Source organism: Subtercola boreus, assembly GCF_003399635.1.
GTDB lineage: Bacteria > Actinomycetota > Actinomycetes > Actinomycetales > Microbacteriaceae > Subtercola > Subtercola boreus_B.
Genome location: NZ_NBXB01000017.1, coordinates 1 through 56,001, shown reverse-complemented (window position 1 = coordinate 56,001; position 56,001 = coordinate 1). Strand labels below are relative to the sequence as shown.

The 56,001-nt window shown below is 62.9% G+C and carries 65 protein-coding genes and 2 tRNA genes (1 of these 67 only partly in view); 50 read left to right on the top strand and 17 right to left on the bottom strand.

The annotated features are described in order from the left end of the window. Window positions 1-1,089, top strand: partial view of a phosphoenolpyruvate carboxykinase (GTP) gene (locus B7R22_RS05610; RefSeq protein ID WP_253258905.1) — the 3' portion only. Its footprint begins 702 nt before the window's first position; only the last 1,089 of its 1,791 coding nucleotides appear in the window; its start codon lies off the left edge, out of view; the stop codon is at window positions 1,087-1,089. A gap of 56 nt (window positions 1,090-1,145) precedes the next feature. Continuing rightward, a complete protein-coding gene (locus tag B7R22_RS05605; RefSeq protein WP_147305316.1) occupies window positions 1,146-3,626 on the top strand; it encodes a wHTH domain-containing protein in 2,481 nt (826 codons plus the stop codon). Here the strand turns inward: B7R22_RS05605 and B7R22_RS05600 are convergent. Genes B7R22_RS05600 through B7R22_RS05590 form a run of 3 tightly spaced genes read right to left on the bottom strand, consistent with a single transcriptional unit; the run spans window position 3,620 to window position 6,688 of the window. After that, window positions 3,620-4,846, bottom strand: coding sequence for an ABC transporter permease (locus B7R22_RS05600; protein WP_253258901.1), 1,227 nt, complete (start codon window positions 4,844-4,846; stop codon window positions 3,620-3,622). The two genes, B7R22_RS05605 and B7R22_RS05600, sit on opposite strands and share 7 nt — an antisense overlap. Then, window positions 4,843-5,592 carry an ABC transporter ATP-binding protein gene (locus B7R22_RS05595; RefSeq protein WP_116410855.1) on the bottom strand — a complete coding sequence of 250 codons (750 nt, stop codon included), beginning with the start codon at window positions 5,590-5,592 and terminating at the stop codon, window positions 4,843-4,845. Before B7R22_RS05595 ends, B7R22_RS05600 begins: the two co-directional genes overlap by 4 nt. Before the next feature lie 4 nt (window positions 5,593-5,596). Beyond that, a complete protein-coding gene (locus B7R22_RS05590; protein ID WP_116410801.1) occupies window positions 5,597-6,688 on the bottom strand; it encodes a hypothetical protein in 1,092 nt (363 codons plus the stop codon). Window positions 6,689-6,903: 215 nt separating this feature from the next. Between B7R22_RS05590 and valS the strand changes: the two genes are divergently transcribed. The 4 genes from valS to B7R22_RS19125 all read left to right on the top strand — a co-directional run bounded on the left by valS (window position 6,904) and on the right by B7R22_RS19125 (window position 11,175). Next, on the top strand, window positions 6,904-9,546 hold the full coding sequence (gene valS, locus B7R22_RS05585) for a valine--tRNA ligase (protein ID WP_116410800.1): 2,643 nt from the start codon (window positions 6,904-6,906) through the stop codon (window positions 9,544-9,546). Further along, window positions 9,543-10,010, top strand: coding sequence for a GNAT family N-acetyltransferase (locus B7R22_RS05580; RefSeq protein ID WP_253258900.1), 468 nt, complete (start codon window positions 9,543-9,545; stop codon window positions 10,008-10,010). The genes valS and B7R22_RS05580 overlap by 4 nt, the downstream gene beginning before the upstream one ends. A 49-nt stretch (window positions 10,011-10,059) precedes the next feature. Continuing rightward, complete coding sequence (locus B7R22_RS05575; protein ID WP_253258899.1) at window positions 10,060-10,320, top strand: hypothetical protein; 261 nt, start codon at window positions 10,060-10,062, stop codon at window positions 10,318-10,320. 183 nt (window positions 10,321-10,503) lie between these two features. Then, window positions 10,504-11,175: a hypothetical protein gene (locus B7R22_RS19125; RefSeq protein ID WP_172582228.1), complete on the top strand. Its 672-nt coding sequence runs from the start codon at window positions 10,504-10,506 to the stop codon at window positions 11,173-11,175. Window positions 11,176-11,232: 57 nt separating this feature from the next. Here the strand turns inward: B7R22_RS19125 and B7R22_RS05565 are convergent, their stop codons facing one another. The 6 genes from B7R22_RS05565 to B7R22_RS05540 all read right to left on the bottom strand — a co-directional run bounded on the left by B7R22_RS05565 (window position 11,233) and on the right by B7R22_RS05540 (window position 16,810). Next, window positions 11,233-12,405, bottom strand: coding sequence for a benzoate/H(+) symporter BenE family transporter (locus B7R22_RS05565; protein ID WP_253258898.1), 1,173 nt, complete (start codon window positions 12,403-12,405; stop codon window positions 11,233-11,235). 41 nt (window positions 12,406-12,446) lie between these two features. Further along, entirely contained in the window at window positions 12,447-13,727 is a 1,281-nt protein-coding gene (clpX, locus tag B7R22_RS05560; protein WP_116410852.1) for an ATP-dependent Clp protease ATP-binding subunit ClpX, read from the bottom strand. A gap of 123 nt (window positions 13,728-13,850) precedes the next feature. After that, window positions 13,851-14,531 (bottom strand): ATP-dependent Clp protease proteolytic subunit, encoded by a 681-nt coding sequence (locus B7R22_RS05555; RefSeq protein WP_172582226.1) that lies wholly within the window; start codon window positions 14,529-14,531, stop codon window positions 13,851-13,853. A 32-nt stretch (window positions 14,532-14,563) separates the two neighbouring features. Beyond that, window positions 14,564-15,166 (bottom strand): ATP-dependent Clp protease proteolytic subunit, encoded by a 603-nt coding sequence (locus B7R22_RS05550; RefSeq protein ID WP_116282443.1) that lies wholly within the window; start codon window positions 15,164-15,166, stop codon window positions 14,564-14,566. A gap of 147 nt (window positions 15,167-15,313) precedes the next feature. Beyond that, on the bottom strand, window positions 15,314-16,681 hold the full coding sequence (tig, locus tag B7R22_RS05545; RefSeq protein WP_172582224.1) for a trigger factor: 1,368 nt from the start codon (window positions 16,679-16,681) through the stop codon (window positions 15,314-15,316). A gap of 55 nt (window positions 16,682-16,736) precedes the next feature. Beyond that, a tRNA-Pro gene (locus B7R22_RS05540) sits at window positions 16,737-16,810 on the bottom strand. Window positions 16,811-16,888: 78 nt separating this feature from the next. Between B7R22_RS05540 and B7R22_RS05535 the strand changes: the two genes are divergently transcribed. Further along, a tRNA-Gly gene (locus B7R22_RS05535) sits at window positions 16,889-16,962 on the top strand. A 450-nt stretch (window positions 16,963-17,412) separates the two neighbouring features. Here B7R22_RS05535 and B7R22_RS05530 read toward each other — a convergent pair. From B7R22_RS05530 to B7R22_RS18755, 3 genes are all read right to left on the bottom strand, one after another. Beyond that, window positions 17,413-18,192 (bottom strand): hypothetical protein, encoded by a 780-nt coding sequence (locus tag B7R22_RS05530; protein WP_116410795.1) that lies wholly within the window; start codon window positions 18,190-18,192, stop codon window positions 17,413-17,415. Between the two features lie 156 nt (window positions 18,193-18,348). Beyond that, entirely contained in the window at window positions 18,349-19,539 is a 1,191-nt protein-coding gene (locus tag B7R22_RS05525; protein WP_172582223.1) for a tyrosine-type recombinase/integrase, read from the bottom strand. Next, the gene (locus B7R22_RS18755; RefSeq protein WP_147305313.1) at window positions 19,532-20,551 is read right to left on the bottom strand and encodes a helix-turn-helix transcriptional regulator; all 1,020 of its coding nucleotides are present in this window, start codon (window positions 20,549-20,551) and stop codon (window positions 19,532-19,534) included. Before B7R22_RS18755 ends, B7R22_RS05525 begins: the two co-directional genes overlap by 8 nt. A gap of 188 nt (window positions 20,552-20,739) precedes the next feature. Between B7R22_RS18755 and B7R22_RS05520 the strand changes: the two genes are divergently transcribed. The 30 genes from B7R22_RS05520 (at window position 20,740) to B7R22_RS05380 (ending at window position 39,985) form a co-directional block, all read left to right on the top strand. Continuing rightward, window positions 20,740-21,525: a phage antirepressor N-terminal domain-containing protein gene (locus B7R22_RS05520; RefSeq protein ID WP_172582222.1), complete on the top strand. Its 786-nt coding sequence runs from the start codon at window positions 20,740-20,742 to the stop codon at window positions 21,523-21,525. Further along, entirely contained in the window at window positions 21,522-21,728 is a 207-nt protein-coding gene (locus tag B7R22_RS20185) for a helix-turn-helix domain-containing protein (RefSeq protein ID WP_116282438.1), read from the top strand. The genes B7R22_RS05520 and B7R22_RS20185 overlap by 4 nt, the downstream gene beginning before the upstream one ends. Further along, window positions 21,725-21,943, top strand: a complete 219-nt coding sequence (locus B7R22_RS05510; protein WP_116410792.1) for a hypothetical protein — start codon at window positions 21,725-21,727, stop codon at window positions 21,941-21,943. Before B7R22_RS20185 ends, B7R22_RS05510 begins: the two co-directional genes overlap by 4 nt. Continuing rightward, window positions 21,940-22,731, top strand: a complete 792-nt coding sequence (locus B7R22_RS05505) for a hypothetical protein (protein ID WP_116410791.1) — start codon at window positions 21,940-21,942, stop codon at window positions 22,729-22,731. The genes B7R22_RS05510 and B7R22_RS05505 overlap by 4 nt, the downstream gene beginning before the upstream one ends. Then, window positions 22,728-22,964, top strand: a complete 237-nt coding sequence (locus B7R22_RS05500) for a helix-turn-helix domain-containing protein (RefSeq protein ID WP_116410790.1) — start codon at window positions 22,728-22,730, stop codon at window positions 22,962-22,964. The genes B7R22_RS05505 and B7R22_RS05500 overlap by 4 nt, the downstream gene beginning before the upstream one ends. Window positions 22,965-23,023: 59 nt before the next feature. Further along, window positions 23,024-23,512: a hypothetical protein gene (locus B7R22_RS05495; RefSeq protein WP_147305312.1), complete on the top strand. Its 489-nt coding sequence runs from the start codon at window positions 23,024-23,026 to the stop codon at window positions 23,510-23,512. Next, window positions 23,509-23,730 carry a hypothetical protein gene (locus B7R22_RS05490; RefSeq protein WP_116410788.1) on the top strand — a complete coding sequence of 74 codons (222 nt, stop codon included), beginning with the start codon at window positions 23,509-23,511 and terminating at the stop codon, window positions 23,728-23,730. The genes B7R22_RS05495 and B7R22_RS05490 overlap by 4 nt, the downstream gene beginning before the upstream one ends. Further along, complete coding sequence (locus tag B7R22_RS05485) at window positions 23,727-24,026, top strand: hypothetical protein (RefSeq protein ID WP_116410787.1); 300 nt, start codon at window positions 23,727-23,729, stop codon at window positions 24,024-24,026. Before B7R22_RS05490 ends, B7R22_RS05485 begins: the two co-directional genes overlap by 4 nt. Before the next feature lie 5 nt (window positions 24,027-24,031). Continuing rightward, window positions 24,032-24,355, top strand: coding sequence for a hypothetical protein (locus B7R22_RS05480; RefSeq protein WP_147305311.1), 324 nt, complete (start codon window positions 24,032-24,034; stop codon window positions 24,353-24,355). Further along, entirely contained in the window at window positions 24,352-25,149 is a 798-nt protein-coding gene (locus B7R22_RS05475; protein WP_116410785.1) for a helix-turn-helix domain-containing protein, read from the top strand. Before B7R22_RS05480 ends, B7R22_RS05475 begins: the two co-directional genes overlap by 4 nt. Beyond that, window positions 25,146-25,460 (top strand): hypothetical protein, encoded by a 315-nt coding sequence (locus tag B7R22_RS05470; protein WP_116282429.1) that lies wholly within the window; start codon window positions 25,146-25,148, stop codon window positions 25,458-25,460. The genes B7R22_RS05475 and B7R22_RS05470 overlap by 4 nt, the downstream gene beginning before the upstream one ends. Beyond that, complete coding sequence (locus B7R22_RS19120; RefSeq protein ID WP_172582221.1) at window positions 25,457-25,600, top strand: hypothetical protein; 144 nt, start codon at window positions 25,457-25,459, stop codon at window positions 25,598-25,600. Before B7R22_RS05470 ends, B7R22_RS19120 begins: the two co-directional genes overlap by 4 nt. After that, window positions 25,584-27,092, top strand: coding sequence for an AAA family ATPase (locus B7R22_RS05465; protein WP_116410784.1), 1,509 nt, complete (start codon window positions 25,584-25,586; stop codon window positions 27,090-27,092). The genes B7R22_RS19120 and B7R22_RS05465 overlap by 17 nt, the downstream gene beginning before the upstream one ends. A 319-nt stretch (window positions 27,093-27,411) precedes the next feature. Then, window positions 27,412-28,158: a hypothetical protein gene (locus B7R22_RS05460; protein ID WP_116410783.1), complete on the top strand. Its 747-nt coding sequence runs from the start codon at window positions 27,412-27,414 to the stop codon at window positions 28,156-28,158. A 9-nt stretch (window positions 28,159-28,167) separates the two neighbouring features. After that, the gene (locus tag B7R22_RS05455; RefSeq protein ID WP_116410782.1) at window positions 28,168-28,374 is read left to right on the top strand and encodes a hypothetical protein; all 207 of its coding nucleotides are present in this window, start codon (window positions 28,168-28,170) and stop codon (window positions 28,372-28,374) included. Between the two features lie 489 nt (window positions 28,375-28,863). Continuing rightward, complete coding sequence (locus B7R22_RS05450; protein WP_116410781.1) at window positions 28,864-29,232, top strand: hypothetical protein; 369 nt, start codon at window positions 28,864-28,866, stop codon at window positions 29,230-29,232. 563 nt (window positions 29,233-29,795) lie between these two features. Beyond that, entirely contained in the window at window positions 29,796-30,002 is a 207-nt protein-coding gene (locus B7R22_RS05440) for a hypothetical protein (protein WP_116410779.1), read from the top strand. 19 nt (window positions 30,003-30,021) lie between these two features. Beyond that, window positions 30,022-30,555 (top strand): hypothetical protein, encoded by a 534-nt coding sequence (locus B7R22_RS05435; RefSeq protein ID WP_147305310.1) that lies wholly within the window; start codon window positions 30,022-30,024, stop codon window positions 30,553-30,555. Next, window positions 30,548-32,128, top strand: coding sequence for a hypothetical protein (locus B7R22_RS05430; RefSeq protein ID WP_116410778.1), 1,581 nt, complete (start codon window positions 30,548-30,550; stop codon window positions 32,126-32,128). Before B7R22_RS05435 ends, B7R22_RS05430 begins: the two co-directional genes overlap by 8 nt. A 9-nt stretch (window positions 32,129-32,137) precedes the next feature. Continuing rightward, window positions 32,138-33,613, top strand: a complete 1,476-nt coding sequence (locus B7R22_RS05425; protein WP_147305309.1) for a phage portal protein — start codon at window positions 32,138-32,140, stop codon at window positions 33,611-33,613. Beyond that, the gene (locus B7R22_RS05420) at window positions 33,591-34,838 is read left to right on the top strand and encodes a hypothetical protein (RefSeq protein ID WP_147305308.1); all 1,248 of its coding nucleotides are present in this window, start codon (window positions 33,591-33,593) and stop codon (window positions 34,836-34,838) included. Before B7R22_RS05425 ends, B7R22_RS05420 begins: the two co-directional genes overlap by 23 nt. A gap of 117 nt (window positions 34,839-34,955) precedes the next feature. Further along, a complete protein-coding gene (locus B7R22_RS05415; protein WP_116282415.1) occupies window positions 34,956-35,498 on the top strand; it encodes a hypothetical protein in 543 nt (180 codons plus the stop codon). Window positions 35,499-35,513: 15 nt separating this feature from the next. Further along, window positions 35,514-36,437, top strand: a complete 924-nt coding sequence (locus tag B7R22_RS05410) for a phage major capsid protein (protein ID WP_116282414.1) — start codon at window positions 35,514-35,516, stop codon at window positions 36,435-36,437. Window positions 36,438-36,573: 136 nt separating this feature from the next. After that, complete coding sequence (locus tag B7R22_RS05405; RefSeq protein ID WP_116410775.1) at window positions 36,574-37,137, top strand: hypothetical protein; 564 nt, start codon at window positions 36,574-36,576, stop codon at window positions 37,135-37,137. Next, window positions 37,134-37,535, top strand: coding sequence for a DUF6093 family protein (locus tag B7R22_RS05400; protein WP_147305307.1), 402 nt, complete (start codon window positions 37,134-37,136; stop codon window positions 37,533-37,535). Before B7R22_RS05405 ends, B7R22_RS05400 begins: the two co-directional genes overlap by 4 nt. Next, entirely contained in the window at window positions 37,535-37,945 is a 411-nt protein-coding gene (locus B7R22_RS05395; protein WP_116410773.1) for a hypothetical protein, read from the top strand. The genes B7R22_RS05400 and B7R22_RS05395 overlap by 1 nt, the downstream gene beginning before the upstream one ends. Further along, a complete protein-coding gene (locus B7R22_RS18750; protein ID WP_147305306.1) occupies window positions 37,942-38,358 on the top strand; it encodes a hypothetical protein in 417 nt (138 codons plus the stop codon). Before B7R22_RS05395 ends, B7R22_RS18750 begins: the two co-directional genes overlap by 4 nt. A gap of 243 nt (window positions 38,359-38,601) precedes the next feature. After that, a complete protein-coding gene (locus tag B7R22_RS05390) occupies window positions 38,602-39,105 on the top strand; it encodes a hypothetical protein (RefSeq protein WP_116410772.1) in 504 nt (167 codons plus the stop codon). Window positions 39,106-39,197: 92 nt separating this feature from the next. Beyond that, window positions 39,198-39,731, top strand: coding sequence for a hypothetical protein (locus B7R22_RS05385; protein WP_116410771.1), 534 nt, complete (start codon window positions 39,198-39,200; stop codon window positions 39,729-39,731). Next, entirely contained in the window at window positions 39,728-39,985 is a 258-nt protein-coding gene (locus B7R22_RS05380) for a hypothetical protein (RefSeq protein WP_116410770.1), read from the top strand. The genes B7R22_RS05385 and B7R22_RS05380 overlap by 4 nt, the downstream gene beginning before the upstream one ends. On the opposite strand, the gene B7R22_RS05375 is transcribed toward B7R22_RS05380, so the two are convergent. Next, window positions 39,982-40,236 (bottom strand): hypothetical protein, encoded by a 255-nt coding sequence (locus B7R22_RS05375; RefSeq protein ID WP_116410769.1) that lies wholly within the window; start codon window positions 40,234-40,236, stop codon window positions 39,982-39,984. The genes B7R22_RS05380 and B7R22_RS05375 overlap by 4 nt on opposite strands. Before the next feature lie 104 nt (window positions 40,237-40,340). Here B7R22_RS05375 and B7R22_RS05370 point away from each other — a divergent pair, with 104 nt between their 5' ends. From B7R22_RS05370 to B7R22_RS05315, 12 genes are all read left to right on the top strand, one after another. Further along, window positions 40,341-43,301: a phage tail tape measure protein gene (locus B7R22_RS05370; protein WP_367379177.1), complete on the top strand. Its 2,961-nt coding sequence runs from the start codon at window positions 40,341-40,343 to the stop codon at window positions 43,299-43,301. After that, window positions 43,298-44,053 (top strand): hypothetical protein, encoded by a 756-nt coding sequence (locus B7R22_RS05365; RefSeq protein WP_116410767.1) that lies wholly within the window; start codon window positions 43,298-43,300, stop codon window positions 44,051-44,053. The genes B7R22_RS05370 and B7R22_RS05365 overlap by 4 nt, the downstream gene beginning before the upstream one ends. Before the next feature lie 8 nt (window positions 44,054-44,061). Beyond that, window positions 44,062-45,165: a hypothetical protein gene (locus B7R22_RS05360; RefSeq protein ID WP_116410766.1), complete on the top strand. Its 1,104-nt coding sequence runs from the start codon at window positions 44,062-44,064 to the stop codon at window positions 45,163-45,165. Continuing rightward, complete coding sequence (locus B7R22_RS05355) at window positions 45,162-45,989, top strand: hypothetical protein (protein ID WP_116410765.1); 828 nt, start codon at window positions 45,162-45,164, stop codon at window positions 45,987-45,989. Before B7R22_RS05360 ends, B7R22_RS05355 begins: the two co-directional genes overlap by 4 nt. 11 nt (window positions 45,990-46,000) lie before the next feature. Next, window positions 46,001-46,837, top strand: a complete 837-nt coding sequence (locus B7R22_RS05350) for a hypothetical protein (protein ID WP_116410764.1) — start codon at window positions 46,001-46,003, stop codon at window positions 46,835-46,837. A 30-nt stretch (window positions 46,838-46,867) separates the two neighbouring features. After that, the gene (locus B7R22_RS05345) at window positions 46,868-47,281 is read left to right on the top strand and encodes a hypothetical protein (RefSeq protein ID WP_116410763.1); all 414 of its coding nucleotides are present in this window, start codon (window positions 46,868-46,870) and stop codon (window positions 47,279-47,281) included. Window positions 47,282-47,284: 3 nt separating this feature from the next. Beyond that, the gene (locus B7R22_RS05340) at window positions 47,285-47,584 is read left to right on the top strand and encodes a hypothetical protein (protein WP_116410762.1); all 300 of its coding nucleotides are present in this window, start codon (window positions 47,285-47,287) and stop codon (window positions 47,582-47,584) included. 8 nt (window positions 47,585-47,592) lie between these two features. Continuing rightward, on the top strand, window positions 47,593-47,937 hold the full coding sequence (locus B7R22_RS05335; RefSeq protein WP_116410761.1) for a hypothetical protein: 345 nt from the start codon (window positions 47,593-47,595) through the stop codon (window positions 47,935-47,937). Window positions 47,938-47,961: 24 nt separating this feature from the next. Beyond that, window positions 47,962-48,198: a hypothetical protein gene (locus tag B7R22_RS05330; RefSeq protein ID WP_116410760.1), complete on the top strand. Its 237-nt coding sequence runs from the start codon at window positions 47,962-47,964 to the stop codon at window positions 48,196-48,198. 68 nt (window positions 48,199-48,266) lie between these two features. Further along, window positions 48,267-48,755: a hypothetical protein gene (locus tag B7R22_RS05325; RefSeq protein WP_116410759.1), complete on the top strand. Its 489-nt coding sequence runs from the start codon at window positions 48,267-48,269 to the stop codon at window positions 48,753-48,755. A gap of 2 nt (window positions 48,756-48,757) precedes the next feature. Continuing rightward, a complete protein-coding gene (locus B7R22_RS05320) occupies window positions 48,758-50,185 on the top strand; it encodes a hypothetical protein (protein WP_116410758.1) in 1,428 nt (475 codons plus the stop codon). Between the two features lie 9 nt (window positions 50,186-50,194). Beyond that, entirely contained in the window at window positions 50,195-50,896 is a 702-nt protein-coding gene (locus B7R22_RS05315; RefSeq protein ID WP_116410757.1) for a hypothetical protein, read from the top strand. Window positions 50,897-51,058: 162 nt separating this feature from the next. Here the strand turns inward: B7R22_RS05315 and B7R22_RS05310 are convergent, their stop codons facing one another. From B7R22_RS05310 to B7R22_RS19115, 4 genes are all read right to left on the bottom strand, one after another. Then, window positions 51,059-51,679, bottom strand: coding sequence for a hypothetical protein (locus tag B7R22_RS05310; protein ID WP_147305305.1), 621 nt, complete (start codon window positions 51,677-51,679; stop codon window positions 51,059-51,061). 194 nt (window positions 51,680-51,873) lie between these two features. Then, on the bottom strand, window positions 51,874-52,401 hold the full coding sequence (locus tag B7R22_RS05305) for a hypothetical protein (RefSeq protein WP_116410755.1): 528 nt from the start codon (window positions 52,399-52,401) through the stop codon (window positions 51,874-51,876). A 76-nt stretch (window positions 52,402-52,477) separates the two neighbouring features. Continuing rightward, window positions 52,478-53,341, bottom strand: coding sequence for a DNA/RNA non-specific endonuclease (locus tag B7R22_RS05300; protein WP_253258896.1), 864 nt, complete (start codon window positions 53,339-53,341; stop codon window positions 52,478-52,480). 4 nt (window positions 53,342-53,345) lie between these two features. Continuing rightward, complete coding sequence (locus B7R22_RS19115) at window positions 53,346-53,960, bottom strand: NucA/NucB deoxyribonuclease domain-containing protein (protein WP_172582219.1); 615 nt, start codon at window positions 53,958-53,960, stop codon at window positions 53,346-53,348. A gap of 744 nt (window positions 53,961-54,704) precedes the next feature. Between B7R22_RS19115 and B7R22_RS18745 the strand changes: the two genes are divergently transcribed. Continuing rightward, entirely contained in the window at window positions 54,705-55,190 is a 486-nt protein-coding gene (locus tag B7R22_RS18745; protein WP_147305304.1) for a hypothetical protein, read from the top strand. The last annotated feature ends 811 nt before the right edge of the window (window positions 55,191-56,001 follow it).

Below are 56,001 nucleotides of genomic sequence, written 5' to 3'. Positions count from 1 at the left end.
GCCGAGCACATGCTGCTCGTCAAGATCACGTCGCCCGAGGGCCGCGCCTACCACGTCGCCGCTGCGTTCCCGTCGGCCTGCGGCAAGACGAACCTCGCCATGCTGAAGCCCACCACTCCGGGCTGGACGGTCGAAACCATCGGCGACGACATCGTCTGGATGCGCCCCGGCCCCGACGGCAAGCTCCGCGCGATCAACCCCGAGCGCGGCTTCTTCGGCGTCGCCCCCGGCACCGGCATCGAGACGAACCAGACGGCCGTCGACACCATGTGGGGCAACACGATTTTCACGAACGTCGCGCTCCGGGACGATGGGGATGTCTGGTGGGAGGGTCTCACGCCCACCCCGCCGTCGCATCTGCTCGACTGGCAGGGCAACGACTGGACGCCGGCCTCCTCGACCGCCGCCGCACACCCGAACGCCCGCTTCACGGTGACGGCCGACCAGTGCCCCTCGATCGCTGCGGAGTGGGAGTCGCCCGAAGGCGTCGTCGTCGACGCGATCCTTTTCGGCGGCCGTCGCCCATCGACCGTGCCGCTTGTGGCGCAGTCGAAGAACTGGGCGCACGGCGTGTTCGTCGGGGCCACAATGGCCTCGGAGACCACCGCTGCGGCGGCCGGCGCCGTCGGGCGCCTCCGCCACGACCCCTTCGCGATGCTGCCGTTCGTCGGCTACAACATGGCCGACTACTTCCAGCACTGGCTCGACATGGGCGACGTGCTCGGCGAGAACGCTCCCCCGATCTTCCAGGTCAATTGGTTCCGCAAGGACTCCGCCGGGTCGTACATCTGGCCCGGCTTCGCCGAGAACTCGCGGGTGGTCGAGTGGATCATCCGCCGCCTCGAAGGGGACGTCGCCGCACGCCAGACCCCGATCGGCGGCCTGCCCCTCGTGCACGAGCTGAACGTCGACGGCCTCGGCCTGTCGGACGCCGACCTCGCGACCCTCACCGGCGTCGACAAGTCCGCCTGGCTGGCCGAGGCCGACGAGACGGAAGACTACTTCGATACTCTCGGCGCCGACCGGATGCCCGAGACCCTCGTGACCGAGCTGGCGCGCCTCCGCGCGGGTCTGGCGAAGCTCCCCTAGCCTCCAGCGCCTGACCCCGAACCCCCACGCCGCGGGGACTGAGCTACCATCGAGAGATGATAGAACGAGCATTCGTCACTTCTCCTCAGGCTCCGCCCGTGGCGAGGGGGCTCCGCTTCCATCTCGCCGAAGACAGGGTGCGAGAACTGCTGATGGGCGAGAACCTCTACGGCGATCCCTCGCTCGCACTCCGGGAGCTCTACCAGAACGCGGTCGACGCGTGCCGCCTCGCAACTGCCCGGCGCGAGTTTGTGGATCCGGACCGGCACTCCTCGCTCGACAGCGACGACCGCGACGACAGCGATGACAACAGCGACGGCGACATTCACGACGCCAGCGCCATGGCGATCGAGATCGAGATCGAGCAGGGTGTCGATGCGGCCGGGCGGGCTTTCGTCGACTTCGTCGACACAGGTGCCGGCATGGGCCCGGCAGAGTTCGAGCAGGCCTTTTGCCAGGCGGGAGTACGAGCATCCGACCTCTCGGAGAGAATCGAGGAGGCCGCGGCTTTCGCGAAGGCAGATCCACCCGTCGAACTCTGGCAGAACTCGCGTTTCGGCATTGGCGTGCTTTCGTACTTCATGATCGCCGATGCCCTCACCGTGACCACGACACGCCTGAACCGCGACGGCTCGGTCGGTGACGCCCTCCGGGCGCACATCCCGGGCCCCACGGCAGAGTTCGATCTGAACCGCGATGCGCCGGCCCCATCGCACGGTACCAGGGTGCGACTCTGGCTGAAGCCGGGGATGAACGTCTCAGCCCTCACCACGCTGAGGAACCTCGTGCTGGTCTGCCCGTTTCGGCTCCGGGTCAGCGATCGGGACTCATTGGAACACCGTTGGGCACCCGGCGTCCTCAACCGAGGTTCGGCTCTGCTCCCCGGCGTCGCCGATGCTGTCCGCACCGGTCCTGAGCTGTGGTGGACGAGCGGCTGGGGAGCCGTGCTGGCCGACGGAATCTGGATCGACGCCTCGCGCTCTGGCATGGTCGTCAACCTGGCCGGCCCCTCCGCCCCTCCACTCACAGCGGACCGGCGCCGGGCGGTCCGCCTCGACGAGGGCGTCATCGATGCCCTGGCGGTGGGGCGGGCCGCGGCAGCCATCGATCAGGCCTGGCACATCGTGGGCGACCCGGGCTGGCTCTCGCGCACATCGGCCTTCTCCCTCAAGATCGCAGACGCCCTGGTGCTGCGGGCGATCGAGCACCAGCCGACGAGGTCGCATCTCCACGGTCATGAGTACGCGATCGGGGTCGCGGGGTACACCCTGGGCGACGAATACAGCGGCCCAGCGGGTCACACGGATTCCGTTCTGCAGTGGCGCTTCTCCCGCCTGCGGTCGGGGGGCATGTTCGAAGCGGTCGGCATAGCCCCGACCGAGACAGCACCCGTGCCCGCGCTGCCGTCCGACGCGGTGTTTCTCGGAGCCGCGGGCGGCTCCCAGCAGATCGGCACCACAGACGCCGCCAGTCCCTGGTTCGGCAGCGCAGCCTCCGTCTACGAAGCCGAGCGCCTGCTCGGCCATCCCGTCGCCCGCATCGTCGAGCGGGCACGTGAACTCGGCCTCCGCGTGCCCCGCGACGCGGACTCGCTGCCCGAGAGCGACCCGATCGTTCGTGCGAGCCTCTCCTTCAACGGGCGGGCCGACGCCGACGGCGAACCACTCCCGGTGACGGGGCTGGCCATTCTGCTGTGCGCCCGTCAGCTCGACGTGTCGACGGAGCAGGTCGTCGCCGCTCTGGATGCCCGGGGCATCGATTTCGCAGACCGCGCCCGCACCCTCCACAGCTCACCGCTCAGCCCCGGCGTTCTGAGAGCGATGAGCGAGAACGGAGAGGGAATCGCCCCGTGGCGCAATGCCGTGTGGATGATCGGGCTCGAGCACATCGTCGCCGCCTCCCGTGCGTCCGGCCTCACCGTCGCAACTCTCCTGGCCGAGCTCCGCGCACTCGGCTTCGCCAAGCTGCCCGACCTCGAGCTCGACGGGAAAGACGTGACCGACGGCGACCTGGTGCTCCTCAGTTGCGATCAGGACTCCCGATCGCCGTTCTACGACAGGTCCCAGCCCATGCCTGGCGAGCGCATGGCAGAGGCAGCAGAGCGGCTCGGTCTCTCCGAAGAGACGCTCGCTTCGCGCTTGGCCTCCTTCGGTGTCAGCGTCGTCACCACGCCACGTCGTCCGCCCTCCGTCGGCCTCACGAAGAAGAAGGTGCTGAAGCTCCTGGGAATGTCGACGAAGCAGAGAGCCGCGGTCACAGCTCACGACCTGGCACGGATCAGTCGCGACGGCGACGGGGAGGCTCCCTGGCTCGATCCCCGAAAGACCGTGCCGGCTTGGGTCGTGGCCGGTTCCGCCCTGCGAGACGGCTCGGTGGGCGTGGTCGTGTCGGAGCTCCGCGAGCTCGGGTACACCGTCGAGGATCCCCGCACCGCACCGCTGACCGCCGTCCCGGGCACGCAGGGCGGGTCGCCCTCGCGCGCCACCGACACGCCGGCCGCGCCGGGCGGGCCGCCGGCCGGCGCGGGCGGTCAGTAGCGGATCGCGTCGATCACCTTCACGCGCACCGCCACGAGCGCCGGCAGCAGGCCCGCGATCGCGCCCACCACGGTCGCCGCCGCGAGCCCGAGCAGCGCGGCGTCGAGCGGGAACGCCGGGATGTCGCTCACCCCCTGCGAGATGACATCCTCGACCCACGGGCTCTTCACGATGAGGATCGACAGCATCACGCCGACCACCCCCGCCGCGACCGTGGCGACCACGCTCTCCATCATCACCGCGAAGAACACCCGCGCGGCCGTCGCGCCGAAGCTCCGCCGGATCCCAATCTCCTGGATGCGCTGCCGCACCGTCACGAGTGAGATGTTCACGAGCCCCAGCGCCCCGAGCAGCAGAACGAGCACCGCGACCCCGCTGATCATCAGCTTGATCGGCAGGAACGGGTCGTCGCCGTACGCGGCGTAGTCCTGTCGGTTCACCTGGGCGGTGGCACCCTCGCCGAGTGAGGCACTGAAGTCCGACTGCAGCCGGGTGGTCAGTTCCGCGGAGACCGAGGGCGGTACCCACATCTCGTACGACGGATAGGAGGGGTACGAGGCATCCGTCGCCAGCTGTTCCGCGAGCCGCGTGTAGGAGTCGTTCAGCATCATCATGCTGGGCTGGTCCTCGTAGGGAAGAGCGGCAATGACCCCGGTGATCACGGCCGTGACCGGCTTCGACCCGACGAGGCTCACGGTCGGGTGGGTCGCGAGGTCTGGCGAGCCGAGCCGCTGCCAGAAGATGTCGTTCACGATCAGGGCGGGCGCGAGGCGGGTCGCATCCGTCTCGCCGAACCACGATCCCCTAACGACCTCGACCCGGTGCATCGTGCCGTACGGCTGGTCGACGAGTGTTGCGTTCACCGGGCTGACGCCGTCGATGAACTGGATGCTCACCTGCTGTTGGTTCACCCGGCTGGCGTAGTGCACGCTGTACCGTTCGAGTGCCTCGTTCCAGGTCTTGTCCATGGTGGCGGTCGGCGGCGCGGAGCCGTCGGCTGTGTAGGCGGAGACGTAGAGGGTCGCGGGCCGCCCACTCGAACGCTCGCTCGTCTCGATGGTGGCCTGCTGCGCGATGTTGCCGAGCGCGACCACGCTGGTGAGCGCACACACCGCGACCGCGACGCCGACCAGCGAGAGCAGCACCCGCGTGCGGTGGATGCGGAGCTCCGCCCACGCCTCGATGACACTCCCGACGAACGCGGTCACAAGGCCCTTCACGAGTCGCTCCCCGACGGGTCGGCGAACGGATGTCCGGGGGCCCCTTCGTGCGCCAGAACGGGAGCCGCGGCATCCACCAGCGCCCCCTTCTCCAACCGGAACCGTCTCGTCGCGAGCGCCGCGATCGCCGGGTCGTGCGTGATCGTCACGAGCGCAGCATCCGAGGCCGTCGCGATCTCGTCGAGCAGCGCCATCACGATCTCACCCGTCTCGATGTCGAGGGCACCGGTCGGCTCGTCGGCGAGGATGAGCCGGGGGCGCCGCACCAGCGCGCGGGCGATCGCGACGCGCTGCTGTTCGCCTCCCGAGAGCCGATCCGGGGTCGACGACAGGCGGTGTCCGAGCCCGACCCGGTCGAGCATCTCGCTCGCGATCGCGCGGCGTCGCCAGAACGCCGATCCGGTGTCGTAGAGCAGCGGCGTCATCACGTTCTCGAGCGCGGTACGCCCCTGCAGCAGGTTGAACTGCTGGAAGATGAAGCCCACGTCGCGGCCCCGCGTCACGTCACGCCGCCGTGCAGAGAAGTGGCGCGTGGGTTCGTCGTCGAGAAAGATTTCGCCCTCGGTGGGCGAATCGAGCAGCCCGAGCAGATTCAGCAGCGTGGATTTGCCCGAGCCCGACCGGCCGACGATCGAGAGGCGGTCACCGACCTCCACCACGAGCTCGACGCCGTCGAGGATGACGAGGGGACGGTCATCCGGCCGGGAGACCGTGCGGCCCACACCCCTCAGTTCGAGGAACGTCACGCGCTCAACCCGCCACGGCGAAACCGCCGCCACCGGTGTCGAAACAGTTTGGCGCTCCATTGCAGCCGTCGGTCGGCGCAACCGCCCCGGGCACGAACTGCAGCACCGCATCCCCGTCGGCAAGGCCCGAGACGACCTGCACCATGCTGCCGTCTGTCAGGCCCAGGATGACCGGCCTCTGCTCCGTCGTTCCGTCGGGCAGCACGAACCAGACGTTGCCGTTCAGCGCGGTGCCCTCGACGGCCGTGGTGGGGATGACGAGCACGTTCTCGGCCTTGCCCGCGGCGATGGTGACGTCGGCGGCGAGTCCGGAGAAGACGCGCACGTCGCCGGGCACGCTGCAGCGGAGGGTGTTGCCCGAGCCGAGGCCGCCGCCATCCGTGCCACCGCCACCGCTGCCGCTACTCCCGCCGCCTCCGTTCGCGCCCGAGCCACCCGATCCGCTCCCATCCGAACCCGCGAGCGGCGTGACGATCGTGAGGTTCGTGCAGGCGAACGGTGCCGGCCCGCCGGTGATCGCCACCTGCGCCTCGGTCGGCTGGCTGACGAGCCGGTACTGGTCGGCGGCGTTCAGCGACCCCGTCACCGAGAAGGTCGGTGGCGCGATCTGGCCGGCCACGTCTCCGACGGCCATCGACTGCCCCGCGAGCACCGGCAGGGCGCTGACGATGCCCGCGATCGGAGCCGTCACCTCGACGTATGTGATGAGCGGTTTCCGCGGTGTCTGCACCGTCGAGCCGTCAGGCCCGGTCGTCTCAACCGGATCGCGCTCGGTCTCCACCTTGATGTCGAAGATGGTGTCACCCGCGGCGACCGTCGCCCCGACCTTCACCTGCACCTCGTCGACGACGCCGATCGCTGTCGCCCGGATCGGCGACGCTGGATCCGCACTCACCGTCGCCTTCAACGTCACGTCGTTCGAGATCGTGCCAGTCGCGACCGTGGCCTGCGGTTCCGTGAGCTCCCCCGTCGGCACAGCAGGATCGGCGACCGCCTGCGTGTCCGGGAAGAACGCCAACTTGCAGAGCGCCGCCGCAATGGCGACGACGACAACGAGTCGGATGATCGGAAAGACCCACTTGCGGACAACACCCACGTTGGCACCTTCGTGTCGGCCCGGTTCTGCGGGCGGCGTACAGAATTCGCCCGCCGATTCCCCCACGGACTGCCCTGAGTCTAGGGAGTTCCGGTGAACGAGGAATCGTCCGCGAGGATGAGTTCGGGCATCCAGCCGCCACATCGGTAAACTGGTGGCCTACTCACAAAAGGCACCCCAGACTCGGTGCCGCCTATAGTGCCTGGAGGGCCACCATGACCGCGAACGTACCTGACAAACCCGCGCTGGAAGGCCTCGAAGGCAGGTGGGACGACCTGTGGAGTGAGCGCGGCACGTACCGCTTCGATCGTGCACTGACCACTCGCGAGAACGTCTACTCGATCGACACCCCGCCGCCGACCGCGAGCGGATCGCTGCACATCGGTCACGTGTTCTCGTACACGCACACCGACGTCATCGCGAGGTTCCAGCGCATGCGGGGCAAGAGCGTGTTCTACCCGATCGGCTGGGACGACAACGGTCTGCCTACCGAGCGCCGCGTGCAGAACTACTACGGCGTGCGCTGCGACCCGACGCTGCCCTACACCACCGACTACGCGCCTCCCTACGAGGGCGGCGACAACAAGAGCGGCAAGGCGGCCGACCAGAAGCCGATCAGCCGCCGCAACTTCATCGAGCTCTGCGAGCGCCTGACGGTCGAAGACGAGAAGCAGTTCGAGGCGCTCTGGCACCGGCTGGGCCTGTCGGTCGACTGGACGCAGACCTACCGCACGATCGCCGATTCGTCGATGCGTGCCAGCCAGCTGGCTTTTGTCCGTAATGTCGCGCGCGGCGAGGCCTACCAGGCCCAGGCTCCGACGCTCTGGGATGTCACGTTCCGCACCGCGGTCGCGCAGGCCGAGCTCGAAGACAAGGACATGCCGGGGGCGTACCACCGCATCGTGTTCCACCCCGAGAATGCCGACGGCACGACGGGCGCCGGCGACGACATCTTCATCGAGACCACCCGCCCGGAACTGCTCGCGGCCTGCGTGGCGCTGGTCGCGCATCCGGATGACGAGCGCTTCAAACCGCTCGTAGGCACGACCGTCACCACCCCCCTCTTCGGCGTCTCTGTGCCGATCGTCGCGCACCACCTCGCGCAGCCCGACAAGGGCGCCGGAATCGCCATGATCTGCACGTTCGGCGACCTGACCGACGTGATCTGGTGGCGCGACCTGTCCCTGCCGAACCGCGCGATCGTCGGCTTCGACGGGCGCATCATCAGCGAGGCTCCGGATGTCATCACCAGCGAGAGTGGTCTGGCCGCCTATGCCGAGATCGCCGGCAAGACGATCTTCTCGGCCAAGCAGACGGTCGTCGACCTCCTCCGCGAGTCAGGTGAACTGATCGGAGACCCGAAGCCGATCATCCACCCGGTCAAGTTCTTCGAGAAGGGCGACAAACCGCTCGAGATCGTGTCGACCCGCCAGTGGTACATCCGAAATGGTGCGCGCGACGAAGAGCTGCGCCAGCGCCTGCTCGACATGGGCAACGAGGTCGAATGGCACCCGAGCTTCATGAAGGTGCGCTACGACAACTGGGTCAACGGGCTCACCGGTGACTGGCTGATTTCGCGCCAGCGCTTCTTCGGCGTGCCGATCCCGGTCTGGTATCCACTAGACGGCGACGGCAACCCCGTCTTCGACCAGCCGATCGTCGCCGACGAGGCGTCGCTTCCGGTCGACCCGTCGACGGATGCCGCACCCGGCTACAGCGAAGACCGACGCAACACGCCCGGCGGTTTCCTCGGCGAACTCGACGTGATGGACACCTGGGCGACCTCGTCGCTCACCCCGCAGCTCGCGGGCGGCTGGGAGCGCGACCCCGAGCTCTGGGATCTCGTCGCTCCCTACGACCTCCGGCCACAGGGACAGGACATCATCCGCACCTGGCTGTTCTCCACCATGCTCCGCTCGGCGCTCGAAGACGGCCGCACGCCGTGGAAGCACGCCGCGCTCAGTGGTTTCATCGTCGACCCCGACCGCAAGAAGATGTCGAAGTCGAAGGGCAACGTCGTCACCCCCGCGGCTGTTCTGGAGACTCACGGCTCGGATGCGGTGCGGTACTGGGCAGCATCCAGCCGCCTCGGAACAGATGCCGCCTTCGACCCGCAGAATCCGACGCAGATCAAGATCGGCCGCCGGCTCGCCATCAAGGTGCTGAACGCGGCGAAATTCGTCTACGGTTTCGAGCTGCCCGAAGGTTCGTTCGGCGTCACGCACCCGCTCGACCTGTCGATGCTGACCCAGCTCGATGAGGTCATCGTGGCCGCGACCGCTGCGTTCGAAAGCTACGACCACGCTCGCGCGCTCGAAGTCACCGAAACGTTCTTCTGGACCTTCTGCGACGACTATCTGGAACTCGTGAAGGAGCGCGCGTACAGCGCCTCGTCGGATGCTGCGGCCAAGGCCTCGGCCGTGATCGCCCTGCAGGCGGCGATCGACGTGCTGCTGCGGTTGCTCGCCCCGTTCATCCCGTTCGCCACCGAAGAGGTCTGGTCGTGGACGCACAGCGACGGTTCGTCAGTGCATCGCGCGCTCTGGCCGACGGGCATGACCGGCGGTGAGGGTGCGGTGTTCGCTCCGGATGCCGCACCCGCCCTGCCCGCACACCGCACGCTGCTCGGTCTCGCCGGCCAGGCCCTGGTGGGCATCCGCCGCGCGAAGACCGACGCCAAGGCCTCGCAGAAGACGCCCGTCGTCTCCGCGACCATCGCAGGCCCCGCTGCGGCCCTCGAGGAGCTCGCGCTGGCATCCGACGACCTCAAACAGGTCGGGCGCATCGAGACGCTGACCTTCGTCGACGGCCCCGAGCTCGCCGTCACCGAGATCGTGCTGGAGGCGGGCGACGCGTGAGCGGGCATCCGCTGACCGCCGGCGTGAGCATCCGGCCCGTCGAAGCCGGCGATGTCGACCAGTGGCAGCGCCTCTACATCGGCTACGGCGAGTTCTACAACTCACCGACCGCGGGTGACATCGCGACGCGTGTGTGGGGCTGGCTGCTCGACCCCGCGCACGAGACCGAGGGGTTCGTGGCCGTCGACGGCAGCGAGCGACTGGTCGGGCTCGCGCACGTGCGCGAGTTCGCCCGGCCCCTCGCCGGAGCACGCGGGTTGTACCTCGACGATCTCTTCGTCGCACCGGATGCCCGTGGGGGCGGTGTGGCGACGGCCCTTCTCACTTCGCTGCGGTCACTCGCCGCCGCCCGCGGGCTCGATGTCGTACGCTGGATCACCGCCGCCGACAATGCCACGGCGCAGCGCGTCTATGACAAACTGGCCGACAAGACCGCGTGGGTCACCTACAGCATCACCGTCTGAACTGCTTTCCCCTCGCTTTACCCGCTTTTCCTCGCTTGGAGCTGAACACATGATTTCCGTCGGAACCCGCTGGTCGAGCGGCGACGAACCGCCCACCCGCCTCCCCCAGGCCGTCATCGACGCCGTGCTCGACATCGAGGGCGACCTCGCCGAGCAGAACGTCAACACGTCGATGTGGTACTGGACCCTCACCTGGCTCGAAGGCCGTCCTGTCGTCGAGTTCGATGACGGCACCCGCATCGACTACGACCCTGACACCGACGAGGTGACCGTCTCGCAGTCCGACGAGTACAGCGACGACGACGCCTGACCCGCACCGCCCCGCGCCGCGCCGCTACCGCGTAGCTCTCGCGTAGCCCCCGAGTAGCCCCCGCGTAGTTCGTGAGACACCTGCGGCCACGTGAGACGCGCACGCCCGTCTCACTTCCACGTACGCGTCTCACGTCGGGCACCGACGAATTGACGGATGCTCGTTTATGGCACACGATGAGGCATGCCCTCTTCTCCGCCGATCGACGACCCGCTTCGGCCCGTCGATCATCGCCGCCACCGCCGCGCGGTGCTCGCGAGCGGAGCGTGGGGCTTCGGCCTGCTGAAACTCGGGTTCGACGGGATCGTGATCGCGCTCATCCCGCTCGGCGCGACGGCCGGCCTGCTGCTTCTCGGCGCTCTCTTCAACAGCGGTGCGATCGCCGTCGACGCCGAGATGGAGCAGGATTTCGCCCACTTCGGCGGCCCCGCCCTTGTGCTCCTGCCGTTATCCCTCCTCATCACGGCCACCGGCATCACGGTCGGCCAGCGCATCCTGCGCCGCGCCCGCATCCCCCGTCCCCGCGCGCTCGGCTGGTCGACGTTCGGCATCGTGACGCTGCCCTGGATCGCCTCACTCGCGCTCCTGACGTTCGCGACCCTCGGTGTCGCCAGCACCCAGACCTACCCGGCCGACGACCAGTACTGGGCAATGTGGCCGATCTTCGTCGTCGCCGCTCTCATCGACGCCACCTTCGGCGCGGTCACCGGCGCCTTCACCACGCTCTGGATGTCGCGCGCCCGCGCTGCCTGCACTCCCGCCACTCCCGCCCCTCCCGCTGCTCCCGCCCCTCCCGCTGCTCCCGCCCCTCCCGTGAGAACGACACCTGCGGTCGAAACCAACATGGAGAGGTGATGGTCTCGGGCGCACCCGTCGTTCTCGCGGCCGTCACGAGGGACGAGAGGGGCAGGGTCAGGCGCGGGCGTGCGGGCGGGGCCAGGGCGAGGCCGCGACCAGCATGATCAGGCCGCCGACGAGGAGGCCCCAGAAGGCGCTACCGATACCCACGATGACGATGCCCGAGGCGGTGACGAGGAACGTTGCAATGGCGGGGATGCGCTGTGCGGCATCCTCGAGTGCCGAGGTTACGGCTCCCACGAGGGCGCCCAGCAGCGCAAGGCCCGCAACGGCGGTGATCAGGATGGGCGGGGACGCCGAGATGAGCGCGACCGCGAAGCCGGCCCCGAGCCCGAACACGATGTAGACGAAACCCGAGGCGAAGGTCGCGATCCAACGGCGTGAGCGGTCGGGATGCGAGTCGGGGCCGGCCGTGATCGCCGCTGTGATCGCCGCGAGGTTCACGGCGTGCCCGCCGAACAGCGCACCCACGGCCGTGACGGCGCCGGATGCGACCAGAACCGGACGCGGCGGAACGGTGTAACCGAAGGTCGACATCACCACGAATCCGGGCACGTTCTGCCCGGCCATCGTCACGATGAACAGCGGCAGCCCGAGGCTGACGATCACGAACGCGTCGAACTGCGGCGGCACGAACACGAAAGCAGGCACGAGCGACGTCGACGCGGAGGAGAGCCAGCCCGAACCCGCAGAGACCCCGATGCCGACGGCAGCGACCAGCATCGCCGCCGGAACGGCCCACCGCGGCGCCAGCCGGAACAGCACCAGCCACACCACCACCACCGGGATCGCCAACGCCGGGATCTGAGTCACTGCGAGAACGGGCGCCAGGCAGATCGGGAAGAGGATACCCGCCAGCATCGCACTCGCGATCGACTTCGGGATGCGGGTGATCGCCCGGCCGAGCGCCGGCCAGAGCCCGCTCAGCACGATGAGCAAACCGCAGACGGCGAACGCACCGACCGCGGCCGAGAAGTCCTGGGTTGTCGCGCTGGCAGCGATGAGGAGGGCGGCTCCGGGGGTCGACCAAGCGAATGAGATCGGCATGCGGTAGACACGGGCGAGCACGATGCAGAGCACCGCCACCGCAAAGCACAGCGTCAGGAGACCTGAGGAGGCTTGGGCATCCGAGGCCCCGACAGCATGCAGACCCGCGATGACGAGCGCAAACGAGCTGGCGAACCCCGTGATGCCCGCAACGATGCCGGCCGCAACCGGCTGGATCACTCCGGCACGCGCAGCCCGCGGGTCAGTGTTGCCCAGCTGCTTTACGCAGACTTCTCGACGCGGCGCGCAGCCGCACGCGGCACGATCGTCGGAGCGGCATTCGACACGACGGCCTCGCGCGTGATGATCACCTTCGCGACCTCGTCGGTCGAGGGCACTTCGAACATGACCGGGCCGAGCACTTCTTCCATGATCGCGCGGAGGCCGCGGGCACCGGTCTTGCGGAGCACCGCCAGGTCCGCGATCGCCTCGAGAGCGTCTTTCTCGAAGTCGAGCTCCACACCATCGATCTCGAACATGCGCTGGTACTGGCGAACGAGGGCGTTGCGGGGAACGGTCAGGATCTGCATCAGCGCGACCTGGTCGAGCGGCGTCACGGTGGTCACGACGGGAAGCCGGCCGATGAACTCGGGGATCAGCCCAAACTTATGCAGGTCTTCGGGCAGAACCTCACTGAAGAGGTTGATGTCGTCGCGCTTGGAGTGCAGGGGCGCGTTGAAACCGATGCCGCGCTTGCCGCTGCGCTCGGCCACGATCTCCTCGAGACCCGCAAAGGCCCCGGCCACGATGAACAGCACGTTCGTCGTATCGATCTGGATGAACTCCTGGTGCGGATGCTTTCGACCACCCTGCGGCGGAACCGAGGCGACCGTGCCCTCGAGGATCTTCAGCAGCGCCTGCTGCACGCCCTCACCGGACACATCGCGGGTGATCGAGGGGTTCTCGGCCTTCCGGGCGATCTTGTCGATCTCGTCGATGTAGATGATGCCGGTCTCGGCCTTCTTCACATCGAAGTCGGCGGCCTGCAGCAGCTTCAGCAGGATGTTCTCCACGTCTTCACCGACATAGCCCGCTTCGGTGAGGGCCGTGGCATCCGCGACGGCGAACGGCACGTTGAGCTGCTTCGCGAGCGTCTGCGCCAGATAGGTCTTGCCGCAGCCGGTCGGGCCGATCAGCAGGATGTTGCTCTTCGCGAGTTCGACCTCGTTGGCGACGGCATCGGCCGACGTGAGGGTGTTCTTCGAACGCACCCGCTTGTAGTGGTTGTAGACGGCGACAGCGAGCGACTTCTTCGCCTGCTCCTGGCCGATGACGTACTCCTCGAGGAACGCGAAGATCTCTTTCGGCTTCGGCAATTCGAACTCGCTGGAGGCCTCTTCACCCGTCTCGGACAGGCGCTCTTCGATGATCTCGTTGCACAGCTCGACGCACTCGTCGCAGATGTACACGCCCGGCCCCGCGATGAGCTGCTGGACCTGCTTCTGGCTCTTGCCACAGAACGAACACTTGAGCAAGTCGGCGCTCTCCCCGATGCGTGCCATGTTCATCCTCCTCGTATGACCTGGATAGAGCCTAACCTGTGGCACTGACACCGCTGGCCATTGAGACAGCGAAAGGCACCCGGTCTTCGGAGGCCGGGTGCCTTTCGGTGGGTCTGCGCTTCTTTATTTGACGAGCGCGGGCAGGTTCTTGCGCGACGTCAGCACCTGGTCGATTATGCCGTACTCGACGGCGTCGGCGGCGCTCAGGATGTTGTCGCGGTCGATGTCCTTGTTCACCTGCTCGGGCGTGCGGTTCGAGTGCGACGAGAGGGTCGACTCGAGCCAGGTGCGCATGCGGAGGATCTCCCGTGCCTGGATCTCGATGTCCGACGCTTGGCCACCCCCTTGGCCACCGGCGGAGGGCTGGTGGATGAGGATGCGCGCGTTCGGCAGAGCGAGGCGCTTGCCCGGGGTGCCGGCGGCGAGGATGACCGCAGCAGCCGAGGCCGCCTGGCCGAGGCACACCGTCTGGATGTTCGGCTTGACGTACTGCATGGTGTCGTAGATCGCCGTCATCGCAGTGAACGAGCCACCGGGCGAGTTGATGTACATCTCGATGTCGCGGTCGGGATCCTGGCTCTCGAGCACGAGGAGCTGCGCCATCACATCGTCGGCCGAGGCGTCGTCGATCTGCACGCCGAGGAAGATGATGCGGTCTTCGAACAGCTTGGCGTACGGATCCTGGCGCTTGTAGCCGTAAGCCGTGCGCTCTTCGAAGGTCGGCAGGATGTAGCGGTCGGACGGGCTCGTACCGTTGCCGTAGGGCGAAGAAGTCGGCATTCCGCCGAACATGGGGGTTTGCATAAGTGTCTCTGTTCTTGGGTTGAGCGTTGCGACTAGTTGGATGCGGAGGGGACGGCGTCTTCGACCTCGGTGCCGCCGCCACCGGCGACGTCGGAGGAGAATTCGCGCACGTAGTCGACGAAGCCGTACTCGAGCGCTTCCTGGGCCGTGAACCAGTTGTCGCGGTCACCGTCGATCATGACCTGCTCCGGCGTCTTGCCGGTCTGCTCGGCCGTGAGCTCCGCCATGCGCTTCTTCATGTCGAGGATGAGAAGGGCCTGGGTCTGGATGTCGGCGGACGTGCCGCCGAACCCGCCGGAGGGCTGGTGGAGGAGAACCCGGGCGTTCGGCGTGATGTACCGCTTGCCCTTGGTGCCGGAGGAGAGCAGGAACTGCCCCATCGAGGCGGCCATGCCGATGCCGACCGTGACGATATCGTTCGGCACGAACTTCATCGTGTCGTAGATCGCCATGCCCGCGGTGATGGATCCGCCGGGCGAATTGATGTAGAGGTAGATGTCTCGCTGGGGGTCTTCCGCTGCCAGAAGCAGGATCTTGGCGCAGATCTCGTTGGCCATGTCGTCACGGACTTCAGTGCCGAGCCAGATGATCCGGTCTTTCAGAAGACGTTCGAAAACGCTGTTTGGCATCGCCATATCGGCCATGTGTGTCGCTCCAATTCACTTGCGGTACTTCGAATGTAGTGGAGCGTCTCCCCCGCACAGCCCGTGTTCGCTGGGGGCAGACTCGGGGCACGAAAAAGGGCCCCACGGATGATCGTGGGGCCCTTGTCGAAGAGGTGACTAGTGCGAGTGACCCTCGTGGTCACCGTGGTCGTGGCCCTCGTGGTCGTCGCCTGCACCATCGACGGCGACGAACGGCTCATCGGCCCCACGCGCGATCGTGGTGAACTCGGACACGTCGACCGTCTTGCCGTTGCTGTCGGTGACGACAGCCTTGTCGAGAACGATGGCGAGCGCCTTGTTGCGGGCGACCTCGCCGACCATCGACGGGATCTGGCCGTTCTGGTCGAGGACCTGGACGAATTCGGCCGGCTCCATGCCGTACTGGGCGGCGCTCTGAACGAGGTACTGGGTCAGTTCGTCCTGGCTGACCTTGACCTCTTCCTTCTCGGCGATGATGTCGAGGAGGATCTGGGTCTTGAAGGTCGCAGTGCTGGATTCGGTGACCTCGGCGCGGTGCTCGTCGTCTTCGAGGCGGCTCTCGTTCTCGAGGTGACGGTGCACCTCGTCTTCGATCAGCTTCGGGGGAACCGGCACCTCGACGAGGGCGAGCAGCGCATCGAGCGTCTTCGTGCGGGCATCCGTCACCTGGCTGAACGCCTTCTGACGCTCGACCTGGGTCTTGAGGTCGGCCTTCAGCTCGTCGATCGTGTCGAACTCGCTCGAGATCTGGGCGAAGTCGTCGTCGGCCTCGGGAAGCTCGCGCTCCTTGACCGAGTTGATGGTCACCGTGACGAGAGCGTCTTTTCCGGCGAACTCGCCGCCGAGCAGGGGCGCCTCGAACGAAGTGGTCTCACCGGCGGTCAACGAGTCGATGACACCGTCGAGACCCTCGAGGAGCTCACCCGAACCGACCTCGTAGCTGATGCCGGTGGCGTTGTCGACCTCGGCGTCGTCGATTGTGGCGATCAGGTCGAGCTGGGCGAAGTCACCCGTCTTGATGGGGCGGTCGACGGTGATCAGGGTGCCGAAGCGGCTGCGGAGCTTCTCGAGCTCGGAGTCGATCTCCTCGTCGCTGACCTCGATCGGGTCGACCGTGACGGCCAGCCCGTTGTAGTCGGGGAGGTCGAGCTCGGGGCGGACATCCACCTCGATCTTCAGCTGCAGGTCGCCGGTGAAGTCCTTGTTGCTCGGCCACTCGACGATGTCGGCCTCGGGGCGACCCAGCGGCCGCAGCTCCTTCTCGGTGATCGCGGCGCGGTAGAAGCCGTCGAGACCGTCGTTGACCGCGTGCTCGAGAACGGCGTCCTTGCCGACGCGCTGGTCGATCAGGGGCGGCGGAACCTTGCCCTTCCGGAAGCCGGGGATGTTGACCTGCTCGGCGATGTGGCTGTAGGCGTGGTCGATGCTGGGCTTCAGCTCTTCGGGCGTCACGAAAATCTCGAGCTTGACGCGCGTGGGGCTGAGCTGTTCTACCGTGGTCTTCACGTGAAAAATCTCCTGTGGATCGAAACTGTTGAACGGATGCTGCTGGTGGGTCTTGTCGGGGCGACAGGATTCGAACCTGCGACCTCTCGGTCCCAAACCGAGCGCTCTACCAAGCTGAGCTACGCCCCGGGAAATAACCTCACCGAGTCTAGTGCACCGGGGCTGACCCAAACCTGTACTACGATATTCGAGTGCCACCCGGTGCGCGGGGATGTAGCTCAATGGTAGAGCCTCAGTCTTCCAAACTGATGACGCCAGTTCGATCCTGGTCATCCCCTCCAAGCAAACAAAGGGCTCCCGGGTCACATGCCCCGTCGATCGGCCAGGATGGCACCGAAAAAGGCACCCTTCCTTCCCGGTCGCCGTCGGTTGCGGATCTTGACGCAGCCTCGCAAGACGCTTTCGGCCCAACTCATCGTGCGCGGCTAGGCCACGCAAATAGCAAAGGCGGGTCCGCAACATCGCCGTTGCGGACCCGCCTCTGCTATTCCGTGAGTCTTCTAAAAGCCCACTGCAGAACGGAGCCTTCGAAGTGCGCGGCGCGTACGCTCGTCGCGCACAGCCGCTCGCGCTTCACGCCTCACTTGAGCGACAACTTTCGGATCACGAAGGTTCTTCAGCTGGGCTTTGCGGGGCTTTACCTTCATCGGTGTCAAAGTCAATTTAGCTCCCATCTCTTTTCCCGAGTTTAGAACTTGATCCTGAGGAAACGCCACAGCCCGCGTAGTGATTCACCGTCGGGACAATGCAAATGCCGTCGCCAGCAAGTTGGCGAAGAACTCGACCACTGGCTTGTCGTTTTGGTCGAGACTGCCAACGATCGGACAATCGATCGAAACCATACCGAAAGCAGTGGTACCCGTGATGATCGGACTCGATATAAAGGTCAGGTACTTCTTCCCAGCACTCTGAACGCCGGGGCGCGTGCTGCGTCGGATGTCTGGTTCGAAGACCGTCTCTCCGTCCGCTATAACTTTGAAGATACTTGCTCCGCGACTCCTGGGGACATCGGTTAGGGCGGCTGGCCTGTCTGGTCTTCCAAAAAAGTTCAGGGCAGTAAGCCGACGATATCCGGCCGGGTCGTTTTCGATTGCGTAGACGATTACGCGCGGTTGCTTGGCGTCAGGGAGAACGAGAGGAATGGCAGCGCACACGTTCGAGACCACCTTGACGAGGGATTGCCCGCGCTGAAGCTTATTCATCGAAGCCATCTTGGCTAGCTCGTCGACGATCGGTGAAGCAGCGTCGCCCAATAGAAGGCGTATTTGAGAAGCTTCGGTCCGCTCGGCGTTTCGCGCCTGACGCCGCCACACTTCGACAAATCCGGCAAAAGCAAGCGTCAGGCCGGTGAAAAGAACACCGAGATGCTGTGCGCCCTCGTCGATCTGGGGTGGATCGCCGACGATTGACCAGAAGTAGGCTGCAAAAACGGCGCTGACGCCTCCCAGCAGCGACGGTACCCACGACAGATGATCGACAGACCAAACGAGAACAAGATAGATGATCTGCATCGGAGACCTCGGCCCAACCGGCGCAATCCCCCATGGCTGTTGATGTCTGTTTCCCCGTCCTGGCACGAGATGAGACCCTACCCCACCCTCCGCGTGGGAATTGACCCATTTGCTACACCGGCGATTTGGAATGGCAGCTGCGCCACCTAGTCAGCTTTAGCTTCCTGCAAAGAAGGCTCCGAGACGGTCACTCGTCGCACGCTTCGTGTCCTCCATGGGGTGCACGTAGGTGTCATACGTGAACGATGTCTTGGAGTGGCCGAGGATGCTCGAGACGACGGAGATCTCCTCCCCCATGTCGATCATGATCGACGCCGCAGTGTGGCGGCCTATGTAACGCCGCTCGTGCGGCAGACCCGCGGCGTCGAGAAGCTTCCTCCAACCTCTGGTGTCGACTCCGATATCCAGAGGCCTGCCGTTCGGCTGCGTGAACACAAGCGCGGCCGGCACGTCGTCGAAAGCCCACTCGGTGTAGGTGTTCCCGAACTCGATGCGGTCGACCATCTGCTGCTCACGCGTCTCGGCGAGCATGGCCATGACGAACGGCGGAACCGGGATATCGCGCCAGCCGGAGTCCGTCTTCGCCGAGGAAATGATCTGCAGACCACTCCCCCGCACCCGCTGCAGCTGGCGCCGCACCTTCACTACGCCCCTAGTGAAGTCGACGTGCTCCCACCCGAGACCAAGCACCTCTGCGGGTCGCAGCCCGAACATGAGGCCGAGGTACCAGCGTGCCGCGTAACGGTCGGCCTTCGCCTGCGCGAGCACCGCCTTCGCGTCAGCGACACTCAGCGCCCTAGTGTCGGCCTTGGTCGCCTGCGGCGGTTCTACGAGCTGCGCGACGTTGCGTCCGACGTGCCCGCGCTGCATGGCCACGGTGAGTGAGCGGCGGATGTTCGAATGCACGTTGATGACCGCGCGAGGCGTGAGCGGCCTCTTCGTCGGCTTCTTATCGCCGGCGTGCAGCCTGGCGGTGGACAGCTTGCCGGAGAGCATGTCGTCGTACAGCCGCTCGAGGTCTTCCGGTTCGAGTTCGCTGAGCTTCAGGTGACCGATCTGAGGGACGATGTAGTGCTCGACGTTGTGCTGGTAGTTCGTGTGCACTGCCGGCTTCAGCTTCGCCGTCGACAACCAGTGCCGCATCCACTGGGCGAGCGTGTAGTCCTTCCCACGCGGCAAGGTGCCGTCGTCACGCTGACCCAGAAGGGCCCGAAGCTTCTGGGTCGCAACCTTCTTCGTCACGCCAGGGAAATAGAAATACTTCCTCTTCCCCTTCACGGTGATGTACGCCCGGTACCCGAGCCGGTACTCGTAGAGCGACCCCTCGCCCTTCACCCCATCAGCCATTCCCTGGCTCGTCCCCAATCTCACCCGATACCGGCGCGGTTGCGTCCGACGGGATCGCAGGCACGTCTCCGACAGTTTCCTCCTCATCAACGAGTCCAAGGGAATAGAGACCCTCAGTGTTATAGAGATTCATGTCGTAAAAGTCAGACCGATGTTCAGAAAAAGCTCCGACCGCACTTCGGCGCGTTTCGGGAGTGCCGAAATCAAATAGCAGCTTGAGATGTGATTGATGCTTTAGACGGGGCATCGTAAGAGATGGTCCCGCCCAGGGTTTTCTCTTCACATTCGCATTGGGGATTGGCACTTCTCGCGAGTACTCCTCAACAACATCACCAATGTGATTGACACGGTTCCAAACAGAATCTGGCAGATTCAGATGCGGCTTCTTCTCTACAACATTGTCGAAGAATGCAATTGTTTGAAGCAAATCCTGATACTCGATCTCAACGGCGGCATGATCCGCCTTTTCGGGCGAATCAACATCAAGATCACTGAGAACGATGTTGACTGATTTTTCACCCAGCTCCAGCCGCCAGTGCGTACCGTGCTTTTCCCACTTATCGCCCCTTGCTACAGATTCAGCCACTGCAGCGACATCCGCCTCGGCCGCCTCTGCGCCGTGCAAGGAATCCATAAGCCTCCCGAGACCCCAAAAGGTATCAGGAGGGTTACGAAAGTACTCGGACTGCAAGACCTGAACCATCGAGACATACTCGACCGACGTCACTCCTCCATAAGGACGAGCCATGCCCTCAACATCGATTGGACTCCACGGGTTCTCAAAATCCACCATCAATGCAAGCGGCGAAATGTCCAGAGCGCTTGCGATGAGCATCACCTCGGAGTAGGAGGGGTCTTTTTTTCGTCCAACTTCGATATTGACGACCGTGGACCGGGTGATGGCGGAGCTTGGAATTGCGTCCGCTAATGCCTGAGGGGTCCGGAAACCCGCCATTTTTCGGTAAAACGCCAGCCGCGTGCCGATGGGAGTCCTCGAATATTCGATTGCCATATTGCAAATATACAGGAGGCTTGCGCGCAAATTGAGAATCGGGTAGATTCATTGCAGGGATTCTCATATCGAAAGAATCAGATCTCAAAGTTTGCAATATGAAAACTCCCGATCCGGCAGGTGCTGTAACACCGTGAGCCGGATCGGAAGTCAGACCGAAACCCAACCGCTAAGTCAAGGAAACGATCGTGCCCCAGATTACCCAACCCACGGCTGAAGTCGCGACGATCCCATTCCACGGATCAGACATCCTCGCTGTCCACATCGACGGCAAGCCAAACGTGTTGCTGAAGCCGTTCATCGAATCACTCGGCATTGCGTACCAGCCCCAGCACCGCAAGCTGATGAACAAGTCGTGGGCCTCCGTCACCACCACGGTGATGCAGGTCCCCGGAGATGGCCAGCGTCGCGAGCACACCATCGTCGACGTCCGTACCGCGCTGATGCTCCTCGCGACGATCGACGAAAGTCGCGTGTCCGAACAGCGTCGACCCCTCCTGATCGCGTACCAATCCGAAGTGGCCGACGTCATTGAGGCCTACTTCAGCCAGGGCGGCGCTATCAACCCGAACGCCACCATCGACCAACTCGATGTCCTCGCACGACGGGCTCAGGCCCAGGCCGGCGTGCTCGCCGCGTTGAAGGGAATCGTCGATGACGCCTACCTCGAGGTGCAGGGCCGGTTCGTCATCGGCCAGGCCCTCGGCATCGAACCGGAACTCGACACTGCGACAATCCCGCAGGATGTCGAGTCGTATCTTCGAGACACCGGCATCGGGGGCGTCGAACGTTCTCGGGTGCGGAGCCAGTTCGGCAAGCGCCTGAAGGGCGCATACGTCGCGAAGCACGGCCGCGAGCCTCTCAAGGTGCCGCGTACCATCAACGGCGTCGTCACCGAGGTGAACGGATACACCCGCCAGGATCTCGCGCTCTTCGATCAGATTTTCGACGCAATGGGTCTGGTGCGCTCATGACCGCCGCGAGTGTTGCGGAGGCCGTCCGTCTGCACACCATCCCGAGCGTCGCTGATCATCTCGGGACAAGCGTCGACACCGTCTACAGGCTGATCCACGACGGCGCGATTCGAACAGTCGACATCGGCCGGGACGGACGATCCCGGTTCCGAGTACGGGCTGATCACCTTCAGGAATTCATCGACGCACGCACTGGTCGATGAACTGGCTGCTCGCGATCACCGCCGTGGTGGTCGCTGGCTTCACCGTCCCCACGACGCTCGTCGTCGTCATCGCAGTGGCCGCCTTCGGGCTGGCCGTAGCGCGCAGAGAACTTCTTCGCCGCACCCGCGGTGGAGACGAAAAAAGCCCGGTGATCTCACCCACCGGGCCAACCAACTCCATCCGAAGTAACAACACAACGAAAGAGTCGAAATGAACACCTCGATCATCTCACAGCTCGCCCAGATCCCCGAGTCCGCATTCAGGTTCGTTGATGAGACCTGCAGTCGTGACGACGTGCTGCGCATCATCGCCGCGAAACCGGACTGGGCGTCTCTGACCACTTCAGCCGTCGCCGCCGGAGAAGACAACGGGCTCGTATTCACCACCTGGCTTTCCGAGCAACTCGACATGCACGCCGACGTCTCGCTGGGATGCGAGGCGACCTACAACCCGGGCACCGGGGAGATCGTCACCGGCCCGACGACGATCCAGGCCTGGGGCGGTGGCGACAGGTGGCAGTTCGACTCCCCGCAGGATCTCGACCGGATGAGCAACTCGTTTACGAAAGCCGCGCAGCATGCCCGTGACATCCTCGCGGGCCGGACTCCCGCTCTGACGAGAGAGGCCGAACGGCAGCACAGAGATGAGGTGGACGCCGCGTTCGGAAAGGCGCAGTCTGCGGATTGCGACTTCCGCCAGTTCGGTTGCGACGGCGCTGATCACAGCCCGTTCGACCCTGAAGAACTATGGATTCACGTCGTCGAGAGGCGAGTGTTCGGAGAGGAAGACCCATTCGGGGAGGTCTCTGTCGAGATCCTCTACCTCTCCACCAACGGCAGCTTCGTGGCTGCGGTAAGCACTACCACGCAGGGCGAGTTCACCAGCAATGAGCTCCGATTCCACCTGGACAGCGTCCCTGTCTACGCGAAGTTCCTGCGCGAGGTCGCCGAGCGCGTCGACACCCTCAATGCAGCCCTGCCGACCATTGAGGTCGCCCAGTGACCGCCGCATCCACCCTCGACCATGTCGTCACCGCGAACGTGACCACTGAGATGAAAAGCCGCGAGATGTGTATCAACGATCTCGCAGCCGTCGTCGGCAAGAGCGCGAAGAGGGTCACCGCCTATCTTGAGGGGCGAAAGAGCTGGCCGTTCTCCCACCTGGTCAGCCTCGCTGAAGCTTTTGGAGTCAACGTCTCGGATCTGCTGCGCGACGAAGTCGGTGTTGCGCGATGACCGAGATGACGCGAACCGAGCGTAGCGACCTCGCCGGCCTGACTCGGAAGCGGGCGACCGTGGCGAAAAACCAAGCCCGGCAGCGTGCTGCAGAACTCACGGCGGAAACCGAGGAACAATTGTCCCGGGTGTTCGCGGCTGAGGACGAGCGGTGGCAGTCCGCGATCGCGAAGGCGAAGATCGCGCTGGACTCCGCGAACAACAAGATCCGTGAAGCGCTTGGCGCGGAGGGTGTTCCCGACAACCTGATGCCCTCACTGACTCTCGGCTGGCGGGGTCGCGGTGAGAGCCTCGATCCTCAACGCCGTGGTGAGCTGCGCACTCTCGCTCGGGCACGCATTGACGCCCACCTGAAGACCGCACTGGCGACGATCGAGAAGTCATCGGTTGACGTTCAGACGCAGCTGCTCGCCGCCGGCCTCACCACGGGCGCGGCGCAAGCGTTCCTGACCGCCATGCCCACCCCCGAAGAACTCCTGCCCGCCGTGTCGGTCGACGAACTGGCCGTCGAACGGGACCGCGAAGCAAACCTGAGGAGCATCCAGTGAAGACCAAGACCGTCAGGCACACCTGCTCACGGTGCGGACGTACGGGCCGGGATCGGGGCAACTGGAATTTCGAGATGCACCAGGGCGTCCCGGTCGCGATCATCTGCCCGGCCTGTCAGACGGCGGAAGAGAACGCGGAAGCCGAAATCAACGAGGCGACCCTCGACTACATTGGCACGGACGCGTTTGGCCGAGCAGTGGCAACGAGCAAGGCATGAGCGGCGACCAACTCTTCATTCAGTCCGCGCTCGGTCCTCTCATGTCAGCGGACGCTATGTCGCTGCTCTGCGACGTCACCGATGCCGAATACCGCGCGGAGCTCGACATGCAGCGTCTCGTCGCTGGCGGCGCCCAGGACCTCTCCATGGCGATCCCGCCCGAGTGGTTGAGGACCGCCCGCCGGAACTACGCCGAGGCGTCCGCCGCGATAAAGAGCAGCGACCTGCAGAAGGTCGTCGCCCACCTGAAACAGAAGCGCGACGGCGGCGCAGCGTTCCGTCGAGAAAGCGAGTGAACGCCGTGCAGATTACCATCAACCCGAACCCGCCCCTCGATGTCGTTATCGCCGAACTGCTGGCGGCGACAGAACCGGTGAATCGGCCGAGCATCGAGTCGATCCTCACCGGGTCCGCCGTACCGGAGTACGACTACCAGAGGCTGGCGAACCTGGGTCTGACGAGCCCGCTGTTGGGTCGACAGGTCCGCAGCATTATCCAGATGGCCCAACACCTCATAGACGGTGACGTATCGCCTGAAGGGATCGCTCCGAGCCTCGTCGCGATCGGCCAGATCATCGCCGCAGAGATGACCGCACCGTCGTTGCTGGAAGCATCTGCGCGGTGAGCTACACAGCAACTAAGTGGGCTTACGACCTCCCACTGACCGGGTCGGCCAAGGGGATTCTCGTCGCCTTGGCCGACATGGCCGACGAGGCGAACTCCTGCTATCCGGGGCAGGAGAAACTGGCAGCGATGACTGGTCGCTCGGTGAAGACTATCGAGCGGGCACTGAAGTACCTCGAGGCTGCGAAGCTGCTTGTTCGGGTACACCGTCACGGAGCGCAGGGCTGGCGGACGAGTGACCGTTACGAGCTGCAGGTGGATGTTCTCACCGTCGACCTACCCGACAAAACGCCTACCAGTCAAACTGCCCACAAGGCAGAACGCCTACAAGGCAACCTGTCCGGCCTACCCGACAACCTGTCCTCGCCTACCCGACAAGGTGACGGGGCAGAAGAGAACCACCAGTATGAATCACCAGAAGAATCACTAGTCTCTTCGTCGGAGACCCACGTCACCGACATCGTGAGAACCGACGTTGAAGAGCTTTGCTCGTTGCTCCGTGACTCGATTCTGAGCAACGGTGTCCGAAAGAACCAAGCGGTCATCACCGATACTTGGCGGAACTCGGCCCGGCTCCTGCTCGACAGGGACGGGGTGCCGCTGGCCGACGCGAGGCGCGTGCTGTTGTGGTCGCAGAGCAATGACTTCTGGTCGAAGAACATCTTGTCGATGCCGAAGTTCCGGGAGAAGTTCGATCAGCTCGCCATGAAGTCGAAGGGCGCGTCTGGTTCGAGCACCCTCGAACGGAACCTCACCCGGCTCGCCGCGATGAGAGCCCAGGAGGAGGCATCGTGAACGCCGGGGACGTGATGGAACTCCTGACGGTTGCGGCGATCGTGAACGACCGTGAGGTGCCTGACGCTCTGGTGCAGGCGTGGCTTCCGATCGTCGGGAAGTACACCCGCCAGCAGGGTTTGGATGCGCTGCGGTCGCACATGACGGAGAGCCCGTTCTTTCCGAAGCCGTCCGACATCGTCCACCAGGTTCGGGTGGCGGTTCAGCACCGTCGGGAGGTCGAAGGCCTTCACCCCGCTCCCCCAGCAGGCACTCGTTGGGCAGCAGACGTTATCGAGAACGATCCGAGATTGAAGGAGGTCGGACAGTGACCATGACAGACACCATCGCCTCCCGCGAAAGCCTGCTGGCGGAAGTGGAGCACCTTCGAGAGCAGAACCGCGAGCTCGTCGCGCAGCTGTTTGTGCTGATGTTGCTGATCGAGAGGGAAACCGATGCAGAACGCGTTTGAGCGTCTCGTGGACACGTTCCACGACCACGGCCTAAAGGTGAAGATGCTGGGCCAGTCGAAGGCTTCAGCGCAGGCCCCCGGACACTCGCAAGCGGACTTGTCGGTGTCCCTGGCGGCCTATGAGGGTGGGGTGCTTGTTCACTCCCACTCCGACCCGACCGATGACGTGCTGGCCGCGTTGAACCTCTCGAAGGCGGACCTGTTCGATGACCCGAAGGGCGCCAACTACGACTACCCAGATGGTCGTCGGGTGTCACGTTCACCTGACAAGCGTTTCTCAAAGTCGGGGAACACGAAGGGCACGGCGTTGTTCCGGGCTGACCGGCTGGCGGACGCGAAGGTCGTGTTCGTGGTCGAAGGCGAGAAGGACGTGCTGGCCCTCGAGTCTCTCGGCGTGAGCGCGACGTGCACGGCGATGGGTGCCGGGAAAGCGCACCTCTTCGACTTGTCGCCACTCCGAGGGAAGACTGTTCGGATCGTCCGGGACATGGACGAACCGGGCTTGGCGCATGCCAATCAGGTCGCTGCACTATTGGCTGGCATCGCGGATGTAAAGATCCTGGAACCGGCAGTCGGAAAGGACGCCGCGGATCATGTGGCGGCCGGTCTCGGGATCGACGATCTGAAGTCAACAGAGCCCGTCGACCCAGAGTTCGAGAAAGCCGTCGAGATGCTGCTGCAGAACGAGCGGGTGCGGGCAGAGGCACGACGTCGCGAGTCAGGTTCGGGCGCCGCGATCCTCAATCCGAAGTTGCTCGGCGAGATCCTCGATGTGACGGTCACGTACGACTGGTTGATTGAAGGGCTGCTCGAACGACACGACCGGCTGATCCTCACGGGTGGTGAGGGCGCAGGGAAAAGCTACCTTGCCCGTCAGCTCGCGATCACAGCCGCGGCAGGTATTCACCCGTTCAGGAATGAGCAGATCGAACCCCGTCGGGTGCTGGTGATCGATGCAGAGAACTCCGAACAGCAGTGGGCCCGGAACGCCCGCTACGTGACTAACTTCGCGGCCCAATATGGGTCCGGTGATCCCCGACAGAACGTGCTCGTGAGCGCGGGCGTTCGACTCGACTTCACCCGTCAGGCTGACATCGACACCGTGCACCGACTCATCGACGCTCACAGACCTGATCTCGTATACATCGGTCCTCTGTACAAGCTGGTCCCGAAGGAGATCAGTCGAGACGACGATGCGGCACCTCTCATCATCGCGCTCGACGAGATCCGCGATCGAGGCGTCGCTTTGCTGATGGAGGCGCATGCGGGCCACTCAAAAGGAATGGGCGGCGACCGTGATCTTCGACCGCGCGGATCGTCTGCGCTCATGGGGTGGCCCGAATTCGGTTTCGGCCTCCGCCCTATTGAAGACGACGACAACATGGTCGCTCTCATCCGGTGGCGGGGAGACCGCGACAAGCGCGACTGGCCAAAGCATCTGCGCCGGGGCGCCGAGGGCGAGATGCCGTGGATGCCAGGAGGTGGTCTCTGATGGGAGACGTCATTCAGGGATACGTGAACATGGGCCGGGAGTACAGGGCACCCTGGTGCTGCGTCCACTGCCGCACCCCATACATGTGCGCGGACGGCGGGTGCGAATGTCACATCCACCACGGGCAGAAACGACCATATGTCGGCTGGCGTGACTGGGCCGACGTCATCGGGGCGCAGCCCTCCTTGAACCGCCAGGCACACCTGCAGAGCCCTCGCGAATGGCAGACCCGTTGTTTTGACAATCTAATCCGCATCAATCCCGTGACAGGAGACCTACTCGCATGACGTCTAGAAACCTCAACGAAAGCAGGGCAAACATGAACGACGACACCACCTTCGATGAGACCCTTCCGTGCACCCGTGGTTGCGCCTGGGACTCGCTCGTCGAGGGCGAAGCGCCCCGCCCCAAGCATGCCCGACACGGGCTGCTCTGCGACTCCTGCTACTACCGGCTCCGACACGCACTCGAGCTCGTCCCCGACCTCATGGCCAACATGCGGGCACAGATCAACGGTTTCGGTGCCGCGCCGATGGGCGAGCGAGTCTCGGGGGGCGGCGGCGGCTCCCCCGCACCCCTCCGGGTCGGCCCGCTCGATGCCAGCGATTCCCTGTTCGCGAAGCTGGTGCTTTGGACCGGATCAGTATCCGAAACGCTGAGCGTGGCTCCGCCTCACGTCTCGGTGTGGATCAATCTCACCGAGGTCCAAGGCTCACGGGTCGTCACCCCCGAAAGAGCACACGAGATCTCCACCGAACTGGTGGGATGGTTCCTCGACCGCCTCGAGACCATCGCGGCACTCCCCCTCGCGATCGCTTTCCACGACGACCTCTGCTACGGCTACGACGACGCCCGAGGCGTGTTCACCCTCGCCGGCGCGTACGGCGTCGAACCACGACCTGTCAGGGATGCAGATAAGCGGGAATGCCCGCTCTGTGGCCAGCGAGAGGTGTTTGTGAAGTTCCCCGACAAGCTCGATCCCGACCTGACCGTCATGTGCGCAGCGTGTGAGTGGGTCGCGCCTCCGCAACAGGTAGACCGCATTCTCCACGCAGTGGCCGCTTAGGATCGCCGGATGCCCGAGAATCAGGAGAACTACACCATCAAGGCGGCCGCGGAGCGCGTGGGTAAGTCCACTAGGACAATCGAGCGGTGGGTGAGGGACGGGATGCGGTGCCGGGACGTCGCTGGGATTGTGGTCATCGAACACAGCGACCTGATGGCGCAGTACCGGGTCAAGATCCTCGCGAACCCAAACAGGCAGAAACGCGGTATCCAGTAAGCCACGGTGTCGGTGGGAACAGGTATGCTATGCCTTAGGCATTCTTGTTCCCGCCGCCCGTAACTCTTGACCCTCACCTAATCGTGGGGGTCCTTTTCGTTTAACGCTTCCCGTACCAGCAGCCGACACACCCACACGAAACGCGGCTTCGTCTTGGACGGGAACCCCGTCGCGCCGCTCACCATTAGGCCACACGGCGCGGACAAATAGGTCAGACGTGACCGTAAAAAGCGGGGTGTTCAGGTGCGTGTCAGCGGCTGTCAAGTCGCATCTGCCACGCGGTGGACGCCCCGCACTTATGCCCCTAGCTCAGCACGCACGGCTCACGCATTCTCCGCTGGTGTAACGGCATCACGGTTGGTTCTGAGCCAACTTGTCGAGGTTCGAATCCTTGGTGGAGAGCTAGGCCGGTTCGGGGTGCACGTAGCCTTTCGTCGGCCGCTCACAAACATATGACGGTTAGTAACCGTGTAACCGTCAGGAGCAGCCATGAACGCGACCGCATCCGACGCCGAAGACAAAGGACGCAAGGTCAAGGTGACGCTCACTGCCGACGTCGACGGGTACGTCGCAGCAATAGAGCGCGCTACCGAGGCGACCAAGAACCTCCTTGCATGCGGCGTATCTATCGACACGATCGATCAGGCGCTCAAGGGCACACTGGCCCTCGCCGATGGTGGCTACTGGCAGAGCATCGACACCATCGTGATCGACACCGACGATCACCACGTCACAGTCGACGGTCAAGACATCACCATGTGGGTAGCGAAGAAGCCCGTCGAGATAACATCCGGCGCCAACGGCGAGACCTACGTCACCGTCACGCTCGCAGTCAAGAACGCACGAGTCATTGGCTGACAGTCACCACTGCCCAGTGTGCGGGCAAGCCTGCGTCGTTCCCTCCATCGCACGCACACACTGCGCTAAGAGGTAGAGCATGCGTGTGTGCAGCACACCAGGATGTCCAACCATCTACGACAGCACAGAGTCGCGCTGCCCGCAACACACACGCACAGCAGACCAACGCAGGGGCACAGCCACACAGCGAGGGTACACAGGCAGAGGACACCGTAACTTCAGGGCCGAAGTGTTACGACGTGACCCCATCTGTGTTGTCTGCCACATAGCGCAAGCAACCGTAGCCGACCACTGGCCGCGTTCACGCCAAGAACTCATCGAACTTGGATTAAACCCGAACGACCCGGAATATGGTCGCGGTCTTGACGCCAACTGCCACAACAAAGAGACGGCACGCAATCAACCAGGCGGATGGCACAACATCCACTGAGAAGCACCCACTAGGCACCACGGGGGTGGGGGGAGACCTCCGCGAAACCAGCCCCTCAGGACCGCCGGGGAGGTGGCTAAAAGGTGCGGCAGAACCAAGATGTTCTCAATTCGGCCTTTGGGAGGCGTTTGCGGTGAACGAGATGCGCGTGATGGTGCCTGTGAGCGATGGGCTGGCGACCGATCAGGAGATGGTCGACGAGCTTGTTGCTACGCAGTTCAGGAAGCTTGCGGCGGATCATGGGTTCGCGGATTTTACGCGGCCAGAGCTTATTGAGTCCCGGACTGTAAACGATTTCCCAATGCTGAAGATGATGGTTTTCGGCTCGACTGCTTGCTGACGAACCCGAGGAGGTGATCATGCCTTCTGGTGGTGTTCGTAGAAACAGTGGTCGCGCTCCTGACCCAAATGCGTTGCGCCGTGATCGCACGGACGATGCGGCTTGGGTGACTCTCCCGGCAGAGGGTTTCGATGGCGCTGTTCCTGCATTTCCCCTGCCCGCCATTCCTATCTATGACATCTACTGGGAAGACAAGAGGCGGATCAAAGAGTTCGACAAGGATGCGACCGACGACCTCCATGCTCGAGAGATCGAGCTTTGGGAAGACCTCTGGTCGAAGCCTCAAGCTGCCATGTGGTCGAAGCTCAGCCTGAAGTACGAGGTAGCTGCGTATGTGCGCGGGTACATCGAATCAACGTCTGCTGAGTCAAATTCTGGGCTGAAGACGGCAGCGCTTCGGATGGCTGCCGAGATCGGCCTGTCGCTGCCGGGGATGCATTCTTTGCGGTGGCGGTTCTCTGAGGATGAGCTGTCGGTGAAGCGGTCGTCTGCCCCGGCGAGGAAGGCGGCGACTTCGGCGAAGGCTAGGTTCGCCGCTCTGAGCAATGGCTAGCCCGCTGCTGATCGTCCCTGAGTGGGTTGAGCAGCACTGTGTGATCCCAGATGGCGACAACCGGGGCAACCCGTTCGTGCTCGGTGATGAGCAGTTCACATTCGTCGCGAATCACTACATGGTTCGTTCGGATGCGCTGGTGGGTCAGAAGGCCGAAGCTTTTATCTTCCGTCGTTCGCAGTTGGTTCGCGCTCAGAAGTGGGGCAAGTCTCCGATGATCGGCGCGTTCGTCTGCGTGGAGGGTGTCGGCCCTGTCTTGTTCGATGGGTTCGCGTCCGGCCGCGAGATGTACGACTGCCGCGACTTCGGTTGTGGTTGCGGGTGGGCGTATGAGTATGACCAGGGCGAGCCGATGGGCCGTCCGTGGTCGACGCCGCTTATTCAGATCACTGCTACGTCCGAAGACCAGACCGACAACACGTATGACGCACTTCGCCCGATGATTGAGCTAGGCCCGTTGGCTGAGATCATTCGGCATACGGGCGAGGAGTTCATCCGCCTTCCCGGTGGTGGCCGAATCGATGTGGTCACGTCGAAGGCAAACTCTCGCCTCGGTCAGCGTGTGACGTTTGCGCCGCAGGATGAGACAGGCCTGTGGGTGAAGTCGAATGGCGGGCACAAGCTCGCGTCGACGCAGCGTCGTGGTCTCGCCGGCATGGGTGGTCGGGCAATCGAAACGACGAACGCGTGGGACCCGGCACAGGATTCCGTCGCCCAGCGCACCTTCGAGGCACCGTCGAAGGACATCAATAAGGACTTCCGCCAGCCGCCCGCGCATCTGAGCTTCGGTGACAAGCGTGACCGTCACAAGATGTTCGTTTTCAACTATGCGGGCGCCCCGTGGGTATCCGTTGCTGCGATCGAGGCTGAAGCTGCCGAGCTCGTTCAGAAGGACAAGGCTGAGGCGGAACGGTTCTTCGGTAACCGCATCGTCGCTGGTTCCGGGGCATGGTTGGACTTCGCACGATGGGAGTCGAAGAAGGCCACGCATGTGGTGCCCGATAAGACACCGATTGTGCTCGGTTTCGACGGGTCTGATGTTGATGACTGGACTGGTATTAGAGCCGAAACGCTCGACGGCTACCAATTCACCCCGACTTACCATGATGGCCGACCGACCATCTGGGACCCGCGCCAGCACAACGGCCGAGTTCCGCGGTTGGAGATCCTGGCAGCGTTTGACGAGATTTTCGAACAGTTCGACGTGGTGCGTGCTTACTGCGACCCGCCGTTCTGGCAGTCGGAGATTGATGGGCTCGAGGCGAAGTACCCGAAGCGGGTCTTTCGCTGGGAGACATACCGGCCGACCCAGATGCACGCTGCTCTCGAGCGGATGAAAACCGATGTGATGCTGCCCGAGTCGCAGTTCACTCATGACGGTGACGAGACGGTCGGCACGCACATCCGTAACGCTGTCGAAGTTGCCCGGCCCGGACAGAAGTACCTCATTTTCAAGGCGTCCGAGACACAGAAGATCGACCTTGCCATGTCGTCAGTGCTGGCCCATGAGGCTGCCGGCGATGTTATCGCTGCTGGCTATACGGCCGACGAAGACGAATACGTGTACTACTAGGAGGCCGCATTGAGCGAGAATACTGCTCTCGATGAGGCGCTGCGTTTGGTTGATGCGTGCTACGGCCGTATTTCGTTTCGTCGTGCTGCAATGAGCAAGCAGGAAGAGTATTTTGGGGGCAAGCAGCCTCTGACTTTCGCTACCGCGGAATGGAAGCGGAAGAACGCGCAACGGTACTCGGGCTTCTCGGATAACTGGTGCGGCGCGGTGGTAAACGCTGAGTCGGAGCGTATTCGCCACACGGGCGTGAAGATCGCTGACAGTCCCGAGGCTGCAATGGTCCTGCACGAGCAGTGGCTGATCAACGAGATGGACATGCAGTCTTCTCAGGGTTTCGTCACCACACTCACCACGGGCCGTTCCTACGTGATCGTGTGGGGCGACACGAAGACGGACGAGCCTCTCATCACATGGGAACATCCCATGAATGTGGAGATCGAGTACGACTGGGCTAACCCGAGGCTTCGTGTCGCCGCGTTGAAGACGTGGGTCGATGACACGAAAGAGTACGGCACCCTGTACACCGCAGACTACGTGTGGAAGTTCGAGCGGTCACGTGCCTCTTCTGCCGACAAGTTCTTCTCCCAGGCTGAGCAGGCCCGCCAGAAGGGTCTCGGCGGAGGCGCTTGGACTCCCCGCGCGGTCGGGAATGAGGTGTGGCCTCTGCCTAACCCGATCGGCGAAGTTCCGGTCGTGGAAATCCAGAACCGGCCTACTCTCCTCGGCGACCCTGTGTCGGAAATCCAGGGCGTGATGCCTATGCAGGACGCTATCAACCTGCTGTGGGCGTACCTGTTCCTCGCGGCCGACTATGCCTCCATGCCGGCCCGTGTCGTGATGAACCAGGCGCCGCCGAAGATCCCTGTTCTGGACAGTACTGGGAAGAAGATCGGCGAGAAACCGGTCCAGATCGATGATTTGTCGGAAAAGAGGCTCCTGTTTCTTACGGGTGACGCCAAGGTTGGCCAGTGGGATGCGGCGCGCCTCGACGTGTTCACGGACACCATCGATGTGGCGGTGGCGCACATCGGCTCCCAGACCCGCACCCCGCCGACGTACCTTGTTGCGAAGTCGGGCATGTCGAACGTCAACGCGGATGGTCTCAAGGCGTCTGAGATTGGTCTGAACAAGAAAGTTCTTGAGTTTCAGACGTTCACCGATCCGGCGCTGCGTGAGATGTATCGCCTTGTCGCGTTAGCGAAGGGCGACAAGGAGTTGGCGAAGATGTGCCGGCTTGCGCACATGGACTGGATGAACCCGGAGATTCGTTCCGAGGCTCAGCTCGCGGATGCGTTGCTGAAGATGAAGACGATGGGGTTCCCGCTCGAGTACCTGATGGAACTGTACGGCCTGTCGCCAACAGAGGTGGAGCGGGTACTGGCGATGGTGGACGAGCAGAACACCGACCCGCAGTTGCAAGCCGCTCTACGCCCCGCTCAGGGCCAGCCGGGAGGCGTTCTGAATGCTTCCCCAGTCGGCAACTAGCTACTACGAGACGCAGCAGCGCATCGCTGTGGCGACGGCCGCGGGTGCGAAGAAGTTCTGGCGCCGTATGGGGCCGGACTTCGATTCTTCATGGGCTGATGTCGTTACCCCACTACTCAACTGGGTGCAAACGGGGCGTGCTGCTGCAGTCGCCTCATCGATCGGGTACACGGCCGATGTTCTGCAAGAAACGAACGTTGATGCGGCACCTGTCGGGGTTCTGAGCCCTGCTGGCTTCCTATCTTCCGCGCCTGACGGTCGGTCGATGGGTTCGTTACTCGGAGAGTCTGTGGTGAAGGCCAAGTCTGCGGTGGGCTCTGGCCTGTCTGCGCCGCTGGCTTTGCAGCAGGCTGAACGGTGGCTCACCGGAACTCTGCTGACGGTCATGTCAGACACTGGGCGGAGTGTTGTTGCGGCGGACATAGCCCAACGGCCCACCTTGCAGGGGTACACGCGGATGCTGAACCCGCCCTCGTGCTCACGGTGCGCGATCCTGGCGGGAAAGTTCTTCCGTTGGAACAGCGGTTTCCTTCGCCACCCGCGATGTGACTGCCGCCACATTCCGACCAACGAGAACATGGCCGGCGACCTGACGACCGACCCGTACAAGTACTTTCACTCGCTCTCCCCGGAGGCGCAAGAGAAAACGTTCGGGCGGTCTGAGGCACGTGCTATCCGTGAGGGTGCCGACATTTACCGGGTCGGCAACATTCAGCAGCGTGGACTTGCGACATCTAAGGGGCACCTGCGCTACGGAACCCCCTCTCGGATGACCGTGGATGACATCTTCCGCACTGCTGGCACGCGCACGAATGCGATCAAGATGCTTGAGCATGAGGGGTACATCACGGGTCCGCAGGTCGCCGGTGGCAACATCGTTGGTCGCATCGAGGGCTTCGGTGCCCTAGGCAAAGGTGGCAAGGCTCGCGCCGCATCGGACGCCGTAAAACAGGCCCGCGAGACCGGTGTCCGCGACCCACTGAACCGTTACACGATGACGGCTGCGGAGCGTCGACTGTATGACGCGAAGTACAAGCTCGATGTCGCCCGGACCGGTGTTTACCCACGCACGGTCGGGCTGTCGTCGGCTGACAAGTACGTGGCGCCGAAGCCGATCACCCCTATGCAGCTCGCACATATTGAGCAGGCATATGCAAATGAGGTCGCGAAGCTCGCCACCTCAGCCAGTTCGGTTCGCCGTCTGGCGCAACTTCTAGGCATCTGACTTCAACAAAAAGTGCCCTGCTTAGGTGGGGCTTTTTTGTTGCCCAAAACTTCCCGCTCCTTTGCGGGATCAGGCCGAGCGACTCGGCATCCATCCCCCAGAGGAAGTGATTTTCTCATGCCAGAAGCCGAAACCGATGTGACGTCGGAGTCGAACGAAGCACAGTCCGAAGACACCACCACCGAAGTTGACCCGAATGCCGGAGCCAAGAAAGCTCTCGACTCTGAGCGCGCAGCGCGAAAAACAGCCGAGAAGGAAATTGCGCAACTCCGGCGCGAGCTCGCCGCACGCGACAAGCCTGCTGAGGAAGTAGCCCTCGATAACGCCCGCGCTGAGGCGCGTGCTGAGGCAACAGCTTCCGCTAACGCACGCATTGTCAAAGCGGAACTCAAGGCGGTCGCCGCAGGGAAGCTTGCCGACCCGGCAGATGCTGCCGTGTTCATCGACGCCACCTCATTTGAGGTAGGCGATGACGGCGAAGTGGATGTCGAAGCGCTGAACAAGGCCGTAATCGACCTGCTCACCCAGAAACCGCACCTCGCTGCTGCCGCACAACGCAAGTTCGTCGGCGACGCAGATCAGGGCGCGAAGGGCAAGCAGGCCGCACCGGTCAAGTACGACCCGAACGACCTCATCCGAGCGGCGTTCCAAAAATCCTAGTGAAAAGAGTTCATCATGGCTGACATCAGTCGCTCCGATGCGCTGGCGCTGCTCGCAGTCCAGAACATCGGCACCATCGTCAAGGAGGCGGAGTACACCTCTGCTGCGCTTTCCTCGTTCCGCACCATCCGCATGGTCTCGGGCGCCGCACGCATGCCCGTCCTGTCGGCTCTGCCAACCGCCGGTTTCGTCGGCGAGTCAGCGACCCTCGCGGCTGGCGTGAAGCCGACCTCCGAGGTTCTGTGGGCAAATAAGGACCTGATCGCGGAGGAGATCGCAGTCATCATCCCCGTTCACGAGAATGTGATCGATGACTCGACGTTCGACATCTGGGGCGAGGTCCAGCCTCTGGTCTCCCAGGAACTCGGTCGAGTTCTCGACGCGGCTGTGTTCTTCGGCGTCAACAAGCCGGCGACGTGGACCGACGCAGCCTTGGTGCCCGGCGCGATTGCGGCCGGCAACACTGTCGTTCGTGGTACGTCGACCGTCGACTTCGCTGAGGACATCAATCAGGTCTTCGCAAAGGTCGAAGATGATGGGTTCGACGTGAACCACGCGTACACGGGACGGTTCATGCGGTCGAAGCTTCGCGGTCTGCGTGACAAGCAGAACGAGCCGATCTACCTCGACTCGATCCGTTCGGACAACTCGCTGGGCAGCATCTACGGGCAGCCGCTCGACTATGTGCGGAACGGTTCATGGAACCCGGCCGTCGCCGAGCTCCTTGTCGGGGATTCGTCCAAGGCTATCCTCGGAATCCGGCAGGACGTTCAGGTGAAGATCCTCACTGAGGCGACTGTCGGCGGCATCAACCTTGCCGAGCGCGACATGGTGGCCCTGCGATTCAAGTTCCGTGCCGGCTTCGCAGTTGCTACGCCCGTGACAACCGAGGGTTCGGGCAGCAAGTACCCGTTCGCCGTCCTCACCCCGTCTGCGTAAACGTGACGGCGTACAAGTCCCCTTCGGGGGAAGTGCTCGACATTCCCGATAACGGGGTTCATGCGATCGAGGCCCTTGGATGGGTTCCGGTCGATCCGCCGCAGAAGAAACAGACCGCTTCGAAGAAGTAGGAGTCATGGTGGACGCATTCGCTACAGCAGTAGAGCTAGGTACCCGTCTCAATCGGACTTTCTCGTCCGACGAGACGGCATGGGTAACTTCCCTGCTCAAGGATGCGTCCACCTACCTGCGCGAAGACATCATCGGCGCGCAGGTCTTTCCTCAGGCGACGGTCACATTCACGGTGTGGCCGGAGCCCGAGGGGATCGTGCTGCCGCAGCAGCCCGTTCAGGCTGTCGTTTCGGTGAGCCGTGATGGCAGTGATGTCGACTATGTGTACCGCGACGGCCGTGTTCTGATTGCGAGCCCTCTGCCGGTGGACATCACGTTCACCTACGGATACGCGGAGGCCCCTGAGGGGCTCAAGCGGTGGACGATGGTCCTCGTCTCCCAGACACTCATCTCTCTGGAGCTCAACCTGGGGCTCACGGTTGGCGGGCTATCATCCGTCGCCCTCGATGACTTCAAAGCATCGTTCGCTGATGCTGGTGATTCAACCGGCATCACACTGTCTGACCGAAACATCGAACTGATCCGCTCCCAGTACGGCACTGGCGTGTGGGTTACCGGGTCGCGATGAGTATCGCTGACGGCACACTCGGCATGGGACGAAAGCTCGCACAGTCCCTCATGCCGGATACGTGCGACATCGGCTTCGATACTCCCGGCACTGTGCTAGACGATGCAACAGGCGGCTACGGTTCGACGTTCACCCCTGTGTATTCAGGCCCGTGTGAATACATGGCGCCTCACCGTCTGGGTTCCGATGTGGATGCTGCGGGTCAGATCCTCACCGACCAGAATGCGATCCTGAAACTTCCGGTGATGACGTCACTGGGCGTGAAGAAGAACATGGTCGCGATCATCACAGCGGCACGTAACGATCCGGCGCTCGTGGGTACACGGTGCCGGATAACAGGCCCATTCGCGGGTTCGTATGTGACGGCTCGCAGGTTCCCCGTGGAGGTGGTTTCCTGATGCCCGACAACATCTCCTTCGACTTCTCGGAGATCAACGCTCTAGCCGCGTCGATCGAGGAAGCCCCGCGCGAGGCTCGATACAACATCCGCAAAGCGGTCACGGTCACTTCGCGGAACATCAAGGATGCGTGGAAAGCGAAACTGCAGGGCTCCGATTCGCTCCCTGGCTTGCCGAGTGCGGTGAGCTATGACGTTTTGTCTGATAACTCTTCGACGGCACCGATCACTGCGGAGATCGGTTTCGACAAGGACCGTCGTCAGGGTCCACTCGGGAACATTTCTGAGTTCGGTTCGCCGAAGGTCGCCCCTCGCGGTTACGGTCTGGCGTCTCTGAATGAGAACCAAGAGGACTTCGAGTTCGGTATCGCGAAGGCCGTCGATGATGCGATGAGGGCGGCGGGACTGTGAGCCGGAAGCACACCGCAGCACTTGTCGCACTGGTTGCCACGTCGAAGGTGACGAACTTCTATCCGGGTCTCGCCCCGCTGGTGGGTGGTAAGCCTCAGGCTGGCCCGTACGCGGTTTTCTATAGCGGCGAGGGCACTGATACTCAGCCACGGTTTACTAGCGGCTCTGTCAGGCAGAACCCATCATGGACGGTTCATTGTGTCGGCTCTACGGCTGACCAAGCGTCGTGGGTTTTTGAACAGATCAAAGGCGTGCTGTTCCCGCGCGGTCTCGGCGCAATCCCTGCTGTCGATGACGAAAGTCCTGGACCCTTCTGGTTCGAGTCACCGATCGACGTGCAGCGTGACGACGACTCGACTCCGCCCCTTTTCTGGAACACGATCCGCTGCGGTTTCTTTTCCGACCTGATCTGACCATCTCTCACCGCCAACGCCCTTAGGAGGGTTATTCGTCATGCCATTTCTTCGTGTGCGAGCAGTCGATGGCCCGAAGCATGAGTTCGACGCTTCGCAGTCAGAAGTCGAAGCGAACCCGGACCTTTACGAGGTAATCGATGACGAACCTGTCACCGAGTCCCGGGCCGCTGAGTACTTCCCCCCGAAGCCCAAGGCTTCCACTAAAACTTCCGTGGGCGAACCCAAAAAAGGAGATGCCTGATGGCTCTTGAGACAGTCCCCCTGGGCAAGGTCAGTAACGGCCAGGCTCTCGTTCTTTTCGTTCCCACCATCGCGAACCCGGCCGCGCCGACCATCGCCGAGCTCACCGCTGGCACGGTGAAGAAGATCACCTATTCCGCAACCGGCGATGGTTACAAGCACACTCGTGCGATCACGAAGGTGCGGGCCAACCGTTTCACCCTCGCGCAGGAGATCCAGTACGACGGCACCGTGGTTGATGACGTGACGATCACGTATGCGTACACGAACACCGCCGGAGACGTGGTGCGCCTCGCGCTCACGAAGGGCGTCTCGGGTTTCCTCGTGGAGCGCTGGGCGGTCGACAACTCGGTTGCGATCGCAGCCGCGCAGATCGTCCACGTCATCCCGATCACCGCTTCGGAGTCCATCCCGGACGCCCCGGTGAAGGATCAGGAACTCACTCGCACGCTCGTCTGCAATGTCAGCGGCACCGTCCTGATGGACGTGGCTGTCGCGGCGTAACCCCTCTACCCCTGCCGGGGTGTACCCAGCCCACGGAAGCGCCCCGGCAGGCTTCATCTCTCTATCCGTGGGCTATTCCGTGGGAGGAACGCATGACCTCGTTTGATGACCTCAATGCCAAACAGCAGGAGCAGAAAGCCGAACCCGATCGCATCGACGTTCCGGTGGTGTTCGGTGGCGAGCTGGTAACGCTTCGCTTCTCGGAGATCCCTGACGGCACGGTATGGGCTGGGATCACCTCCCGGAACCCCGCCGACCCTGAGGCCCCGACAGATCGCTACGTCGGTTATGACGTCCATGATGTCTGCCAGGAAGCCGCACCGATCAGTGGCGTATATCTCGACGGCGACACCGAGACGGTATTGACGCCTGAGCAGTGGCAGAAGATGCTCACTTCCCTGTCTGGCCCCGACTTTGTCGCGGTGTGCGACGCGATTTTCGGCCTGAATGAGTGGAACCCCAGGCAGCTCACGGAGCGCCTAAAAAAAGCTTCGATCGCCGCCTCGACGGTGAAGCTCGCCTCGCTCGAGAACTCGGTGTCAGCCTCCGAAGGCTCTACGGGTGGGAACCGCGCCGCACGACGTCGCACGAGTACGACGAAGAAGGCCGACTCGTCCGATCAGTGACCACAACTGAAGCTGAGTGGGATGCGGAGCAGGTCGGCTATCTGATTGCTTCCGTGGAGCGCCAGGCTGATCTGAACCCGTTCGGGGTGCCTTACTCGTTAGCGACTGACCCGGCTATTCGAGACAGCATCGTTGTTGACCTTGAGGTCGACCTGATGGCGCGTGCTGTCAAACAGCGCCGCGACTCTGACGCGAAGACATATGAGCATCAGGATCAGTCGGGGTGGTTCTACACGCCGCGGATCGAGCGTTAGCGCCTCAGGTAGCGACCGCGCCTATTGATGCCTTTGACGAGCAGAAGCACCCCAAACCCCACGCCAGCAACCGCCGCAAAGAGCTTCCCTGCGAGACCGGCGCTGGTGAAGTCGTCGATCAAAAACGCCGGAATCGTGACGACCTGGAGTAGTGCGAACAGCAACAGGATCGCACCCCACACGATGAACGCCGTTCCGGTGCTCGGTTGGCGTTCCGCCGGCGCGTAGGCGTCTTTCTCGTCGCTCGTCATGCCCGTGAGCCTACAACCACATATTGCGTCTCTTGGAGGTTATTTTGGCCGAGAGAACCGTACGCGTAGCCCTCACTGCGCAGGTCGCACAGTATGTGTCGGGCATGGAGCGGGCTGCCGCTGCAACGCGAACCACAAACACCGAGGCCCAGAACCTCGCCCGTAACGGCGAGAACATGCAGAAGGCCGGACAAGGTTTTCTCGCCGTCGGCGCCCTTGCCGCTGTTGGGGTCGGTCTCGCGGTCTCGAAGTTCATGGAGTTCGACAAGGCCATGTCTGAGGTGCAGGCCTCAACGCACGAGTCGGCATCGAACATGGACCTGCTGCGGCAGGCAGCGATCAAGGCTGGCGCAGATTCAGTGTTCTCGGCCAAGGAAGCAGCGGACGCAGAGAACGAGCTCGCCAAGGCTGGCGTTGCGACTGCCGACATCCTCGGTGGCGCGCTGAAGGGGTCGATGGATCTCGCTTCGGCGGGCGGGCTCGGTGTTGCGGACGCTGCGACGTACGCGGCTACAGCGATGACCCAGTTCAAGCTTGCGGGCTCTGAGGTGCCTCACATCGCTGACCTTCTCGCGGCTGGTGCCGGCAAGGCGCAGGGTTCCGTCGATGACCTCGCACAGGCACTCAATCAGGGTGGCCTTGTCGCTTCTCAGGCAGGTCAGTCGATCGAGGGGACCACTGGCGTTCTCGCGGCATTCGCTTCCGCCGGCCTGATTGGTTCCGACGCGGGCACGTCACTCAAGACGATGCTGCTCGCGCTAGAGAACCCCTCTACCAAGGCTGCCAGCGTGATGCAGGAGTACGGCATCAACGTTTACGACTCTTCGGGCAAGATGCTCGAGTTCTCGGGCATCGCTGAACAGCTCAAGACGAAGCTCGGTGGGCTGACGGATGAGCAGCGGAACTCTGCCCTCGCTACGATCTTCGGCTCGGATGCTGTCCGCTCGGCGTCTGTTCTGTATGCGCAGGGTGCTGATGGTATCCAGTCGTGGAATGACAAAGTGAACGACGCTGGGTTTGCGGCTGAGACTGCACGCCTGAAGCTAGACAACCTCTCCGGTGACCTTGAGTACCTGTCCGGCTCGGTGGACTCTGGCCTGATTCAGACCGGTTCGTCGGCGAACGAAGTGCTGCGGTTCCTCGTCCAGTCGCTCACGAGCGCCACGGATACTATTGGCGGCTTGCCCGGTCCGATCCTTGCGGTTGGTCTTGGCCTGACGGCAACCACGGCCGCTGTTGGTCTGTTCGGCGGTGGTCTTCTGACCGTCGTCCCGAAGATCGCGGCGACTCGGCTTGCGATGCAGGAGATGAACCTCACCGGTCTCGGTCTCGCCAAATCGTTCGGTAAGGGAGGCCTCGTTCTCGCGGCGCTTGCTCTGGCTGCGACGGCCATGTCCCATGCGGGCGACGTTGCCGAACTGACCAGCGTCGACCTCGCGAAGCTCGACAATGCCGTGAAGCAGCTCGGCACATCCTCGACAGACCTCGACGGCCTATTCACGGGCATGCAGGGGACGACGAACGCGACTAACGGGATGGCGGACGCGGCTAGCAAGCTGACTTCCTCCGGCCTCGACGGGTTCATCTACCAGATCAACAAGACGGCTTGGAATGGCCTCGCGAACACAGTTGGCCTCGTCGCACCTGCCATCAAAGATCTGGCCAACGGGATCACGAAGAACGAGGCCCAGTTCAAGCAGCTCGGCCAAACTCTCGCGACGACCGCCAAGACGGATTTCAAGGGCGCGAACGACCAGTTCCAGCAGTTCGTGTCAGCGATGGGTGGCGGCGAGGAAGCGACCAAGAAGCTGCTTCAGGTCATGCCGGAGTACAAGGCCGCGCTGATCGACATCCTGACCGCGAATGGTCAGGCTGCTTCGGATCAGAACGTTCTCAACCTTGCTATGGGCAAGGGGTCCGTCGCTCAGCAGGCGTTCCGGGATTCGGTCGCGGCCACCACGGTTGCGACGGAGGAGCAGGCGAAAGCGACGGAAGCGGCCAAGCAGGCAACCGACGACTGGCTGAAGATGGTTTCGGAAGCCGATTCGTCCTTCGTCGGGCTTCAGACGGCTTATGACGCTGTGATCGCGAAGAACCAGGAGGTCGCGCAGTCGACGGCTGACGCAACGGACTCTTCTACCGACTCATGGAAGGACTACTACGACGGGATCTCCGTCTCCGTGTCCGACTATCTCGCTGATCTCCAGTCGCAGGTCGACGCTCAGACCAACTGGGAATCGAACATGCTGAAGCTCTCCGGGAAGGTGTCGCAAGGCACCTTGGATGAGCTCGCGAAGATGGGTCCTGGAGGGGCACCCCTGGTCGCGCAGCTTGTCACTGCTTCCGGTGACGAACTGGCAAAGCTCGACGGCCTACTCACCGAAAAGGCCTCCGAGGCGACCGGACATTTCGCTGACACGCTGAGCGGCTCCGGGCCGATCATCGCGGCCGCTGCCGCCCAGCTCGGGCAGGGCGTCGCGGATGAGATTGCGGGCAAGCTTCAGGCTGGTACTGCGACGGTCGAGCAGATCATGACCGAGTACAAGCTGAAGGTCGCCGGCTACGTGCCGACACTGGACGTGAACACGGCGACGGCTTCGGAGAAGATCTCTGCATTGCAGTCTCAGATCCGAGCGGCGACGGGCGATTACAACTTCCGTATCGCTCAGGGCCCGGGCGGTTCTGGCGGTCAGACCGTCAACGAGAACGGGAACTTGTTTGCTGCTGGTCGAGCGCAGGCATTCGAGAATGGCGGGCTCCCGACAGGGATCTATGCCGGACGACCGCAGGCGATCTACAAGTTCGCGGAGAAGAACGTGCCGTGGGAGGGCTTCATCTCGGGTAAGCCCGGGCAGGAGACGCGCAACCGGGCGATCGCTTTGGATGCGTTGAACCGGCTCGGCGGCGCTCGTGAGTACGCAGATACAGCAGGTCGCTCGGGAAGTGTCGCTACCTCCTCTAAGCACGCGACCGTAAATGTCTACCCGGCTGCCGGAACCGATGAACGCGTTATCGGACAAACGGCAGCGAACGACCTCAACTGGCGATTGGCGATGGCGAAGTGATCGCACGTATCAACGATCTGTTGTTCGATGGCGGTTCCGGTTCTGACGGCTTCTACGTCACTGAGATGACTGGCTGGGATTCGACACCCGATGTTCGCCGCGACGAGGCCGAAAAACCTCTCGCGGCGGGCTCGTTCGATGCAGTCGGGTACTTCTCATCCCGGGTCATTTCAATCTCTGGCGACTGCCACGCCGATTCCGCAGAGAAGCTGGCTTACTACCAGCGAAAACTGAGCGGCGCCCTAGCGGACGGGGGCGCAGCGCGGCTTGTTGTCGATTATGCGGGACTGACTACAAGCGCTTCTGTGCGGTTGGCCACCAAAACACAATTTCAAGTCGAGTTGTGGGGCTACCGGGCTTCCTATCAAATCCAATTTTGGGCGGCTGACCCGCGGAAGTATGGCCAGTCGTACACGTTCACGGCCGACCCTGCTACCCCGCTGGTTGTGTCGGCGTGGCAGTACGGGAACTATGCCGCGTACCCGGTCCTGACGATCACCGGTTCGATGCCGTCGTACTCCGTGTCATCCGGCGGGAAGACGTACCAGGTCAACAAGGCGGTCACGGCCGGTCATCCGCACCAGATCTTCATGGACTCGGGGCTGCTGATTGTTGACGGCTTCCCGGTCTACGGGGTTGTTGAGCAGGCGGGTATCTGGGCTGTCCCACCGGGGCAGACGGTTTCGCAGACTCTCGCGCCTTCGGGCGGCACAGGGGTCATGACGGTGACGGTAGCCGACACATACATCTAGGGGGCATCGTGCAGACCTGCTACATCGCTGAGACGGTCACTGGCACGGTTCTGGCGCAGGTTACCCCGTTCAAGTACTCGTGGAACCGGGTTCTGAACGGTGCCGGCGGTGGGAACGCGGACTTCCGTATTTCCGCTGTCGGCCCAAACCTGAACTGGAACGACCTGCTTACGCCGTGGTCTCGCACGTTCGTTGTGTGCGAGGAAGGTGTGGTCATCTATGCGGGGTTGTGTATTTCGCGGGATGACGACATCGGGTCGAACACGATCAGCCTGAAGCATCAGGACATCCGGGTTCTTCTGGATCGGCGTTCAACGTTCGGCACGAATGGATACTCGGGCGGCACGCCTGACAACAAGCTCGAGCTCGTCAACATCACGGCCGACCGTTTGGCGGCGTGGGTTTTGTGGGCGGGGACGGAAGCGCCTGCCCTCGCTAATCCGAGCTTCCGACTGCCGATCATCCCTATCGCCAAGGGGACGACGACCGGTGGCGGTACGGAGAGCGAGACGTACTTCGACTACCAGTCCACGGTTGTGGGTTCGGCAATGACTGAGGCGCAGAACCGCGACCGCGGACCTGACATCGACTTCCTGCCTCAGTGGGGACCGACGCACAAGCTCGAGTACCGGATGCGTGCAGGCACAGCATCTAACCCGCAACTGACGGGCGCTCTGCTTGAGTTCAACCTTGCGACCTCGAATCACGGTCTCGTTGACGTGAAGCGGACGGTCGACGGGAAGAACCAGGCGACCTACATTTACGCGGTCGGCGAGGGCACTGAAGCTGACATGAAAGTGAAGACGGCGAAGAACGAATCCTTCGCGCCGGCGCTCGAGAAGTTCGTCCAGTACAAGAAGATCGGCGACGAGACGGTTCTGCAGTCGCACGCTGACGCTGACCTGAAAACCTATTCCTCTCCCGTCGAGCAGTGGTCGTACCGGCTGCAACTTGACTCGATCCAATACCAGCCTCTCGGGACGCTACACAAGCTGTGGTTCGAGGGCAGCCCGATCATCGAGACCGGCTGGCACACACTCCGGGTCATCGGTTGGTCCGGCGATGAGACGCGCTGGGTAACTCCTGTTCTGCAACCGATTGGGTCCGAATGAGAATCGAACGCACCGATCAGGGCGAGCTCGACAAGATCGTGTCTGCCCCTCAGGAACAGGGTGTCGCAACTCCGCTCCGTAACAGTTCCGTGTCAGGTGGTCAGACCCGTTTCAATGGTGAGTCGTCGCTGATCGTGAACGGTTCCGAGGATGTCTTCGGCACCTTGAATGTGCAGGGCACGCTGAACGCTGACGGCACCGTGAACCTGACGACGACGATCAACGTCACCGGGTCGCTCACTGTCTCCGGACCCTCCGGGTTCACCGGGCAGGAGACGCACGTCGGCAACGAGTCGCACTCGGGCATCCAGACCTACACCGGTAACGAGACTCACAATGGCACCGCGATCAACAATGGTGCGACGACGAACAACGGCGATGTCACCAACATCGGTAAGACGACCCAGCAGGGCGACTACGAGGGCACCGGCAAGTTCAAACAGACCGGCGAAGAAGAGCACACCGGCAATGAGAAGCACACCGGGAACATCGAGAACAACGGCACCACGACACAAAAGGGTGACATCAACATTGTTGCCCCCGGCATTCTCCGCGTCGGAGCGGGGGTGCAGATCGAACCTCTTGCCCTCGGCGGCGGCAGTATCAACTTCAATCCCGGCGGCTCCGTTTTCGCGTCCGGCCCGAATCTCGGCTTTGTTGCACCTGATGTCACGGTGACGTTCTCGTTGGGCAATGGGCGCGCGGTCCTGAACGGTGGCCTGCTCGTCAGCAATGCCCTGAATCTCCCGGGCATCACGACCGCACCTGGCGGGGTCACGATCACGCCGCTCTATCTCGGCTCTGACGGCCGCGTCTACAAGTAACGGAGAAGCACATGGCATGGGTCAACTGGGCAAAGTGCGAGAACGGCGAGGTACCCAACTCGCTCACGGTCGTCATCGGAACGTTCGGACAGAAGGAGCTGCGCCTCAACCCTGCAGCGGCCGCGGCGTTCCTCGCATGGGACGCCGAATTCTTCGGACGCACCGGCATCCACATCCGGTTCTCCGAGACCGGCCGGGACATCGCGACCCAGGACTACCTCTACGACGGATGGGTGAATCGTAGGCCCGGATTCTTCCCGGCCGCGAAGCCGAAAACCTCAACGCACGGCGAGTGGACCGCCGGCGACGTCCTGTCGTCCGTCTACTCGGCCCGGATGGAGCTGCACGACATCCTCGTCGAGACCGGACACAACCACGGCTGGTCGTGGGAGCTTGTCGGCGAACCCTCGCGCGAGCCCTGGCACTTCAACTTCATCGGCGATCCGCTCAGCCTGACGGTCGCCCAGTTCAATGCTCGACACACACAAGGAGAAGACGACATGAGCGCTCAGGACGTAGCCGACATCAAGACCGCAGTCACCGCGGCCGCAGCAGACACCGTGCAGAAGCTGAAGCCCTCCGCAACCATCGCAGGCCGCACCGCTGACGGTGGGATTGCGATCTTCGGCGCCGATTTCGTCGAGGACGGCATCGCAGAGCCCGCACGTCTTGGCAAGCGGGGCCGCAGGATCTTCCGCAGCGCTGACGAGTACGGCACCTTCAAGACCATCTGCGACACCATCAACGCGAACGGTGGCGAAGCGCCCGTGCTTCCGACCTTCGACAAGGTGGTCTTCCTCGACGAGAACGGCTGGGCGACGTTCAACTCGTTCTACCAGGAGCCGTAACCCACCCCTCTCTCCTCGGAAGGGGGCACCGTGACGAAGACTCTGCAACAGGGCTTCCGTTTCGTTTTTGAACTCATCGCAGAACCGCGAGTCATCCGGCTCATCATGTTCGCGATCTACATCACGTTCCTTGCGGCAGGGTTGCTGGTCATTCAGTCCCCGTCGAACGGAATCATGAAGGTACTCGGCCCCGGACTGGTGATCGTGTTCGGCACGTTCCTCGCGGTCGGCGGGCTACTTGGTTCGGTCGCTGTGCTACCTGGGGTGTGGTGGTTGGAACGTGGCGGCATCATCGCCGCAGTAACCGGCCTGCTCATGTACATGGTCATCATCGTTGTTCTGGGTACGTCCGCTATCGGTTTCCCTGTGGCATTGATGCTCATCGGTTTTTTGGTCATCCGTTGGATGGAGATTCGCCGCTACCAACTCGCGCCACGGAGGTAGCACATGGACACCGGTCAACTGCTGGTCACGATTCTCGGCGCAGGTGGCGGCAGTGCCCTTCTCCTCGCTCTCATCCAAGGCGTCTTCAAACAGCTTTCGGGTTCCGCGGGTCGCGAACGGGTCAGGAATACCAGCCTCGAGGCGCAGAGGGTCGCAGCGATCGAGGAACGCGACCAAGCGAACGCCGAACGCGATGCTGAAGCGAAGAAACGCCGCAAGACCGAAGAGTACGCATCAGTGCTCCGACGCCAACTGAACGAAGCCGGGATCGCACCCGCACCCTGGCCCACCGAAACTATCTAGGAGACACCATGAGCACCCCAAACCCCGGCAACCTCGGAACGATCATCACCTCCGCTGCGATCAGGAAGGGAATCTACTCGACGTATGTCTTCGCCCTTGTCCTCGTCGGCGGCGTGCAGGTCGCGTTCGCGAACCCTGACCTTGGCGGGCAGCCCACTTGGCTCACCGTCACACTCTCGGTTCTCGCGTATCTCGGTGTGCCGATCGGCGGTCTCGCCCTCGCGAACACCGCGAACGTCACGCCCACGAACACGACGACCCTGAATCAGACGATCTACCCGCCCGCAGGTGTGAGCGCTGAGAGCGTCGCAGAGTCAGCGCGTCACGCGATCAACCAGCAGCTCGGCGACTGACCCTTAGCCAGACAGGAGCATCACATGTCTCAGACACAAGAAGAAATCAACCTCGTCGTTCAGAGCACGGTGGAGTCGATCGTGGCATCCATCCGCAACAACTGCACCCCGCCCTCCGATGCGTACACGGCTGGTGGCGACCGCCTGATCGGCGCAGTCGCGGACTGGGTGGAACACCCACCCGAGTGGGTCAAGGCGACATGGGCCGATCAGGCTCGTGCGAACCCGCGAAGCCGAACCGCTGCACCTCTCGGCGACTGACCACCACCTCTCACCTCTCGTAGCCGTCCTGATCTGGGCGGCTTTTTTCATGCCCAGATTGGGGTCGCATGGCGCTCGAAACGATCACCGGGTTCATCACAACCTACGCCCGAACCGCGACGACACTTCCCGGGTTGAGGCTGTTCTTCGTGCCCACCGGGAATGCGGTGCAAGGCGATCACCTGTTTGTCACGCAACGCGTTCAGGCGACTATCTCGAACGCCTCAACGGGCGCCTTCACCGTCAACCTGGAAGCATCCGACACCCTCTACGGGGTGCCTGACGGGTCGCTGCGGTACTACCCGCGCATCGAGTGGCTGGACTCCGCAAACAACAGTATCGGCATGGACTTCGTGCAATGGCAGATGCGCGTCCCTGTGGGCGGGGGGACGCTCGAAGACATCCTCGACGCCCCAACCAACTCAGACGCTCTCTACTTCTCAGCCGCACCCACGTATGCGGATCTTCTCGTCGACGTCGGCAATTTGTCGCCTGGCACTGATGTGTATTGGACGGCCGCCCCTGAGGGCGAAATCAACTACTTCGAGGCGGCGTAAGCATGGTCGGACTTATCCCCAAGGGGCGCATTCAGTACGCGAACGACGCGGTTACCGCTGACCTTCTGGAAACAGAAGACAGCCTCACCCGCAACGCAGCGAAGGGCATCGTTGACCCGCTCGTCTCGTCTGCTCTCGCTGACCCCGCGACGAGCGGAATCGTGACGGGTGCCGCTGTCACGGCCGTTGCGGCTCAGCTCGGAAACGCAGGCATCGTGAAGGGTGCCCGCTCGCTTACGCGCAGGTGGGGCCGAGGCCTCGTGTTTACGTTCGGCGGCAAACTGACGTGGCTGCAGACGGACTTGAAGGGCAACCCGCCCCGCGAGTCCGCCGCTGCGATCGCGGCCGCCGGCGACTCTGGCCTGTTCACGCAGGGCGCGATCCAGAAGCGGCAGATGTCGAGGCGTTGGCCGTACGCCCTGCCGATCATCATCGGCGGGAAGATCGTCGCCTACTTCGACTGGGCTGGAAACCTCTTCTCCGGAGACGGCACGTTCCTCGCAGGCAAAGGCGCAGTGAAGTCGTGGAACGCCTTCGGCGACTCGACCACCTTCGGCGCCGACCTCACCGACCCGACGAACCAGTGCTGGACAACACTGCTTGGCACGCTGCTCGGCATCACGATGGGCAAGTACGGCCAGCCCGGAGCACGTGCAGACGAGATCACCGCCCGCGCCGGCGCACTCCGGGTCAACGCAACCGTCACGGGCGGGACCATTCCCGCGCAGGGCGGCTCCGTCATGCTCACCGGGCTGACCGCCGACACCCTCCGTGGCACGAACATCGCCTCGTACGAGATCGAGGTCGTCACACCGGCCGGGCAGCGCATCCGCGGCACCCTCTATCGCACCGACGCGAACGTGCGCACCTTCACCCGCACCAGCGCAGGCGGGGCGGTCGCCGTCGGAAGCGTCTACATCGACTCGTACACCGGCCGCCAGTGGCGCGACAACCCCGCACTGTTCGGCATGGGCATCAACGACGAACCGCTGCTCACTGGCAATGGCGGCACCCGCACCGTCCTCGATGTTCAGACATGGTACCGGGCGCAGATCTCGACGTTCCGGGACGAGTGGTGGAACTGGGGAGTCCTCGACCGGGGCGCCTCCGAGGCCGCCGGGACCGTGAACGGCGACTACATCCGCGCGCTCGAGGCGTGGTTCGTGTCCACGCAGGGTGTCCGGTTCATCCCCGTTCGCCGGTACCTCGCGTCACCGCAGGCCCTTGCCGACGCGGCGCTGTATCAGGCCGGCTTCACGCCGACCAGCCAGGACAACACCGACGTCGCTGCGGGCACCGTTCCGCAGTCGCTCCGGTTCGCCGGTTCCGTGCACCTCAACCCGCTCGGGCACCAGCTCATGGCCGCGTTCATCGCGTCGTGGCTGCGGCAGTACTCCCGATACGCATCCACCTTCACCCTCGCCGCTTAGGAGGCACCCATGGCAACCAACAATGGCACCGTGATCAACATCGCGGGAACACCGGATGCGGGCAACACCTACGCCGACGTCCCGTGGCTCGCCGAGCAGATCACCTCCGACCGTGCCACCGGCGGGAACGCCGCCGACATCAACGGGCGAGTACTCGACGCGCTCTACGGTGACGACGGCACCGTGCACGTCTGGACGTCGAACGTCGCGAACGCCTTCGCGATCGTCAACGGCTCGATCGTGCGAGGCAGCGTCACCACGTCAGGACAGATGACGACCACCGTCAGCGCAGCCGATCAGGAGTTCGGCGAGCTGGTCACCATCCTGCCGGCGGCGAACGGGAACGCGATCTACTACGACATCCGGTTGAACCTGGCTGCCGGAGCGGCCGGGGCGCGGAACTCGTACCGAATGAAGCTGGTGAACCTCGCAGGCGTCGTCTACATCGAGATGTACCGCCGCACGAACGCGTCGACCCTCATCGGCGCGGCCGCCACGTGGATCGTCGGGGTTGGCGACAAGATCGCCATCCGCGCCTACGGCAACAAGATCATGATGCTCCGCAACAACATCCTCCTCGAGACGTACCTCGACGTCTCAACCGACTACCACCCGACGGGCGGCTTCGTCGGTGTCGAGTCGGGCACCGCGGCGAACTTCGGCTTCACCGACATCTACATCGAGAAGTCCCTCGGCCCAGCACCCGTGTAGCCGTCTCAGGATGGTGGCCCGGAGTGGCTGTATCGGGAAGCCCCCAGACGATCGCGCTGGGATCAGGCGGGCGCTCGCGTGTGCCTCGTGAGGTTCGAATCCCACCCATCCAATTGACAGAAGCCCCCCACCTTCTCTTCGGAGAGGATGGGGGGCTTCTTGTTATTCGTCCAGAAACAACGCTCCCGGGACAAAGGCAGCCGCCGGCAGGAGTTTTAGGACGTTCACTTCCGCATGCTGAGCGGGGAGTGTTGGCCATTTCGCGGGCTTCAACCGCGGCCAGAGTAAACGCGCTGTTCTCCAACCAGGCACCGGGAGCTGTTCCTCGTCGATGAGAGGATGTGGGCCGTGCACGACGACAAACGCGACTCGCTGCGCGCCGAGGAATGTCTGACCTAGGCTCGCAGGGAATGCAGCATCGATCTTGTCTTCGGGGCTACCTAAGTGCGCCCCTTGCTGGGTCAGCCGGAATTCGTCTTCAGCCGAGTCCATGGCGAACATCCAGACTGAAGTTTTTGGCGGTGGTTTTCCTGTTTCGCGAAGGCCGCGCAGGTCCTCCAGACTAAAGGTTCTGGTCTCCGGATCATTTTGTTGGAACATGGCGGCCGTCTTCACGGCCCAGAGGGCCGCTATGTCCGATTCCGAGTCGGTGAGCGTGAACCGTTCCCAACTGTTCAGTCGCGAGAACACGGGCTGAAAGGAGTCTTCAAGCCGGCTCATCCAGCCGTTGTTGCAGTTCGCGCAGACTGCCTTCGCGACGAGTTGCATCTGCCCCGATGACATCCCGCGAGGCTGGTTGAAGAAAATCGGAACCCCTCGCTCGAGTCTCATTCGACTGATCATGTGGGGATGCGGAGTCTTTCGTAGGGCGGCTGGAGAGACACCGTCAAGTTTCCGCATCCACTGCGGCCAGATATGTTCGCGTGTCAACGGTGTCGAGCCGCAAAATACGCATACTCGCGTTGCCATGGGACTGATCATAACGACGCACGGTACGCGACCAGCAGATCGTGCGCCGGCGGCCTCTGCGGCGCCCCTCCCAGACGTTCGTGCGCCCTGCTGCCGGCCTGCGCGTGCTGCCACGATGACGCAGCCCGGTTGAAGTCCCATGCCGCCTCACACGCCGCAGCGAGGGTCCGGCACCAGCAGATCAGCTCGCGACCCTTCGAGGTCTCCTGCCATGTCACGACCCGATACCAGTCCTCGACCTCGTTCTTCGGACCACGGAACCGCAGCAGCCGGATGACGGCCCACGGGTTCGGTGATGCGGGGTGCTTCAGCACCCACTGGTCGGGCACGGCGAGCATGGCAGGGTGCCAGTCGGCCACACGGGTTCCTCTCTCGAGCGTCCCGGCCGACGAGCTTTCACCATAGACGAGCGCACTGACAGCGGCTACCGTCGCACCATGGAATGCGTCGTCGAGGGGTGCACGGGCGACCCAGTCGAGCGCCTGACCGTGAACCACGACGGGCTGCTCGTAGACTATGCGATCTGCCGGGCGCACGCCGTCGCTGTAAGAGATGGTGCGTCTGTAGCGGCGCCAGCGGAGCCGACCCGCGGCCTGATCGGGCCGGCCTGAGTCAGGCTGGTTTGTTCAGCCTGATGTCGTCAAGGGATCGCAGCTCCTGCCAGGTGTCCCGCGGCGCCGCGTCACGAGTCGAAAGCACGAACCCGAACTGGTCCGCCACCATCAGGTCGGCGAGACCAAGGTTCGTGAGTGCTTCGATATCGCGGATGCTGACCTGGTAAGTCTTGAACGGCCCGAGCGGCGGCGAGTTACCGGCTAAGTCTGCTTGCGCCTTTCGGAGGTCGATGTCGTCGAGCTCGGGCGTTTGGTCAAGAACGAACCCAGCGGCGGCGAGATGAAATGATCCGTCCTCGTGCTCCTCAGCCCAAGCCGCGATCTTCCAGAACAGGCGCGGGATCTGAATGCCGCGGTACGGCGGGTCATCGTCGGCAAGTACCGGTCCGGTAAAGACGCTGATCTTCTGCTTGTAGACCTGCGCGTAGTCGAGCACATGGTTCTCGAGCCCGCCCCACAGTTCCGCGGATTGGTTGAATTCGCCCGCCTGAGGTGCGCAATTCGTGTAGACGAACGTTGCCTGGTTCGCGGCTGTAGCGGTCGCCAGATCGCCCCACACGGGGTCTCGACGTCGAACCTGATGGCCGCGATCGAGATCGTTGTTCGCGTAAATCTCGGGGCCTGCCTGCTCTGACGCTGATATTCGGGTGTCGAGATGCCAATGCTCCCCGCGTTCGATGTCGCGGAGCATAGCTCCGTCGATATTTACGCCCGTCACCGCTGGGAGTCGACGCTGCGGATCTTGCAGGACTGTGAAGTGGATGTACTGAAGGGAGCGAACCAAACGACCGTCCTCAAAGTCGGGCAGGATCACGCGAATGGGCAAGAATTCAGAGCTGTATCCAAGGACTAAGTCAGTCACGGGTTTACGGAACGATCGCAACGACAAATACGTCGAAGTTCAAAATCCGCTGCTGCCTGTAGGTGTTCCCGAGAATACCGCCGCCTGATGAATTCTGGAGGGCGTTGATCATGCAGTGACTGGCTCCGATCTCACCCGTCTGAGCCGGATCGGTGAATGCGCAGCCCGAAAATGTTCGGAGTGGCGTTCCACCACCTTGTTCGGTGCTGGCAAACGGGTACTCGTCACAGGACTTACCCTCAACAACGACGGGTTTTCCACAGACAGTATTACGGTTCGAGTCAATCCAAGCCTGGTCGGTAATCCGAGTCAACGGTTTCATAGGGTCGGCGCCAGGCAGGCCGGACGCTAACGCTCGGGAGATGTGCCGCGCGAGTTCGGGATTGGCCGCGGTGGAATAGGTCAGTCGTCCGGGCGCTGAGGGGAACACACATCCGGGTTTGGGGTACTTCCCACCAGCTTGGTTGTCGCACCTGGCATACATTCCGTCAGTCCCGAACCCCGCGTAAGACTCCGGAAAGAGATATTCAAATTGCCAACTTGGCTCGACATTCACATTCGAGCCAACAGCCTTGGTGTTCGGTTCCGAGAATGCTTCCGCCTCTTTCCAGGTTGTCATACCCGTAAGCGAGGTTGAGGTGATTGCCCCTGGTGTGGTTTGGATGCAACTGTACCGACATCTACTCTCCGCGGTGAAGGTAGCCCCACTCACATCGCCTTTGATCGTAGGTACTGAAAACCCTATCTGGGACCCCACCGTTGCAATGGTGTAGTTGGTGTACTCGAAGTGGTAAACCGTTTGCGTCGCGGTCCCGACGACCCTCGTTGCCCCATTTGTAGTGACACGTTTTTCGATTGTGTACAGCTTCACAATGCAGGCTTGGGTTCTCTTGGCAACATAGAGCCCACTGGTATCGGCGCGACAAAACGTCGGTAGCGGTTGTATAGATCGAGCCGTCGGAGATGTCGACTCGGACCCAGAAATTTTCGAAGTGGACACGCAGAAGCTTGCTCCGCCCGCGTCCGACCCCGTGCACACAGGCCCGGCAGGGTCAGTTGCTGGGTTATCGGGTGCCACCAGCACTGACTCCAGATCTTCAGCCTCCGCATTCGACTGCTCAAGCAAAGAAGTTCCGTCCGTCATAGCCATCGATCCACCGGATTTTTCGACGGCTATCGCGCTCTGGGGTGCGACAAGACAAGTTGCCAAGACGATTGCTGACATGATTCCCAGCCGCCGCTTCGTGAAGACAGTCATGCTTCCCCCTACTTAGTGTGACCCCGATCCCCCGGTCACTAGTCGGACTCTAGGGCGCTGGCGTAGGGTTGTCCAGAAAAATGGACCCCTAAGAAAGAACAACTCGTGATTCTGTTTTCAGAGAACGTCTTCATTTCATATGGCTACCTGCAGCTGGTCAGCGGTGACGACGACTACCTCGACCTGACGGATTCGTTCAAAGGACAATCAAACGGCCTGCTCGGCGGCATGCATAGTGGTCGCCTTTTCATGCTTACCGGGACTCAGACTGGAGAGATTCCTCTAACTGTCAGGCTCGGACATTCCGACGAAACGGGATGGGAAGAAATTGTCGAGGCTCCGCTAGCGCCGAACTCGTTCGATGTAGCACTGTTGGACTGGTCAGGTGAAGTAGTGACGAGATTCGAATTGCCAGAGCCCTCCTACAGAGCGAGATGGTCGGCAAGCGGAATGGGCGATTCCTTGGACAATCCCGGAAGCAATGAACGATACGAACTGAGTCTTCGGCCTGCGGCTTTCGAGCCCGATGCAACTATTCGCCAGACGAGCGGGGCCGCTCGGTCATGGCGGTCCTCTCTCGGGTTGGTCTGAGAGAAAGAGTTTACGGCCTGAATGCCCGACGACCTGCTTGATTACGCCCCTAGGCATACCTGATTCGAATATGAGATCTACCGCACGGTAACGACTGTCATGCAGTCGCAAGTCGAGAGCTTTGCATGCGGAGGGGAACGCTCTGATTTCTATGATCAGCGGCAGGGCAACTCCTCGCCTTATGACTACTATCGAGCGGACCGTGCGGATCTGCGTCTGGCTTTGTACGCATTAGGCGCCCAGACTGAAGTCGATCCAAAGAGAAGAGGGTTCCATGCCGATCGGAGGAGAGCTAGCGGTCCGTAAGGGCGATGTTTGGGCATTCCGGGAGAAGCCGAGCCTGCCCCTGGTAGCTGCTCAAATTATCAATCAGCCGGCAGGCTATGACTCCAGCATCACTATTCGATTGGTCCAGGACCTTCCCCGGGGACTGATTAGTACGCGTCGCAACAAATTGCCCTGTAAATGGCAAGACGCGGAGGCCTACCTCGAGAAACATCCAGAAGTACCCCGGGAATGGCCTACTCCCGACCCGGATCGGATTCCACCGGATTATGAGTTAGATCCAATTGACGTCGCCGCCACTGACCTCTTCTCTATCGGTCAGAGCACACTACGGCGCATCGTTCGAGATGAGTTAGACCGCACGGTTGCGGTGCCTCGAGTTTCACTGAATTACGCCGAGGTGACGTCCCCTCGAGTGGTGTGCTTTCGCTTTGCCGGTTGAGGTCAGTGGTTGAAGCTTAGGCGGCGATGAGTTCGGGCAGTGTTGTCACCTCCTCGATCGCGGTGGTTGGGTCGTTCATGGTCT

Excerpts from the sequence above, each read along its gene's own strand:
- B7R22_RS05385 (WP_116410771.1), top strand. The coding sequence starts at position 39,198 with ATGACCTCGTTTGATGACCTCAATGCCAAACAGCAGGAGCAGAAAGCC.
- B7R22_RS05455 (WP_116410782.1), top strand. The coding sequence starts at position 28,168 with ATGCCCGAGAATCAGGAGAACTACACCATCAAGGCGGCCGCGGAGCGC.
- B7R22_RS05410 (WP_116282414.1), top strand. The coding sequence starts at position 35,514 with ATGGCTGACATCAGTCGCTCCGATGCGCTGGCGCTGCTCGCAGTCCAG.
- B7R22_RS19115 (WP_172582219.1), bottom strand. The coding sequence starts at position 53,960 with ATGACAACCTGGAAAGAGGCGGAAGCATTCTCGGAACCGAACACCAAG.
- B7R22_RS05405 (WP_116410775.1), top strand. The coding sequence starts at position 36,574 with ATGGTGGACGCATTCGCTACAGCAGTAGAGCTAGGTACCCGTCTCAAT.
- B7R22_RS05415 (WP_116282415.1), top strand. The coding sequence starts at position 34,956 with ATGCCAGAAGCCGAAACCGATGTGACGTCGGAGTCGAACGAAGCACAG.
- B7R22_RS05390 (WP_116410772.1), top strand. The coding sequence starts at position 38,602 with ATGGCTCTTGAGACAGTCCCCCTGGGCAAGGTCAGTAACGGCCAGGCT.
- B7R22_RS05460 (WP_116410783.1), top strand. The coding sequence starts at position 27,412 with ATGAACGACGACACCACCTTCGATGAGACCCTTCCGTGCACCCGTGGT.
- B7R22_RS05375 (WP_116410769.1), bottom strand. The coding sequence starts at position 40,236 with ATGACGAGCGACGAGAAAGACGCCTACGCGCCGGCGGAACGCCAACCG.
- B7R22_RS05530 (WP_116410795.1), bottom strand. The coding sequence starts at position 18,192 with ATGCAGATCATCTATCTTGTTCTCGTTTGGTCTGTCGATCATCTGTCG.
- B7R22_RS05430 (WP_116410778.1), top strand. The coding sequence starts at position 30,548 with ATGGCTAGCCCGCTGCTGATCGTCCCTGAGTGGGTTGAGCAGCACTGT.
- valS (WP_116410800.1), top strand. The coding sequence starts at position 6,904 with ATGACCGCGAACGTACCTGACAAACCCGCGCTGGAAGGCCTCGAAGGC.
- B7R22_RS05555 (WP_172582226.1), bottom strand. The coding sequence starts at position 14,531 with ATGCAAACCCCCATGTTCGGCGGAATGCCGACTTCTTCGCCCTACGGC.
- B7R22_RS20185 (WP_116282438.1), top strand. The coding sequence starts at position 21,522 with ATGACCGCCGCGAGTGTTGCGGAGGCCGTCCGTCTGCACACCATCCCG.
- B7R22_RS18755 (WP_147305313.1), bottom strand. The coding sequence starts at position 20,551 with ATGGCAATCGAATATTCGAGGACTCCCATCGGCACGCGGCTGGCGTTT.
- B7R22_RS05340 (WP_116410762.1), top strand. The coding sequence starts at position 47,285 with ATGGACACCGGTCAACTGCTGGTCACGATTCTCGGCGCAGGTGGCGGC.
- B7R22_RS05605 (WP_147305316.1), top strand. The coding sequence starts at position 1,146 with ATGATAGAACGAGCATTCGTCACTTCTCCTCAGGCTCCGCCCGTGGCG.
- B7R22_RS05505 (WP_116410791.1), top strand. The coding sequence starts at position 21,940 with ATGAACACCTCGATCATCTCACAGCTCGCCCAGATCCCCGAGTCCGCA.
- clpX (WP_116410852.1), bottom strand. The coding sequence starts at position 13,727 with ATGGCACGCATCGGGGAGAGCGCCGACTTGCTCAAGTGTTCGTTCTGT.
- B7R22_RS05485 (WP_116410787.1), top strand. The coding sequence starts at position 23,727 with ATGAGCGGCGACCAACTCTTCATTCAGTCCGCGCTCGGTCCTCTCATG.
- B7R22_RS05355 (WP_116410765.1), top strand. The coding sequence starts at position 45,162 with ATGAGAATCGAACGCACCGATCAGGGCGAGCTCGACAAGATCGTGTCT.
- B7R22_RS05525 (WP_172582223.1), bottom strand. The coding sequence starts at position 19,539 with ATGGCTGATGGGGTGAAGGGCGAGGGGTCGCTCTACGAGTACCGGCTC.
- B7R22_RS05465 (WP_116410784.1), top strand. The coding sequence starts at position 25,584 with ATGCAGAACGCGTTTGAGCGTCTCGTGGACACGTTCCACGACCACGGC.
- B7R22_RS05310 (WP_147305305.1), bottom strand. The coding sequence starts at position 51,679 with ATGTCATCGGGGCAGATGCAACTCGTCGCGAAGGCAGTCTGCGCGAAC.
- B7R22_RS05370 (WP_367379177.1), top strand. The coding sequence starts at position 40,341 with ATGGAGCGGGCTGCCGCTGCAACGCGAACCACAAACACCGAGGCCCAG.
- B7R22_RS05395 (WP_116410773.1), top strand. The coding sequence starts at position 37,535 with ATGCCCGACAACATCTCCTTCGACTTCTCGGAGATCAACGCTCTAGCC.
- B7R22_RS05550 (WP_116282443.1), bottom strand. The coding sequence starts at position 15,166 with ATGGCGATGCCAAACAGCGTTTTCGAACGTCTTCTGAAAGACCGGATC.
- B7R22_RS05435 (WP_147305310.1), top strand. The coding sequence starts at position 30,022 with ATGCCTTCTGGTGGTGTTCGTAGAAACAGTGGTCGCGCTCCTGACCCA.
- B7R22_RS05510 (WP_116410792.1), top strand. The coding sequence starts at position 21,725 with ATGAACTGGCTGCTCGCGATCACCGCCGTGGTGGTCGCTGGCTTCACC.
- B7R22_RS05420 (WP_147305308.1), top strand. The coding sequence starts at position 33,591 with ATGCTTCCCCAGTCGGCAACTAGCTACTACGAGACGCAGCAGCGCATC.
- B7R22_RS05320 (WP_116410758.1), top strand. The coding sequence starts at position 48,758 with ATGGTCGGACTTATCCCCAAGGGGCGCATTCAGTACGCGAACGACGCG.
- B7R22_RS05315 (WP_116410757.1), top strand. The coding sequence starts at position 50,195 with ATGGCAACCAACAATGGCACCGTGATCAACATCGCGGGAACACCGGAT.
- B7R22_RS05350 (WP_116410764.1), top strand. The coding sequence starts at position 46,001 with ATGGCATGGGTCAACTGGGCAAAGTGCGAGAACGGCGAGGTACCCAAC.
- B7R22_RS19125 (WP_172582228.1), top strand. The coding sequence starts at position 10,504 with ATGCCCTCTTCTCCGCCGATCGACGACCCGCTTCGGCCCGTCGATCAT.
- B7R22_RS05450 (WP_116410781.1), top strand. The coding sequence starts at position 28,864 with ATGAACGCGACCGCATCCGACGCCGAAGACAAAGGACGCAAGGTCAAG.
- B7R22_RS05325 (WP_116410759.1), top strand. The coding sequence starts at position 48,267 with ATGGCGCTCGAAACGATCACCGGGTTCATCACAACCTACGCCCGAACC.
- B7R22_RS05575 (WP_253258899.1), top strand. The coding sequence starts at position 10,060 with ATGATTTCCGTCGGAACCCGCTGGTCGAGCGGCGACGAACCGCCCACC.
- B7R22_RS05335 (WP_116410761.1), top strand. The coding sequence starts at position 47,593 with ATGAGCACCCCAAACCCCGGCAACCTCGGAACGATCATCACCTCCGCT.
- B7R22_RS05400 (WP_147305307.1), top strand. The coding sequence starts at position 37,134 with ATGAGTATCGCTGACGGCACACTCGGCATGGGACGAAAGCTCGCACAG.
- B7R22_RS05330 (WP_116410760.1), top strand. The coding sequence starts at position 47,962 with ATGTCTCAGACACAAGAAGAAATCAACCTCGTCGTTCAGAGCACGGTG.